Source organism: Paraburkholderia oxyphila NBRC 105797 (genome assembly GCF_000685075.1).
Taxonomy (GTDB): domain Bacteria; phylum Pseudomonadota; class Gammaproteobacteria; order Burkholderiales; family Burkholderiaceae; genus Paraburkholderia; species Paraburkholderia oxyphila.
Genome location: NZ_BAYD01000030.1, coordinates 57,672 through 101,955 on the forward strand (window position 1 = coordinate 57,672; position 44,284 = coordinate 101,955).

The window sequence follows — 44,284 nt, forward strand, 5'->3', positions numbered from 1 at the left end:
CTGCACCGGCCTCGGGCGCTTCCACAACTCAAGCGGCTGCACCGGCCCCTGGCGCTGCCGCGGTTCAGGCGGCCGCGCAGCCCGCTGCGGCATCGGCTGCCGCACCCGTCACCATCGCTGCGGCGCCCACGAGCGTTGCGAATTCGGGGACGGCCACTTCCTCGCCGGCACCCGCCGGCGGTACGCAAAACGTCGCGGCGGCCAGCGCGTCGGGAGCGGTCAGCGCGCCCGCCTCGAACGCCGCACCGGCCGCAGCCACGACGCACTAAGTAAGCGCCCACTCTGCGCCCACCCGCGCACACCGATCTGCAGCGCCAGCACACACGGTCCGGATGCCCGCCCGGGCATGCGGTGCATGCCTCACGAGCCAGACGTGCGGCGCGCCTAGCGCAAGCCCGCCATCATCGCACCCATCCCCACCAGCAAACCGCCCATCAGCCGGTTGACCGCGCGCAGGCGCCGAGGCCGCTGAAGCACATGGCGCAACCGGTGCGAGAACAGCGCCATCGACGCCACGCCGCCCGCGAACACCAGCGCGAACGTCGCCGCCAGCACGAGGTACTGCCGGTTCGCGCTCCAGGACGCATCCGCGCTGATGAACTGCGGAAAGAACGACGGAAAGAACAGCAAGGTCTTGGGATTGAGCCCCGAGGTGGCAAACCCGCGCCAGAACAGATCCCGCCGGGAAGTGAGCGCCTGCTCCGCGGGCTCGTTACCGGACTCGCCCCCGAGCGTGCGGCTGCGCCATTGCTTGCAGCCGAGCCAGACGAGATAGGCCGCGCCCACCCAGCGCAGCACCGTGAGTGAGTGCTCACTAATGAGGAGCAGCGAATTCAGGCAGAGGGCAGTGAAGACGAGCTGCAGCAAAACCGCGAGCGTGCCGCCCCAGACGCAAGGCAGCGCGCGGCGCCAGCCGGCGTGCAGCGCGTGGCTCATCGTGAGGACGTTGACGGGACCGGGGGTGTAGACGAGGACCAGCGCGGCGGCGAGAAACGACAAATACAGCTGGAGCGGCATTTCTGGGAGTTCGGGCGAAAACGTGGTGACGGACGGCGCTTGAGGATCAAAAACCGGCAACAAAAAACCGCGCTCGAGGCGCGGTTTCAAATGCCATCTGCCCGATCGGACGTCGCTGGCTGCGTGATGAACGCGCGCAACGCCCGATGGCCGCCGCAGGGTGCAACGGAAACCGGCTCAGACGGTCCACCGCGGCTCGTGGCTGCGGCGGCGCACCCCAGCGCGGGGAGGTGGCCGCGTGGGTCGTGCCGGACAAGAAGGCATGTGGAAAATATACCGGGGATGGGCCGGTAAAGGCTTCCTGTTTTGGGGTAAAAGGCCCCTCATTGCGGAATCTTATTCCGCTAGAATGGCGATTTCCTGTAGAGAATTCCATTCATCATGAGCACCCGCGAACGCCCGCCCAAAACGCTCGACAACCACGACCGCAAGATCCTGCGCGCGCTCCAGCAAAACGCCCGCCTTTCCAACGCCGAGCTGGCCGAGCAGGTGGGCATGTCGACCACGGCGTGCTGGAACCGCACGCGCCAGCTCGAAGCCGACGGCTACATCGACGGCTATGTCGCGCTCGTGAACCAGCGCAAGCTGGGTTTCGCCGATATCGTGATTCTCGAGGTCACGCTCGACCGCCACGAAGACGACGCGCTCGCGCGCTTCGGCGCGGAACTCGCGGCGCTGCCCGAGGTGCTGGAGGCGTATCTCGTCTCCGGCGAATACGACTACTGGATCAAGGTGGCCGTGGACGGCACCGCGGGCTACGAGCGCTTCCTGCGCGAAAAGCTCTATCGCATTTCGAGCATCCGGCACAGCCGCTCGATGTTCGCACTGCGCTGCATGAAGGACGTGGCGTCGATGCAGGTGTGAGCCATGTTGCCTTCCACAGCAATTGCGCCCATCCCGATGCATCGGGCGGCTTGTGTAGGCTACGAGCTGACGACGAGTAAGACAATCTCCCCTTGACGGCGAAAAGGCTCATCGCGGTAGGCTACGTGTTCGCGAAGGCAAATGAACAATCGACAAGGACGGCCCGATTGACTGTCGCTCCTGGAGGAACTGAGGTAGGCGGTCGCGGCACCTCGTAAACATACGCCGGGTTATGACGCAAACGCGTCCGCTTTATACCAAAGTCGCCGCCAGCGGGCGTCTTGGGAGATAGACACCGAATGAAACCAACAAACGATATTCCCTTGCCTGAGGGCGACTATCGCAACACCCTCGGCGACGTGGTCGCACTGCTCGAACAGGGTCGACAGGCCGCGGCGCGCAGCGTCAATACGCTGATGACCGCGACATATTGGCAGATCGGCCGTCGCATCGTCGAATCAGAGCAAGCTGGAAAGAATCGCGCGACGTATGGACATGCGCTCCTCCAGCGCTTGTCCGCCGACCTGACCACAAGGTTCGGACGCGGCTTCGGGGTTGATAACCTCGAACTGATGCGTCTGCTCTTCCAGAACTACCCCCCCGCAGTGATTTCCGAATCGGTGATTGGGAAATCTGTCGCGAATACGCCGGCGAAAAAATCCGAATCACCGATTCGGATTTTTTCGCTCCAGCATCTGGCCGAGGCCTTTCCGCTTTCATGGACACATTACGTCTACCTGCTGAGGCGCACGCGTTCGCCTGAAGAGCGTCGCTTTTACGAAGCCGAGGCCTTGCGCGGTGGTTGGAGCGTGCGCCAGCTGGGTCGGCAGATTGACAGCCAGTTCTACACTCGCACGCTGATGTCTCAAAACAAGCGCGCGATGCTCGAAAAGGGCAGCATCGCGCAGCGTGGCGACATCGTCACGCCCGAAGAAGCAATCAAGGATCCGTACGTTCTCGAATTCCTCGACTTGAAAGACGAATATTCCGAGACGCAGCTCGAGGAAGCACTGATCCACCGGCTCGAAGATTTTCTGCTCGAACTCGGCAGCGACTTCGCATTTGTGGGCCGCCAGCGACGCCTGCGAATCGGTGACAGCTGGTTTCGCGTCGACTTGTTGTTTTTTCATCGGCGCTTGCGATGCCTCGTCATCATCGATCTCAAGCTAACTGAACTCAATCACGCGGATGTGGGCCAGATGCACATGTACTGCAACTACGCAAAGGACCAATGGACGCTTCCGGGTGAAAATCCACCGGTAGGGCTAATACTTTGTGCTCGAACCAATACTGCGGTCGCACGATATGCCCTTGAAGGCCTGCCGAATAAGGTGCTCGCGGCCGAATATCATATGGTCCTTCCAGACGAAGAATTGCTAGCCCGAGAGTTGGCCCGAACGCGCCGCGAATGGGAGGCCCGGCACACCGCCCGCCCAAACTCCCACCGGGTTGGTGACGAAGAGTGAGCACATCGCCAGTTAGTTCGACATCCATATCAAATTTGCCACGCAGCTCACGCATCCGGTGAACGCGCCCCGCTCGCGCGCAGAATCATCTTCACGACCTCTTCAGTCGTAGCCTCGAAGCTCGCAGCGGAAAGCGCGCGCTTGCCCGCGAGCGCGCGAATCTGCGCTTCGAAATCCGCGTAATGCTGCGTGGTCGCCCAGATCATGAAGAGCAACGTCTTCGGCTCCACCGGCGCGAGCAGTCCTTCGCCGATCCAGCGCTCGATCAGTTGCACGCGCGACTCCATCCACGGCTTCACGCGCTTGAGCAAAATGTCCTGCATGTGCGTAGCGCCGCTGATGATCTCGTTCGCCCATACCTTCGAGCCCAGCGGCCGGCGCCGCGAAAGCTCCATCTTCGCGCGCACGTAGCCGCCTATCGCGACGACCGGGTCGTCGCTCGCGTCGAAGGTGTCAGCAGCGGCGTTCCATTCCTCGAACAGATCGTCCAGCACGCGCCAGTAGAGCGCGAGCTTCGTAGGGAAGTAGTAATGCAGGTTCGCCTTGGGCAAGCCGGCACGCTCGGCAATCAGCGCCGTGCTCGCGCCCTCGAAGCCGCGTTCCGCAAAAACCGCCTCCGCGCACGCCAGCAGATGCGTTTCGTTCGACGCGCGGATCGACGCCTTGCGGCGCGGCTTGTGCGTTGCATCAGGGTCGTCGCGCACGTTCGCGGTCGTGCGCATTGCAAGGTTCGCGGCTGGCGTGTTCGTGTCGTCGTCGCGCATGGTGTTCGGTCCGCTCAAGGATGGAAAGGCATCGCGCGCATTGTCCGCCACGCAACACCGGTTTCATTGTAGTCATGGCGTAAGCACAACGTGCGTATGCCCATGACCAGCCTCAGGGTAAACCTGCGTGCCGTGTGTGCGGTTTCACGCACTGCAACATCGATGGCACGCTTTTCGCTCGTAACACCGCATTGAATTCTCGAAGTTTATCGGCTACAACCTGTCCAATCGGACAGGATTCGACTAGCGCAGTTCAACGGCGTGGACCCACCGGCGAGACGCATGCACCTTTGTAGCGCAATGCGCCCCAGACGATGGCACGAATGCTCAACAGGAGAGCACGCATGAACACAGTAAGCGAAGCCGCGCTGACCACCGCGATTCACGTGAATGGTCAGCGTCTCTGGAACAGCCTCATGGAGATGGCGAAGATAGGCGCGACCGCGAAAGGCGGCGTCTGCCGTCTCGCGCTCACCGACCTCGACAAGCAGGGCCGCGACCTCATCGTGAAGTGGGCGAAGGAAGCGGGCTGCACAGTGAGCGTCGATCAGATGGGCAACGTCTTCATGCGCCGCGCGGGCCGCAACAACGACCTGCCGCCGGTGATGACCGGCTCGCACGCCGATTCGCAACCCACGGGCGGCCGCTTCGACGGCATCTACGGCGTGCTTGGCGGCCTGGAAGTGATCCGCTCGCTCAACGATCATGGCATCCAGACCGAGCACCCCATCGAGACGGTGATCTGGACCAACGAGGAAGGCTCGCGTTTCGCGCCCGCCATGGTGGCGTCGGGCGTATTCGCGGGCGTGTTCACGCTCGATTACGGTCTCTCGCGCAAGGACGTGGACGGCAAGACCATCGGCGAAGAGCTGCAGCGCATTGGCTATGCGGGCGAGCTGCCGTGCGGCGGGCGCAAGATTCATGCGGCGTTCGAACTGCACATCGAACAGGGGCCGATACTCGAGGCGGAGCACAAGACCATAGGCGTCGTGACCGATGCGCAAGGCCAGCGCTGGTACGAAGTCGTGCTCACGGGCCAGGAGGCGCACGCGGGCCCCACGCCCATGCCGCGCCGCCGCGACGCGTTGCTCGGCGCCTCGCGCGTGGTGCAGCTAGTCAACGAAATCGGCCTGCGCCATGCGCCGCTCGCATGCGCGACGGTCGGCATGATGCAGGTGCATCCGAACTCGCGCAACGTGATTCCGGGCCGCGTGTTCTTCACCATCGACTTCCGCCATCCGGAAGACGAAGTGCTCGCGAAGATGGACGCCGAGTTGCGCGAAGGCATCGCGAAGATCGCGGAGCAAGGCAAGCTCGAAGCCCAGGTCGAGCAGATTTTCTATTACGCGCCGGTCCCGTTCAACGAGGCTTGCGTGAAGTCCGTGCGCGCGGCGGCGGAGCGCTTCGGCTATTCGAACCGCGACATCGTCTCGGGCGCGGGCCACGACGCGTGCTATCTCGCGACGGTCGCGCCCACTTCGATGGTGTTCGTGCCGTGCATCGACGGCATCAGCCATAACGAAGTCGAAGACGCGACCCAGGAATGGATCGAAGCCGGCGCGAACGTGCTGCTGCACGCGATGCTCGAACGCGCGTGCGAGCCTGGATAACGCATCACGAGCATCACGAGCGGCCATAGAGCCGCGTAGCCAACCCGCAGTTTCCCCACGTACCGGCTGCCGCGCACCGCGCGCAGCCGGTGGACCCGTGTTTTGCCTCGCAAGGAGCATCCGGATGTCCCACTCGAACTCGCGTGCCACGCACGGCATCGCTGCAGGACGCCTTGGCGCAGAGGAACTCGGCTGCAATTTCGCCGATGTCTCGCCGCCCCTTTCCGCCGACGCCGCGGTGGTCGCCGCCGACCGCTGCCATTACTGCTACGACGCGCCTTGCGTCGCGGCTTGCCCCACTGGCATCGATATCCCGAGCTTCATCCGCAAGATCGGCAACGGCAATCTCAAGGGCGCGGCGCGCGATATCCTGAGCGCCAATCCGCTCGGCGGCATGTGCTCGCGCGTATGCCCCACCGAGATCCTCTGCGAAGGCGCCTGCGTGCGAAATCATCAGGATGGCGAACCGGTTCAGATTGGCGCGTTGCAGCGCCATGCGACCGACTTCCAGATGGCGCGCGAGGCTGAAGGCGCAGTGCCGCTCTTCAAGCGCACGAGCGAGACGGGGCGGCACGTGGCCGTGGTCGGCGCCGGTCCTGCGGGGCTCGCGTGCGCGCATACGCTCGCGCTGGCCGGGCACACCGTCACGGTGTTCGACGCGCGCGAGAAGCCCGGCGGGCTCAACGAATATGGCATTGCCGCGTACAAGACCATCGACGATTTCGCCCAGCGCGAAGTCGAGTGGCTGCTCTCCATCGGCGGCATCTCGATCGAAACAGGCAAGCAACTGGGCCGCGATTTCACGCTCGAGGCGCTGCACGAGAACTACGACGCGGTGTTCATCGGCATCGGCCTGAGCGGCACGCAGGCGCTGCGCATCGAAGGCGAAGCGCTCGAAGGCGTGCGCGACGCCGTCGATTTCATTGCAGAACTGCGCGAGGCGCGTGACCTGGCCGCGCTGCCCGTGGGCCGCCGCGTCGTGGTGATCGGCGGCGGCAACACCGCCATCGACGCCACTGTGCAAAGCCGCAAGCTCGGCGCCGAGCACGTCACGCTCGCCTACCGGCGCGGCAGCGCGCAGATGAGCGCCACGTGGGCCGAGCAGGAATTCGCGCGCACCCAGGGCGTCACGATCGTCGAGTGGATGAAGCCGCTTCGGATCATGGGCGCGGGCCGAGTCGAGGCCGTCGAATTCGAGCGCACGGCGCTCGACGCGAACGGCACGCTGCAAGGCACCGGCGAAATCGAGCGCATCGAAGCGGACATGGTGCTCAAGGCGATTGGCCAGAAACTGCTGCCAGCAGGGCTCGAAGCGCTGCAATTGACCGATGGCGGCGTGCGCATCGCCGTGGATGCCGATGGCGCGACCTCGCTCGAAGGCGTCTGGGCAGGCGGCGATTGCGCGGGCCACGGCGCCACCGACCTCACCGTGCAGGCGGTGCAGGACGGCAAGCTCGCCGCGCGCGCGATCGATCGCTATCTCGCCGCGCAGGCGGCGAAAGCGGCTTGAGCCGCGCGAGCACCACGCGTACACCCGATAAAACGAACGCCCCATGCGTTGCATGGGACCGGAGCAAGCACTCGAGCGCTGACTCCGGATCGACAAGGAGCCGCATCATGGCCGATCTACGCTGCACGATTGCCGGTATTGAATCGCCGAACCCGTTCTGGCTCGCTTCCGCGCCGCCCACCGACAAGGCCTACAACGTGAACCGCGCCTTCGAGGCGGGCTGGGGCGGCGTGGTCTGGAAAACACTCGGGCTCGACCCGCACGTGGTGAACGTGAGCTCGCGCTACGGCGCCACCACCTGGCGCGGCCAGCGCATCGCGGGGCTGAACAACATCGAGCTCATCACCGACCGGCCGCTCGACGTGAACCTCAAGGAGATCGCGCAAGTGAAGCGCGACTGGCCCGATCGCGCGCTGATCGTCTCGCTGATGGTGCCGTGCAACGAGCAAGACTGGAAATGGATCCTCCCGCTAGTGGAAGACACCGGCGCCGACGCCGTCGAGCTCAACTTCGGCTGCCCGCACGGCATGAGCGAGCGCGGCATGGGCGCGGCGGTGGGCCAGGTGCCCGAATACATCGAGATGGTCACGCGCTGGGTGAAGGAAGGCACGCGCCTGCCCTGCCTCGTGAAGCTCACGCCCAACGTGACCGACATTCGCCACGGCGCGCGCGCCGCGCACAAAGGCGGCGCGGACGGCGTCTCGCTCATCAACACCATCAACTCGATCGTGGGCGTGGACCTCGACGCCATGGCGCCGCTGCCCACCGTGGACGGCAAGGGCACGCACGGCGGCTATTGTGGCCCGGCCGCGAAGCCGATCGCGCTGCACATGGTGGCCGAGATCGCGCGCGACCCGCAAACCCATGGCCTGCCGATCTCGGGCATCGGCGGCATTTCAGACTGGCGCGACGCGGCCGAATTCATGGTGCTGGGCGCGGGCAGCGTGCAGGTGTGCACCGCGGCCATGCACTACGGATTCCGAATCGTCAACGACATGATCGACGGGCTCTCCAACTGGATGGACGAAAAGGGCTACGCGAACCTCGACGCGATTCGCGGCCGCGCCGTGCAAAACGTCACCGACTGGCAATATCTGAACCTGAACTACGACATCAAGGCCCGCATCGACCAGGACCGCTGCATCCAGTGCGGCCTGTGCCATATCGCCTGCGAGGACACCTCGCACCAGGCCATCACGGCCACGCGCGACGGCAAGCGCCACTTCGAGGTGGTCGATGCGAATTGCGTCGGGTGCAATTTATGCATGCATGTCTGCCCGGTCGACCAATGCATCACGATGGAGCGCGTCGACTCGGGCCGTTACGCGAACTGGACCACGCATCCGAACAATCCGGCGCGCGTAGCCGATCCGAAGGCGGCCTGAACCTCACCATCCCAACCGAAACGAGCAGTCACGGAGAAACCGCACCATGAGCCAGCCAGCAGCAAGCGGTGGTGTAGACAGCGACGCGAGCGCGCGCCGCAGCGCCAGCGAGCTATACAACGACGACCTCGCGCCCACGGGCGCCGCGCAGCGCACGTGGCGCTGGTACCACTTCGGCGCGCTATGGGTGGGCATGGTGATGAACATCGCCTCCTACATGCTCGCGGCCGGGCTCACCGAGCAGGGCATGTCGCCATGGCAGGCCGTGCTCACGGTGCTGCTCGGCAACATGATCGTGCTCGTGCCGATGCTGCTGATCGGCCATGCCGGCGCGAAATACGGCATTCCCTATGCGGTGCTCGTACGCTCGTCGTTCGGCACCCAGGGCGCGAAGCTGCCCGCCATGCTGCGCGCCATCGTGGCGTGCGGCTGGTACGGCATTCAGTCGTGGCTCGGCGGCAGCGCGATCTACACGCTCGCCAACATCCTCACGCACAACGCTTTGGTAGGCGACGCGCTGCCGTTTCTCGGCATCTCGATCGCCCAGGGTGCGTGCTTCCTGATCTTCTGGGCGCTGCAACTCTATTTCATCCTGCACGGCACCGACTCGATCCGCTGGCTCGAAAGCTGGTCCGCGCCCATCAAGGTCGTGATGTGCGTGGCGCTGGTCTGGTGGGCCTGCTCGAAGGCGGGCGGCGTGGGCTCCATGCTCTCGCAGCCCTCACAGTTCGCGGCGGGCGGCAAGAAGGCCGGGCTGTTCTGGGCCACCTTCTGGCCGAGCCTCACCGCGATGGTGGGCTTCTGGGCTACGCTCGCACTCAACATTCCCGACTTCACGCGCTTCGCGAAGACGCAAAAGGACCAGTTCGTGGGCCAGGCGCTGGGCTTGCCGGTGCCGATGGCGCTGCTCTCCGTGGTCTCGGTCGTGGTGACATCGGCCACCGTCGTGATCTACGGCAAGGCGATCTGGGACCCCATCGATCTCACGAGCCGCATGGAAGGCATCGGCGTGGGCATCGCGCTCGTCATCCTCACGCTCGATACCATGTGCTGCAATCTCGCGGCGAACCTGGTCGGCCCCGCCTACGATTTTTCGAGCCTCTGGCCGAAGGGCATCTCGTACAAGGCCGGTGGCCTGATCACGGCCACCATCGCCGTCGTGATGATGCCGTGGAAGATTCTCGCCACCACGCAGGGCTATATCTTCACGTGGCTCGTGGGCTATTCGGCGCTGCTCGGGCCGGTGGCCGGCATTCTCATGGTCGATTACTTCCTCATTCGCGGCACGCGGCTCGACACTGCGCAGCTCTTTGAGGAAAACGGCGAATACGCCTACTCGAACGGCTGGAACCTGGCCGCCGTCATCGCGCTGGTGGCGGGCGTGCTGCCGAATCTGCCGGGCTTTTTGAACGTCGCGTTCCCGAACGCCTTCCCCTCGGTGCCCGACGCGTTCAAGGGACTCTATACGTATGCGTGGTTCGTGGGACTCGCGATCGCGGCCGTCGTCTATGGCGTGCTGATGAAGCTCAGCAAGAGCCGCAGGCCGAGCATCGCGAGTGCATGAGCCAGGGCCTGTTCACGCTAATAACAGGCTCGCGCTGGCCGCCAGAAGGGCCGAGCGCGAGGATTGCGACGAAGCGAATACTCGACGTATTCGTGAGGAACATGACGCGGCGATCGGCCCTTCTGGCGGCCAGCCCGTGGAATGGAAATAGTTAATTGGGGAACGTGTCTTTCCGGCCGCATTGCGGCGTCGCGCGTCGCTTGTTTGGCTCGGCCAAACGGCGCGCCGTGCTCCTTGCACTGCGACCGGAAAGGCACGTTCGTGAGCCTGTTATTAGCGTGAACAGGCCCTGGCCCGGACAGACAACCGAAGGAGACATAGCATCATGGCGATCCTGATTCGAGGCGGCACCGTCGTCGACGCGGACAAGAGCTATCGCGCGGACGTGCTCTGCGAGAACGGCACGATAGCGGCGATTGGCGAGAACCTTGACGCGCCCGCCGGCGCGACCGTGGTGGACGCGGGCGGCCAATACGTGATGCCGGGCGGCATCGATCCGCATACGCACATGGAACTGCCCTTCATGGGCACGACGGCGAGCGACGACTTCTTCAGCGGCACGGCGGCGGGTCTGGCGGGCGGCACGACGTCGATCATCGACTTCGTGATTCCGAGCCCGAAGCAACCGCTCATGGACGCGTTCCGCGAATGGCGCGGCTGGGCCGAGAAAGCCGCCGCCGATTACGGCTTTCACGTGGCGGTCACGTGGTGGGACGAAAGCGTGCACCGCGACATGGGCCTGCTCGTGCAGGACCACGGCGTGTCGAGCTTCAAGCACTTCATGGCGTACAAGAACGCCATCATGGCCGACGACGAGGTCCTCGTGAACAGCTTCGCGCGCTCGCTCGAGCTGGGTGCGCTGCCCACCGTGCACGCCGAAAACGGCGAGCTCGTGTTTCAGCTGCAGCGGCAGTTGCTCGCGCGCGGCTTCACCGGACCGGAGGCGCATCCGCTCTCGCGTCCGCCCGAGGTGGAAGGCGAGGCCGCGAACCGTGCGATCCGCATCGCGCAGGTGCTGGGCGTGCCCGTGTATATCGTGCACGTCTCCGCCAAAGAGGCGCTCGAAGCCATCACGCGGGCGCGCGCCGAAGGCCAGCGCGTGTTCGGCGAGGTGCTCGCGGGCCATCTCGTGATCGACGAGGCCGTGTACCGCGACCCCGACTGGACGCGCGCGGCCGCGCACGTGATGAGCCCGCCGTTCCGTACCAAGGAGCATCGCGACGCGCTCTGGCGCGGTCTGCAAGGCGGCCTGCTGCACACCACGGCAACCGATCACTGCGTGTTCTGCGCCTCGCAGAAAGCGATGGGGCGCAATGATTTCACACGGATTCCTAACGGGTGTGGCGGCGTGGAAGACCGCATGGCCGTGCTATGGGATCAGGGCGTGAACACGGGGCGGCTCACGCCGAACGAGTTCGTGCGCGTGACGTCCACGAACGCGGCGCAGATCTTCAACCTCTATCCGCGCAAGGGCGCGGTGGCCGTGGGCTCGGACGCGGATCTCGTGGTCTGGGATCCGGAGGCCACGCGCACGATCTCGGTGAAGACGCATCATCAGAACGTGGACTTCAATGTGTTCGAAGGCATGACGGTGCGTGGCGTGCCCACGCATACGGTCTCGCAAGGGGAACTCGTGTGGGCGGACGGCGACCTGCGCGCGCGGCGCGGCGCGGGGCGCTATCTGAAGCGGCCCGCGAATCCGGGCTATCTGCAGGCCTCGCGGCTCGCGAAGCAGTTGAAGGAGACGCAGCCGGTGCATCGCGAGGGGGATCAGCCCGCCTGAGCGCCCCGTCGCGACAGCAACGTCAATACTGCACCACGATCGTCACGCGCCGGTTGAGCGCGCGGCTTGCGGGGTCGGTGCCGGCAACCAGCGGAAAGTTGTCGGCCCGGCCTATCGCGGCAAGCCGATGCGGCTCGACGCCCCGCTCGACCAGATAGCGCACGACGGCCCCCGCGCGCGCCGAAGAAAGCTCCCAGTTCGACGCATAGCGCGCGTTCGCGATCGGCGTGCTATCGGTGTGCCCTTCGACGAGGATGTTGCCGTTGGGCACCTGCGCCAGCACGCGCGCGATGCGGCTCAGCACGCCGAACGAATCGGGCAGCAGCGCCGCGTCGCCGGCGTTGAAGAGGATCTTCGCGTTGATGCCGATTTCCACGCCGTGCGCCACCGGCACGATCGTGATCTCGCCGCGCTCGCGCAGCGGGTCGAGCGACGCGAGCAACGCGCTTGCGGCGGCCTGCGGCCTCGCGGCCGGCGCGGAGGCGGCCTGCGCTTGCGCCGCCAGCGACTGCGTACGGATCGCCTGTTCGCTGTGCTTCGCGAGTTGCATCGCGTAGAGCGCGAGGAACAGCACCATCATCGTGGTGATGAGATCCGCGTAGGAGAGCAGCCAGCGGCCGGACTGCTCGCCGCCTTCGTCCTCTTCGCGGTCAAAGGCGCTCAAGAGCATGTCATGCGCCGGCCGGCTTTCGGATGAGATCTTCATGGGGGAAAGCGCGCTACGTTCTCAGTTTACGGGCGCGTTTGCGGGCGCGCCTTGCCGCGACCACGCGTTCGCCTCGCCGGGCACGCCGGCCCCGCGCCCCCCCACTTCGCCTGCGAGCCGCGTCGCGATCGTATGCGGCGTTTCCTTGCGCGAAATGGCGAGCAAGCCGTCCAGATAGAGCTTGCGCAGCCGCAGTTCGCTTTCGATGTGCGTGCGCATCTTGCCGTAGAGCGGCAGGAACACGAGATTGGCCAGCGCGAGTCCGTAGAGCGTGGCGACGAACGCCACCGCGATGCCCTGCCCCAGCTGCGAAGGCTCGACCAGATGCGAAGTCACCTGGATGAGGCCCAGCACCGAGCCCAGAATGCCGAAGGTCGGCGCATAACCGCCCGCCTGCTGCCAGACGCGCGCGGCCGCCAGATGCGTGCGTCCATACGCTTCCAGCTCGCGATTGAGCGCATCTTCGAGCACGGCGGTCGAGACGCCGCTTGCCAGCAGTTCGAGCCCGCGCCGCGCAAACGGATGAATGCCGCGCCAGTCCATCGACTCGAACGCGAGCAGGCCGTTGAGCTTGGCCTGGTCGCCCCATTCCAGCACGGCGGCGAGACTCGTTTCGTCCACCTGCTGCGCGCGCACGAACACCGTGCGCAGGCGCAGGACCGCGTCGAAGAAGCGCGCCCACGGGTTCTGGATCATCACGGCGGCCAGCGTGCCGCCCAGCACGACCAGCAGCGCCTCGGGCTGCAGCAGCGAGGTGAACTGCCCACCTTCGAGCGCAAAGCCGATCGCGACGGCCGCGCCACCCAGCAGGACTCCGAATAAAGTCGACAGATCCATACGCCCCCCTTACTGCGCGCCCTTCGTCTTGATCTCGCGCACCGCGCCGACAAGACGCTGCTCGATCGCCTCGATCTCCACCGGATCGGCTTTGATTTCGCGCCGCATGAGCCACGAGACCTCGTTCTTGCGCGTCTCCGACATCACCGAGAGCAGGCGCTCGGAAACCGCCTTGTCTTCGAGCGTGGCAAGCAGCTTGGCGAGGTCGTAGCTATCGAGCGAATTGACGGCCTCGAACAGCGTGCGCTGATCGACGAACAACAGGTCGTCGAGCGCGTTGAGCTCGCCCGATCCGCGCTTCGCGCGTTGCGTGAAATACGACACGCCCTTCTGCTCGACGAAATTGAGCACCTTCGACTTTCTGAATGCGAACAGCTCCTCGGCGATCTCGTCGTGCGAAAGCTTGTTGAGCAGCAGCTTGCGCTCGACGCCGATCAGCGCTTCGAGGTCGGCGAGTTCGATCAGTTCGAGTTCGCTGTTGATCGAGACGTCGAGGTCGTGATCGGCGACCAGCGAGGCGCGCTCCACGATACGAACGGGATCGAACGTGACGACCTGGCGGCCCAGCGCGCCTTCGCCAGCATTCCCGCCGGCCAGATTCGAAGACGCCTGGCCCGCCTCGATCACGACGAGATTGAGCTTTTCCATGCGGCGCAGCATCGCCATCACGTGCGGGCGCGAATGCCCCGCCACGGCGCGGCACTTCTGCACGACCTCGGCCAATGCCACGCTGACCTCGCCCGTTGCCACACCCTGGCGCGGCCAGCCGCCCTTCCCCTCGCCGCGCTCGGCACGCTCGGTGCCTGCAAGCAGCGAGAGCACATGGGCATACGAGAGAATGCCCGGCAGGAAGTCGGCGTGCGTGTAGGTGGCGAGCAGATCGTCCTTGGCCTTCGTGCGGCGGATCATCGTGCGCAAGACGTGGCGCAGGAGCGGCGTAACGCGTTCGAGCTCGTCTTCGATGATGCTCGCGGGCACGACGGTCAACTGGCAAAACGTCAGCGCCTTGGCGGTGCTCGGGCGCGGCTCGGTTCCCAGCAATGCGCTTTCCCCGAAGAATTCGCCTCGGCCGAGCGTTGCGGTCACGACCCGCTTTTCGTCGCAACGCGTGGAGATTTCGACTTTTCCTTCGGCGATGACGAAGAGCACGCGCTCACCCGCGAAGCCCTCCGAATAGATCACTTCGCCCGGCGCGGCGGTGCGCGACCATGTTTGACTGCGATTCAAGGTAATACCCCGTAGCGGATGTCTTTCTTTTCGATCCCGTAAGCTGGCCGGTCTACGCCGGCGCGGTCAAACGGGGTCTCTCGTCATTGCCGTTTACGGCTTGCGAGTGGGGGTTCTTGAATCGGTTTGCAAGGCGACACGCAGGGGTTGTGGCCCGGTCGATGGCAAACTCACGCGGCAAACGTTGCGCGCGATGGGTTTGCTGGTGAAATCGGCGTGCGCAAACGATTGCGCCCGCAAAAGCGCGATCACGCGAAATGGTGGCTGGGCAAGCGATGCGCCCGGCCATGTTTGAGTTGCTTAAGGCTTTCGTCGATGAAGCGCGTGCTCAGGCCGCAAGCTTTCCGACAGCTCCATTCGCGGGCGGCGCGACCACGCCGGCACGCGCGAAACGGATCGCCTCCATCAGTGCTTCATGGTCGCCCACGTGATTCGCGAGCAGCAGAATCAATTGCGCGTTGGCCGACTGACTCTGCGCCTCGTCGAGATCGCGATGCATGTCGATAAGCGCCTCGTAGAAGTCGTCAGGGCGCGTGAGGTTGGGTTGAGTGTTGAGCATCGTTGTCTCCATGCAAGGCTGAATTCTTGTCATCTGCGCGATGAAATCGAAAGGCGGCCACACCTCGCGTGCGCCCGCCTTTCGCATCACCGCATCACCGCATCAAGCCGTACCAGCCACGCACAGCGCCCGCTTCAGCGCGCGCTCGACACGCGGCGCGTCGGCACGGCGCCAGCGTGCGCACACGTGCTGATCCGGCCGGATCAGATAGAACGCGCCGTCCTGCGCGCCGTAGCGTTGCGCGGCAAGCCCCTCGGCATCGCGCACGACCGCCGTGCCCGGCGGCAAGCCCTCTGGCGCAGCACCCTCGCCATCGAGCACCGCTACGAAATGCATCGGCACCGGGCCTCGCGCAAGCGCATCGAGCGCCGCACGCGTGTCGCTTTCGAGCGAGGAACCCGCGCGGCAGAACAGCAGCCCCGCGAAGCGCCCGCCGAGCTGTGCGAGCAACCATTGCGGCACGCCCTGCCCATCGGCCACCGGCGCATCGGCGCACGGCGCGCCCGGCACCATCTGGCCCGCGAACGTCTCTTCATCGGCCGTATTGAGCGTCGATTCGTGCAGCACCGCGGGCACCGAAAGCCGCCCGCTGTTCACCAGCTGCCGTGCGAACGCATGCTCGCGCGCGAGGGTCAGCACGGCGTCGCGGAACACGCGGCTCACCGCGCTCTTGGGCGTGATGAAGTCGGTCGAGCGCGTGGAGTTGCGGATGTTTTCGTCGGCGGCGTATTCACGCTCGCTCGCGTAGGTGTCGAGCAATGCGTCGGAGGCGCGCTGCTCCAGCACCATCGCGAGCTTCCAGGCGAGGTTCTCGCCGTCCTGGAAGCCGCTATTCGCGCCGCGCGCGCCGAACGGCGAAACGAGGTGCGCCGAGTCGCCCGCGAACAGCACATTGCCGTGACGAAAGCTATCCATGCGCAGACACGAAAACGTGTAGATGCTCACCCACTCCAGCTCGAACTTCACGTCGGGGCCGAGCAGCGCGCGCACGCGCGGAATCACGCGTTCGGGCGTCTTTTCGAGCACCGGATCGGCGTCCCAGCCGAGCTGGAAGTCGATGCGCCAGACGTTGTCGGGCTGTCGATGCAGCAGCACCGACTGGTTCGGATGGAACGGCGGATCGAACCAGAACCAGCGCTCGGTGGGGAAGTCGGCTTCCATCTTCACATCGGCGATCAGGAAGCGGTCCTTGAACGTGCGGCCGTGGCTGTCGAGGCCCATGAGCTTGCGCACCGGGCTGCGCGAGCCGTCCGCCGCCACCACGTAACGCGCGAGCAGTTCGTACGGACCATCGGGCGTCTCGATCTCGAGCGCCACGTGCGCCTCATCCGCTTTGTCCGCGCCCGGCGTACCGCGCTGGGCGATCCCCGTCACCTTGTTCTTCCAGCGGATCTCGAGGTTGGGCAGTGCCTGCGCGCGTTCGAGCAGAAAACCTTCCACGTAGTACTGCTGAAGATTGATGAACGCGGGCCGGTGATGTCCGCTTTCCGGCAGCAGGTTGAAGGTGTAGACCAGTTCGTCCTTGCGGTACACCTTGCCCACGTTCCAGCTCACGCCTTTATCGACCATGCGCTCGCCGCAGCCGAGCCGGTCGAAGATATCGAGCGAGCGCTTCGAAAAGCAGATCGCGCGCGAGCCCGTGGAGAGCGTGCAGTCGTCGTCCACGAGCACCACGGGCAAGCCGTGCTGCGCGAGGTCGATCGCCGTGGCGAGACCCACCGGCCCCGCGCCCACCACCACTACCGGACGCACGCACGCGGCGGCATCCGGGCTTTGCTCACTACAACGCGTGTATTCGAAGGTCAGCGTCTGATAGTCGATCATCCTTGTGTCTCCCGTCCATGTCCTTCCCCCGCACCCGCCTCAATCCTGCAGCGCGTCCCACATTTCCTTGTCGCGCTGCGCGGTCCAGATGCGCGGATGCGTGATGCCGCTCGCCTCGTCATAGGCGCGCGACACATCGAACGGCAGGCAATGCTCGTAGATGAAGACATGGCCGAACTTCGGGTCCATCGCTTCGCGCGTGAGCGCCATCGCGTCCTTGAGGTCCAGCTTCTGCTCGACCGCCTTGCGGCCCTGCGCGAGCAGCGTCGTCACGAAGTCCTTCGTATAGTCGAGGCCTTTGTTCACTTCATCGGGCGTGACGAGCGCGGGGCCGCGGCCCGGCACGAGCTTTTCCGCACCCAGCGAGCGCAGCGCTTCAAGCGTGGCGGGCCATTGCTCGAGCTGGGCATCGCCGCAGTAGCAAGCCGCGTCGTATTCCACGAGGTCGCCCGAGAACAGCACCTTCTGCTGCGGCAGCCACACCACGGTGTCGCCCTTCGTGTGGCCCGAGCCCAGGTGCGCGATCTTCACTTCGAGCTTGCCGAGGAACAGCGTGATTTCCTTCTCGAACACGAGCGTGGGCCAGGTGAGGCCCGGCACCGTCTCCACGCCCGCGAAGAGGCGCGGGAAGCGCTCGATCTCCGACTTCATGTCGGCTTCGCCGCGCTCGACGATCATTTCGTAGGTGCCGCGGCTCGCGATGATCTGCTGCGCGCCTTCCTTGAAATACGCCGAGGCGCCCAGCACGCGCACCGCGTGATAGTGCGAGAGCACGACGTATTTGATGGGCTTGTCGGTGACGCTGCGGATCTTCGCGATGAGGTCCTGCGCCATGGCGGGCGTGGCGGTGGTGTCGACGATCAGCACGCCGTCGTCGCCAATGATGACGCCCGAGTTCGGATCGCCTTCCGTGGTGTACGCGTAGGCGTTTTCCGAGAGCTGCGTGAAGGTGACCTGTTTCTCTTCGAGATCGGCCTGCGATGCGAACGCCTTTGCCATCTGAGTCTCCGTATCGGTTGGGGAGCGAATACCGGAGCGAGGCCTGGCGCATGCGCCAGCGGGTGCCGGGAAGCGCGTACGGCGCCCGCCGGACTGTCTCGCCCCGTCTGGATGTGAATGAACCGCTGTTTTGTCGGGGTGAGGCCATGATCGCCCGCCCGTTTTTATTTGTCAATAGCGAATACACTAGCCATATGCAAATCAGCCGATGACCGGTGTTCACGCGCCGTTCGGTTAACATGGACCCTTTTTCAGCCCGGGACAACGAGTGAAGACCCCTCGCAACGCCGCCAGGCCGCCGCAGCCCTGTTCGCCCGACGCGGACGCCGGTGGCGGGAAGACGCAGCGCGGCATTCAGAGCGTGGAAGTGGGCGCGCGCCTGTTGCGCGTGCTCGCCGACGCCCGCGTGCCGCTCGCGCCCAGCGATCTCGCGGCGGGCGCCGAAATCGCGTCGAGCCAGGCGCACGCCTATCTGGTAAGCCTCACGCGGCTCGGCCTGATCAAGCGCGACGCGCTTTCGGGGCGCTACGAGGCGGGGCCGCTCGCGCTGCGCCTCGGCCTGCTGCGCCTGGCGCAGGAGCCCGCGCTACGCGAGGCCGTGCCGCGCTCGGCGGCGCTCGCGCAGGCGCACAACTGCAGCGTCGCGCTGTGCATTGCGGGGCCGCAGGGGCCGACCATCGTGCGCTACGAGCACGCGAGCCTGCCGCTGCATGTGAACCTGCACGTGGGCACGGTGATGTCGTTGCCGGACACATCCACGGGCCGCGTGTTCTGCGCGTTCCTCGACGAGGCCGCGCTGCGCGCGATGTGGACCAACCAGACGGCACAGCCGGTCTGGCGCGGCACGGCAGATCCCGGCGCGGCCAACGCAGCGGCGGCCGGCAAAGCGGCGTCAAAACAGCACCCTGCCGCGCCTGAAGGCGACGCCGCTTTCCCAGACAACCTCCCAGGCGACTTCGCGGCCACGCTCGACGCCATCCGCGCGCGCGGCTTCGAGCTCGGCGTCGACGCGCCCAGCCCCGGCGTCAGCAGCGTCTGCGTCCCGGTGCTCGACCCGCAGCGCGCGTTGCGCCTCACGCTCACGGCCGTCGGCGCGAGCGGCTCGCTCGACGTGCGCCCGGCAGGCGCGCTCGTGCGCGCGCTGCGTGAAGCCGCGCACGAGATCGCCGTAGCCGCCTTTGCGGCTTCCCCTGCATCTGATTCGAACTGAACCCGCCACCATGCCCCGAGCCCGCACCCCGTCCAGCGCCACGGACGACGCCCGCGCCGAAACCTCCGCTGCGGCGGAATCCGCCGACAAGCCGCAACGCGGCATCCAGGCGCTCGATGTCACGGGCGAGCTGCTCGCCGCGCTCGTCGCGGCCGGCACGCCGCTCTCGTTGCGCGATCTCGCGGCGGCCGCCGGCATGCCGAGCGCGAAGGCCTTTCCCCATCTGGTGAGCCTGCTCAAGACGGGCCTGCTCGGGCGCGACGAGGCGGGCCGCTACGAAGCCGGTCCCTTGAGCCTCGAACTGGGCCTGCTGGGCCTCGCGCGCCTCTCGCCGGTGCGCGAAGCCGACGCCGAACTCGTCGACCTCGCCGCCAGCACCGGCATGAGCGTGGCGCTCGCGGTGCCGGGGCCGCTCGGGCCCACGGTCGTGCGGCTCGAAGAATCACCGCGGCCCTTGCACGTGAGCCTGCGGCCGGGCACGGTCATGTCGATCGTGAACACGGCCATCGGCCGCGTGTTCGCCGCCTGGCTCGACGACGACGTGCGCGCCGAGCTGCTCGCGCAGGACGGCCTGCGCCTTGCCGGCGCGCCGGCGCAATCGCCGTCTCCATCGCAACAGGCAGCACAAGACCCACGCTACATCGAACGCCTTGCCTCGATCCGCGCGCAACGGCTCGACACGGCGCTCGGCAATCCGATCCCCGGCATTAGCACCGTGGCCGCGCCCGTGTTCGATCACACCGGCAGCGTGTGCCTCGTGCTCGCGCTGATGGGGCCGTCCGGCAACTTCGACACGGCCAGCGAAGGCGACAGCGCCCAGCGGCTGGCCGCGGCGGCCGAGCGCCTGTCACGCCGCTTCGGCTACGTGGCGGGGGCCGCGCCGCTATAATCGGCATCCTGCGCCACGGTACCGGGCAGCGCGCCACTGGGCCTTTTCAGCCAGGCGGCAGGAAAGCAAACAAGCAGCAAACCCAAAGCGAATACCAGGCAGCCCACCTGCAGCCCCCAAGGAAGCGCTCATGAGCACGGCCTCCACCGGTTCCCACGCGACGCAGCGCCAGGTTGCCGACCTGCCCTGCCCGCGCGGCCTGCCGCTCGTCGGCAATCTGCTGCAGCTCTCGCCTTCGCGGCTGCATCTGATCCTCGAACGCTGGGCGGCAGAGCTTGGCACTCCGTATCGTTTCCAGGTGGGCAGCATCCCCATCACGATCTGGACCGACACCGAGCTGATCCAGCAGATCATGCGCGAACGCCCGCACCGCTACCGGCGTTATCAGCCCATCGAAGCGGTGCTCGATGAGATGGGCTGCAACGGGCTCTTCTCCGCGGAGGGCGCGGCGTGGGAGCCGCAGCGGCGCCTCGTGATGCAGGCGCTCTCGATTCCAACCATCAAGGCGTTCTATCCCACGCTCGCCGAGATCACCGGGCGGCTGCGCTCGCGCTGGCTGCGCGCAGCCGAGCGCGGCGAGACCGTCGAGATGACCGACGACCTCAAGCGCTACACCGTGGACGTGACGAGCGCGCTCGCGTTCGGCGAAGACCCGCGCACGCTCGAGCGCGATCACGGCGTGATTCAAGAGCATCTGGAGCGCATCTTGCCGAGCGTGATGGGCCGTATCAACGCGCTCTTTCCATATTGGCGCTACTTCAAGCTGCCTGCGGACCGCAAGCTCGATCAATCGCTGGCCGAAGTGCATCGCCATGTGAATGCGATGATGGCGCGCGCCCGCGAGCGCATGCGCGACGAGCCCGCGGAGACACCGCGCAACCTGCTCGAAGCGATGCTCGTGCAACAGCAGCAAGCCCACGCGCAACCCGGCGCCGCGCCGATTACCGATGCACAGATCCGCGCGAACGTATTGACGATTCTGCTCGCGGGCGAGGACACCACGGCCGATTCGATCGCGTGGACGTTGCCGTATCTCGCGGCGGACAAGCATCTGCAGACGCATCTGGGCGCAGAGGCGCACCGCGTGCTGGGCGATGCGAGCGTGTGCCCGGACTACGCCACGCTCAAGGAGCTCGATCTCTTCGAGGCGATCTGCATCGAGGCGACGCGCCTGCGCCCCGTGGCGGCCGTGCACTCGTTCGAGCCGCTCGAAGACGTGGTGCTCGACGGCGTGGCCCTGCCCAAGGGCACGCGCATGTTCTTCGTGGCGCGGCCCGCGATGGTCGATGCGAAGAACTTCGTCGATCCGCAGCGCTACGATCCGTGGCGCTGGATGCGCAAGGGTGAGCACGAGCCCCAGAGCGGCCCGCATGACGTGCGCGCGTATCTGCAGTTCGGCGCGGGGCCGCGTGTGTGCCCGGGGCGCCATCTCGCGACGGTGGAGATGCGCCTCGCGCTTTCCATGCTGATGAACGAGTTCGAGATCGAGATGGCCATCGATCCGGCGAAGATCAATGAGATCTCGCAGTTCACGATGGTGCCGGACACCATGCCGGTGAGGCTCGCGAAGCGTCAACGATAGGCAGCCGCACGCTAGCCCCGGTGCCGCGAGCCGCTTACTCCTTCACTTCCACACCATCCGACCCACCGCGCGCCTGCGCGTCGCGCATCTTTTCGAGCGTCTTCGGCCCGAGCCCGAGCGCCACGCCCATCGCCAGCGCGTCGACCACCGCGAGATGCGCGATGCGCGACACGCCCGGCGCTTGAGGCGCTTCCGAAACCGGCACACGCAAGAGCAGCGGGATATCGACCACCCATGCGAGCCGCGAGCCCGCATTCGTGAGCGCGATGGTGGTCGCGCCGCGCTCCTTGGCAATCTGGATGCTCTCGTTGACCTCCACGCTGCGACCCGACTGCGAGATCGCGAACGCCACGTCGCCAGGTTCAAGCAAGCCGGCATAAAGACGCTGCAAATGCGCGTCCGTAAACGCACTCGCCGCAATGTCCAGACGCAACAGGCGCAGCGCCGCATCTTGCGCCACGAGCCCCGAGCCCGCACCCACGCCGAAGAAGTAGACGCGCCGCGCGCTGCCGAGCGCCGCCACCGCCGCCTCGAACACGGCCGGATCGAGCGAGGCGCGCGCGTGCTTCACGCCCTGCACCACCTGCTCCGCCACGCTGTCGAGCAGCGTGCCCACCTGCGTGAGGTCGCCGCACGCCACTTCCCGCGCCGCGGCAAACGGCATGCCGCCGGCCGCGCTCTGCGCGAGCCGCATCTTGAAGTCGCGCAGCCCGTGTGCGCCCACCGCGCGGCAAAAGCGCGTGACCGAAGGCTCGGACACCTCGGCACGCAGCGCGAGCTCGGTGATGCTCGCGCGCATCGCGAAGTCGATGTCGGCGAGCACCATCTCCGCGACCTTGCGTTCGGCGGGCCGCAGCGACTCCGCTACGTTGCGGATGTGATGGATCAGGTTGGAGACCGGCAAGCTGTTTTCCGTGGATGAGCCGTGGAAGGTGCAAGGGTCACGATCGTCACGCCAGGCCCGACGCTTGGCACCCATGTTCAGACCGTCAATCGAGCCGCTTGCCGCTTTCGGTGTCGAACAGATGCAGGTGCGCGAGTGGCAGACCCAGCGTCATGCGCTGCCCCGGTTCGATGCCGGGTCGCGCGCGCGTCGTGACGCACCATGTCGTGCCGCCTATTTTCCCGTACAAGTGGGTCTCCGCGCCAGTCGGCTCGATGACCTCGACGTTGAACGGCACGTCGCCGCCCTGCGTTTCGATGTGCTCGGGGCGGATGCCGAGCGTCACGCGCGCCCCCGCTGGCGCGCGGCCCTCTGGAACGGCGATGCGCACGCCGTCCTCGAGCACGAGCGCCGTGCCGCGCGCGTCGCTCATCACGCTGCCCGAGGCGAAATTCATCGAAGGCGAGCCCAGAAAGCTCGCCACGAACAGATTGCCCGGCTTGTCGTAGAGATCGAGCGGCTTGCCAATCTGCTCGATGCGCCCCGAATTCATGACCACGATGCGGTCGGCCATGGTCATCGCCTCGATCTGGTCGTGCGTGACGTACACCACCGTGTTGCGCAGGCGCTGATGCAGCGCCTTGATTTCCGTGCGCATCTGCACGCGCAGCTTGGCGTCGAGATTCGAGAGCGGTTCGTCGAAGAGAAACAGCGAAGGCTCGCGCACCACGGCGCGCCCCATCGCGACGCGCTGGCGCTGGCCGCCCGAGAGCGCGCGCGGCAAGCGGTCGAGATAGCTCGACAGGTTCAGCATCTTCGCCGCGGCCTCGATGCGCGGTTTGAAGCCGTCTTCGCGCTCCTTGCGGATGCGCGGCCCGAACGCGATGTTGTCGTAGACCGAGAGATGCGGATAAAGCGCGTAGCTCTGGAACACCATCGAGACATTGCGCTGCTGCGGCGGCAGCGTGTTCGCGCGCGTGCCGCCGATGGTGAGGTCGCCGCCGCTGATGTCTTCGAGGCCCGCGATCATGCGCATGAGCGTGGTCTTGCCGCAACCCGAAGGCCCGACCAGCACGACGAATTCGCCGTCCGCGATGTCGAGGTCCACGCCGTGCACGACCTGGGTGTCGCCGTAGCGCTTGTAGATGCCGTTCAGTTGTACCGCTGCCATGCTGTCCTCGTGGGCTGTCGTTGCTTGCCGTGCGTGTGTTTTGCTGCGTGCGCTTCCCATCTTCGCTGCGCGCGCTTGGGTTCGCGCTTCAGAACGGATCGAGCGTGAGCTCGTTCGCCATCAGCCGGTTGCCCGCCATGAGGCCCGCGTCCACCGGCAGCGCCACGCCGGTGATCACGCGCGCCTGCGGCGAGGCGAGAAACTGCACGGCGTCGGCGATGTCCTCGGGCGTGGCCACGTCGCCGAGCGGGTACCATTTCTTTAGTTCTTCGAAGATCTGCGGATGCTGCGTCACACGCGTGTGCCAGGCGGGCGTCTTCACGGTGCCGGGGCACACGATGTTCGCGCGGATGCCATGCGGCCCGAGCTCCATGGCCAGCGCCTTCGTGTAGCTCACGAGCCCCGCCTTCGCCGCGCTATACGCGGGGTGGCCCAGCGCGGCGAGCCCGTTGACCGAGCCGATCAGCACGAGCACGCCGCGCCCGCGCTCGATCATCGAGGCGCGCACGGACTCGACCGTGTAGTAGGTGCCGTTCAGGTTCAGGTCGACGTCGCGCCGCCAGCTCGCGGCGTCGGTGTGCGCGAGCGTCGTGCCGAGCGCGCCGCCCGCGTTGGCCACGGCCACGTCCACCGGACCGCGCGCGGCCACGGCGCGCGCCACCGCGTCTGCCACTGCAGCCTGATCGCTCACGTCGGCGGCCAGGGCTTCGAGGCGCGCGGCGCCCAGCTCGTCCGCCAGCGCCTGCACACCCGACGCGTCGCGGTCGAGCGCGAGCACCGTATCGCCAGCCTCGTGAAATCGCTTGCACAGCGCACGGCCAATGCCGCCGCACGCGCCCGTCACCAGCACCACCCGGCTCATCGTCGACTCTCCGCGAATGATTCGAAAGACCCGGCCGGCACCAGCGGCCGATCTGTAAATTTCCTACATAGTGGTATTTCGTGCGACCTTGGCTGCGGGTTTACACGCACGGCCCGCTGCTGCGATGCCGCATGAATTCCCCCTGCGTTACAGCATGTTAGGCAATTTCAGGTGCCCAAAACAATCTCGCGTTTCCCAGGTGACAACATTTTTTTCATCCTGTAGGATTTTTTCAAACAACGCAATACGAACAATCCGATGGCCGGGCGACGGCGGCGGCAAGAACCGAAAAACCAACCAGCAACCACCCCGCATGGGATGGGACGCGGTGCGCTGCACCCGTTCCCGTCAACACAGGAGACAGAGAATGGCGTTTAAGGCACGTGCATCCATCACGCTCGGCAAGCTCGCCGTCGCGCTCACGTTCGCAGGCGTCACCATTGCGGCGCACGCCGACACGGTCCGCGTGACCGTCGCCCACTACAGCGACGCCACGGCCCCGTACTTCGAGAAGATGGCCAAGGAATTCGAAGCCGCCAATCCCGGCACCACGATCAAGATCGAAGACGTGAACTGGGACTCGCTGCAACAGAAGCTGCAAACGGACATCTCCGGCGGCGCAAACGCCGACCTCGCGATCATCGGCACGCGCTGGCTGCTCGACTTCGTGAAGGACGACATCGCCGAGCCGCTCGATCCCTACATGGATGCGAACTTCAAGAGCCGCTTCATCGGCCCGTTCCTCGCGCCCGGCGAGATCAACGGCAAGATCTACGGCCTGCCGATCGCCGCTTCCGCGCGCGCGCTCTACTACAACAAGGACATGCTCGCTTCGGTTGGCTATCCGAACGGTCCGAAGACCTGGAACGACGTGATCGAGGCGTCGAAGAAGCTCAAGGCCAAGGGCATCGCGGGCTTCGGCCTGCAGGGCAAGGAAATCGAAACCGACGTGTACTTCTACTACGCGCTGTGGACCAACGGCGGCGAAGTGGTGGGCAAGGACGGCAAGGCCGCGTTCAATTCGCCGGCCGGCGTGAAGGCCGCCACGCTCTACAAGACCATGATCGACGAAGGGCTCACGGAGCCGGGCGTGACGGGCTACAGCCGCGAAGACGTGCAGAACCTCTTCAAGCAGGGCCGCGTGGCGATGATGATCTCGGCGCCGTTCCTTGCCAAGCAGCTCAAGAAGGAAGCACCGAACATCAAGTACGGCATCGACCCGATCCCGGTGGGCACGACGCCCGCGACCTATGCGGTCACGGACTCGATCATGATGTTCAAGAACTCGAAGGTGAAGAAGAGCGCCTGGAAGTTCCTCGACTTCCTGTTCACCAAGCAACCGCGCGTGGAGTTCACGAGCACCGAAGGCTTCCTGCCGACGACGAAGGCTGAAGCCACCGACCCGGCGTTCCAGGATCCGGATACGAAGGCGTTCGTCGCGCTGCTGCCGCACGCGCGTTTCGCGCCGACCGTGACGGGCTGGGAAGACACCGCCAAGGCCGTGACCAACGCGATGCAGTCGATCTACCTCGGCAAGGCCAAGCCCGCCGACGCGCTGAACCAGGCCGCCGCCGAAGCCAACAAGTCGCTCGGCAAGTAAGCGCGGCTGCCTTTTCGGCGGTTTTTGCGTCAGCCTTTTCGTCATCAGGCAGGCGCTTTATCGCCGCAAGAACCGGCGCGTGGCGTAGCATAGTGATCGCTACGCGGCGCGCCGGTTCGCCCATGTAACGACCGCAACACCGGACGCTCCACGCCATGACTATGGGTCCCCTGAAGCAAACGCCGCCAGCCGGTCCGGCGACCGGCGAAGCGCCCGCCCCCACCCGCGCCAGGAACCGCATGAGCCGCTCACAACGTGCTGTCGCCGTGCCCCGCGCCCCCTGGCTCCTGATCGTGCCAAGCCTCGCGCTGGCGCTGTTCATCATCAGCTACCCGATCTTCAACATCGTGTACCAGTCGCTGCACGATGTCTCGCGCTTCGGTCAGATTCGCGGCTTCAGCGGCTTGCAGAACTTCTATAACGTGTTCGCCGACCCGGTGTTCCTGAGCGCGCTCCAGAACACCTTGATCTGGACATTCTGCGTTGTGGTGGGCACCGTGGCGATCTCGGTTCCGGTCGCGCTGATACTCAATCAGGACTTCTACGGACGTGGCATTGCCCGCACGATCGTCATGCTGCCGTGGTCGGTCTCGCTCACCATGACCGCCGTGGTCTGGCGCTGGGCCTTCAACGACGACTACGGCATGGTCAACGTCACGCTGCAGCGGCTGGGCATGATCTCAGGGCCGATCCACTGGCTCGCCACACCCCAATACGCATTCCCGGTCGAAATTGCCGTGGGCATACTCGTGTCGATCCCGTTCACCACGACGATCCTGCTGGGCGGCCTCTCCTCGGTGCCCGGCGACATCTACGAAGCCGCGCGCATCGACGGCGCGAGCGCCTGGCAGCAGTTCCGCCAGCTCACGCTGCCGCTGCTCAAGCCCTTCATCAACATGGCGATCCTGCTCAACGTGATCTACGTGTTCAACTCGTTCCCGATCATCTGGGTGATGACGCAAGGCGGCCCCGACGACAGCACGCACATCCTCGTGACCTACCTCTACGAGCTGGGCTTCCGGCTCGGCCGGCCCGGCGAAGCCGCTGCAGTCTCGCTGATCATGCTCGTGATCCTGTTTGCATTCTCGGTGGCCTACCTGCGCGTGCAGGCAAAGCGCGGCGGCGGCGCGGAAGGAGACCTCGCATGAACCGCAAGCTCAAACGCTCGCTCTGGTGCTGGCTCGCGCTTTCGCCGCTCGTGGTGGCCGTGCTGTTCCCGTTCGCGGTGATGTTCTTCACCTCGCTCAAGCCCGCCTCCGAGGTGTTCGTCTATCCGGCACGCTGGCTGCCCATGCACTGGCGCTGGGAAAACTATGTCGACATGTGGCAGGCCGCGAACTTCGGCGTCGCGCTGCGCAACAGCATCGTGATCTCGTGCCTTTCCACGGCGCTCGCGCTGGCCGTGAGCCTGCCCGCCGCCTACGCGCTCGCGCGCTTTCCGTTTCGCGGGCGCGGGCTCTACCGGCAATTCCTGCTCGTCACGCAGATGCTCTCGCCCATCCTGCTGGTGGTGGGCCTGTTCCGGCTCGCGGCGATGATTCCGTATGGCGACGGCAATCTCGTCGATTCGAAGATCGGCGTGATCATCTCGTATGCGGCGTTCAACATTGCATTCGCGGTGTGGATGCTCTCGTCGTATTTCCAGACCGTGCCGCGCGACCTCGAAGAGTCGGCATGGCTCGAAGGCTGCAGCCGCAGCGGCGCCGTGCTGCGCGTGTTTCTGCCGCTCGCGGTGCCCGCCGTGGTGGTGACGGCGATCTTCACGTTCATCAGCGCGTGGAACGAGTTTGCGGTGGTCTATACGCTGATCCGCTCGCCCGAGAACAAGACGCTCACCGTGCAGGTCACCGACATGGTGGCCGGCAAATACACCGTGGAATGGGAACTCGTGATGGCGGCCACGCTCGCGGCCACGCTGCCGGTCTCGGTGGTGTTCGCGTGGCTGCAGCGCTATATGGTGAAGGGGCTCGCGCTCGGGGCCGTGAAGTAAGCGCTCACCCGCGCATGTGAAGCGACGCCGGCGCGAACGCCGGCGCCGTTCCGGCTAGTCGCTGACGCGATGGATATCGTGCGTGACAAAGCCCGTTTGATTGCTGGGCAAATCGAGCCAGGTGTCGTGGCTGAGGGTGCGGCGGATATCCGTCAGCCCGGCGTCCCAGTGACTCTGCATGGTGGTTCTGCCGAACTGGTAGTCCTTGTCGCCGCGCTCGAACTTCTGCTGCTGGTAAATCAGTTGCAGCACGTTGTAGCGCTTGCCGCAAGCGAGGTCCTCGACCACCTTGCAGAGGTGGTCGCCTTCGCGCACGGCCTCGGGCACGCGCTCGAGCAACTCGCGCAACAGGTGCCGGTAGCGCTGCTCGCGTTGCAGCATGTCGGTGACGAGGCGCGTGCGACTCGAGTACTGAATGTCCTTCACGCGCGTGCCCACGTTTTCGAGCGTCTGCGGCACGGGCCCGCGCGCGGACCAGAGATCCACCTGGAACACCAGCGTGTCTCGGCGTGGCGACGCGCTGAGGACCTCGTGCAACGGCGTATTCGACACCACGCCACCGTCCCAGAAGAACTCGCCGTCGATTTCGACCGGCGCGAAGCCCGGCGGCAGCGCGCCCGAAGCGATGAAATGCTCGGCGCGCAGTGTCGTGCGCGTGTTGTCGAAATAGACGAAGTTCCCGGTCGCGACGTTCACCGCGCCCACCGACACCCGCGTCTCGCCGGAATTGATCCGCTCGAAATCGCAAAACCGCTCGAGCGTGGCCTTGAGCGGTGTGGTGTCGTACCAGCTGACCCGGTCCGGCGCGTTCGTGAGCCAGGGCAGCGGTGCCGGCACGCGCGGCGCAAAGAAGCCGTTCTGCCCCTGCGCGGCGGCGCTCGCGGCCTGAAACGCCGTCAGCATCGACCGTGTTGCGTCGGACGCCATGAATAGCGCGTGTTCGAACGGGGCAGGCATCGCCGGGGTGAAGCCCGGCTTGCAGATCGTCTCCCAGAACTCGCGTAGCCGCGAGACGCGCATGGCGGGCTCGTTGCCGGCAATGATGGCCGTGTTGAGCGCGCCAATCGAAATCCCCGCGACCCAGTTCAGCGGAATGCGCGCCTCTTCCAGCCCCTCCAGCACGCCGGCCTGATACGCGCCCAGCGCGCCGCCGCCCTGCAGGACCAGCGCCACCGTCTCATAGTCGAGGCTGCGCGCGTGATGAGCGCGCACGGCCCCGGACCTGGCCTTGCCGCGCCCGGCAGGCGCGGACCGCTCGGCGTTGTCGAGCTCGCTCATTGCATGAACCAGCCGTGGCTCACCACGAACGACTGGCCAGTGAGGGCCGCGCTCGGGAAGGCGGAGAGGAACAGCACCGTCTGCGCCACGTCTTCGACCGTCGTGAAAATGCCGTCCACGGTGCCGCCCAGCATCACCTTCTTGACCACTTCCTCTTCCGGGATGCCCAGCTCCTTCGCCTGCTCGGGAATCTGCTTTTCCACCAGCGGCGTGCGCACGAAGCCCGGACAAACCACGTGCGAACGCACGTTGTGCTTGCCGCCTTCCTTCGCGAGCACGCGCGCGAGACCGAGCAGCGCATGCTTGGCCGCGACATACGCCGACTTCAGCGGCGAAGCCTCGTGCGAGTGCACCGAGCCCATGTAGATCACGACGCCGCCGCGATCGTCCTTGTACATGTGCTTGAGCGCCGCCTTGGTGGTGAGGAAAGCGCCGTCCACGTGAATGGCCTGCATCTTCTTCCAGTCGGAGAACGCGTAGTTTTCAATCGGATTGACGATCTGGATGCCGGCGTTCGAAACGAGGATGTCGAGCGCGCCGAACGAGGCCACCACCTGATCGATGCCCTCGTTGACGGCTTCTTCGCTGGTCACGTCCATGGCAATGCCCATGGCCTTGCCGCCCGCGCGCTTGATCTCGTCCGCGACGGCCTGCGCGCCAGCGGCGTTGAGGTCGGCAATGGCGACCGCTGCGCCCTGCGCGGCGAGCGTCAGGGCGATCTCCTTGCCGATCCCGCTGGCCGCGCCGGTAATCACTGCAGTCTTGCCTTCTAGCTTCTTCATCATGTTGTTTCCGCTTTGCTTGAGTAGGAATGGAGGGAATTGGCTGGAACTGTGCGGCGCTTATTGCGCGAGGTAGTCGTGCACGACTTCGCCGAGGCCGAGCGTGAGGTCCGCGAGCAGATGCCGCGCCTCGACGATCTCGAGCACCGGGAGGTCGGCGACGGGTGCGAGCGCATGCGGGATCAGATGCAACGCGGCCGGCCCCGTCCACGCGCCCTTCAGCACGATGTCCTTCATGTAGTAGCGCACCAGCTCGCACACGCGCGGCGAGCCGTCCACGTGCGGCACGATCTTGAGCAGATAGTTGGGCCCCGCGAGCCGCCGCGCCTGCTCCGCCAGGTCGAGCTCGCGATGCTTGTAGCCCATCGTGCCGGTGGCGATGCGCACCGGGCCGTAGTCGAGCGTGCCGACCAGCGTGTCGGAATGCGGCGCAAGCTGGGGCGTAGCGAGCTTCTTGGGGAAGCCCCACAGCTCGCGGCCGCCGGCAATCGGCGGATGGTCGTCGAGGTACATCGAGTGCGTGTAGCTGCCGGGCTGGCCCTCGTACATCACCGGGATGACCTGGCCGCTTTCGGTGTAGTCGCCGAAGCCGGTCGAGTCCGGCATGCGGATGAACTCATAGCTCACGAGCGGCTCCGTGACCTCGAGCGGCTCGGGCACGACCTTGCGCAAGCGTTCGAGATCGGTGCGATACGTGATGATCAGGAACTCGCGATTGACGAACTTGTAGGGCCCCGGCGGAAAAGCGGGGTTGGTGAACGGCATCGCGAAAGCGCGGGATTGTATGTCTTTCATATGAAGCCTCGGTGAACGTTGCAAGAAATGCTTGCACAACATTTCGGATTGCGAATTGCTTGACGCAGAGGGTCAAGCACGTGGACAACGGCAGCCCGGCGAGCGGGACGCCATTCGAGGAGAGACAACCGGGAAGAAAGAAACTACGTTATCCGAGGAAACGGCATCTCGGCAAAAAGTATATGCGCCGAACGTCGGACGATGCGCCGATACTCAAGCGATCTTTGAGAATGATTAAACCATATTTTGGAAAAGCAATGCGCGCAGCGCGGCAACGGAACCGCCCGCTTGCAGGAAAGCACAAGCCAACGCCATGCATTACATGTAGCTTGCAATTGTGCACGGCTTGCCTCAAGCATCGTGCCGTCGCCTTGCGCTCGGCACTCGAGGCAATCGCCCCGCGCCCGCAGCGTCAGCCGTGATGCAGATGCAGCAGGATCAGCGTGAGCGTGACGAGCGAGCCCAGTGTCGAGTGCAGGATCGTGCGCGAGGTCACGTGCGCCTCGCGCCGGTAGTACTCCGCGAGCATGAACGGCCCGGTGCCGGTGGGGAGCGCCGCTAGCAGCACCGCGATCTCCACGAGCTGATCGGGCAGCGCGAACACGCGCGCGGCAAGCCACCCTGTCAGCGCCGGCTGCGCCACGAGCTTCGTGAGCGTGATCCACCACGACGACTCGGGCGGCGCGTCGCCTTTGGCGCGGCGCTCGGCGAGAAAGAGGCCGAGACTCACGAGCGCGCAAGGGCTCGCGGCGCCGCCCAGCAGCTTGAGGAACGTCTCCGCGCTCGCGGGCAGCGTGAGATGGGTGCCCGATACGATCGCGCCCAGCGCGGGCGCGACGAGCAGCGGATTGCGCATGAGCGAGCGCACCACCTTGATGAGCAGCCGGTGCGGGCGGCGCTCGCTTTGCAGGCCCGTCTCGATCAGCACGATGGCGAGCGCGAACAGCACGCACACCACGAGTATCGTCGCAATGGTCGTGGGCGTGAGGCTCGACGGCCCGAACGCGATCATGCACAGCGGAAAGCCCACGTAGCCCGTGTTTGGATACGCGGCGGCGAGCCCGTCGATGCTGGCATCGGCCAGAGGACGCCCGAGAAAGCACCGCACGCCCACCACGGCCGCGAACACAGTCATCCCCGCGACGCCGAACGCTGCAACGAAAGCCGGTTGAAAGAGTTCGCGCCACGTTGCGTGCGCAAGGATATCGAAGAGCAGTGCGGGCAGCGCGAGCCACACCACGAAGCGGTTCAGCTCCGAGGCGGCCGTGGGGCCGAGCACGCCGAAACGGCGGCAAGCGAAGCCAGCGAAGATGAGGCCGAAGACGGGCAGCAGGATCGAGACAGCGGAAAGCATCGGGTGAGCGTGAGTGAAACGCGCGGGCATGCCGTGCAGCGTCGCGCGGACGGGCGCAGACTATGCCCCGCGCGAACGATGAACGAAGAAAGCGCTGGAGGTCAGTCCATCGCCGCGTGGCTCGCGTCGACCGCCCCGCTCCCCGACGAAGGCCGGATCAGCACGAGTAGCGGAATCACGAGCAGCGTCGCAACGAACATCATCTTGAAGTCGTTCAGATACGCAATCATCTGCGCTTGCTGCGTGATCGACTGGTTGAGCACGGCAAGATCGTACCGCGATCCGGCTGCGAGCATCGGCTGGACCGCGGGGTTGAACGGCGTGATGTGCGCGGCGAGATCCGAATGCGCGATCTGCGTGCCGCGCGTGACGAAGGTCTGCACGATGGAAATGCCGATACTGCTGCCGATGTTGCGCATCAGGCTGTAGGTGGCCGTGCCGTCCGCGCGCAACTGCGGCGTGAGCGTCGAGAACGTCAGCGTGGAAAGCGGCACGAACACGAAGCCGAGCCCGAAGCCCTGCACCACGCCGGGCCAGACGATATCCGAGGCCGAGAGCACGAGCGTGTACTGCATCATCTGCCACAGCGCATAGGCGGACACCACGAAGCCGAACAGCAGCATGGCGCGCGCGTCCACGTGCTTGAGCAGGCGCCCCGCGATCAGCATGGCCAGCATGGTGCCCGCGCCACTGGGCGCGGTGACGAGGCCGGTGGTCGCCACCGGGTAGCCCATGAGGTTCTGCAGCATGGGCGGCAAGAGCGCGCGCGTGGCGTAGAGCACCGCGCCGATCACGAAAATGAAGAGCGTGCCCGTGGCGAAATTGCGGTCCTTGAGCAGCTGATAGCGAAAGAAGGTATTAGGGCCCGAAGTGGCCGTGTGCACGATGAAGAACGCGAACGCCAGCGCGGCCATGAGCGCTTCGATGCGGATTTCGAGCGAGCCGAACCAGTCGAGTTGCTCGCCGCGGTCGAGCAAGGCCTGCAGCGCGCCGATGGCCAGCGCCAACGTGGCGAAGCCGAACACGTCGAAGCGCGTCTCGCGGCGCGGCGCGCGCGAGGGCATGAAGGTGGACACACCGAAGAACGCGAACGCGCCGATCGGCACGTTGATGAAGAACACCCAGCGCCAGTTGTAGCTGTCCGTGAGCCAGCCGCCGAGCGTGGGGCCCAGCACGGGGCCCACCATCACGCCCATGCCCCAGACCGCCATGGCCTGGCCCTGGCGCTCGCGCGGATTGATGTCGAGCAGGATGGACTGCGAGAGCGGCACGAGCGACGCGCCGAATACGCCCTGCAACAGCCGCGAGCCGACGATTTCGCCCAGCGTCTCCGATAGCCCGCACAGCGCCGAGGCCACCGTGAAGCCCGCAATGGCCACGCCGAGCAGCGGCTTCACGCCGAAGCGGTCGGCAAACCACCCCGTGAGCGGCGTGGCGATAGCCGCCGCGACGATGTACGAGGTGAGCACCCACGTGATCTCGTCCTGCGACGCCGAAAGCGTGCCCTGCATATGCGGCAGGGCCACATTGGCGATCGTGCTGTCGAGCGTCTGCATCAGCGTGGCGAGCATGATCGACAACGTGATCATGCCGCGATTGAGCGGCACGGCCCCACGCTGCGAGGCTGTGCCGTGCGAGACTGCGGTCATCGTGAGTTCGGGCGATGCGTGGGGAAATAATAGTAAGCCTGCTTATTATACGACTCGCTCGAGCTGGCGCAATCCGGAAAAACGGGCATGCCGCTGCGGGCCATTGCGTGCCGCTCACGGGCCAGGCGGCGCGGGGCCCCCGTATAATCGCGCGATGACTACCGACCTCGAAAAGCGCTTCGGCTTCCTGGTCGTCGACGTGGGCCGCCTGTATGGCAAACGTTACGACGAGCTTGCGAAGTCGTCGCTCGAACTCACGCGCGCGCAGTGCCGCATGATCGCGTACCTTGCGCATTACGGCGACATGAACCAGGCGAGCCTTGCAGAACGGCTCGAAGTCGCGCCGATCTCCGCCGGCAGATTGCTGGAGCGAATGGAAGAAGGCGGCTGGGTCGTGCGCACGCCCAATCCCGGCGACCGCCGGGAATTGCTGGTGAGCCTCACGCCGAAGGCCGAGGGCGTGCTGGGCGGCGCGCGCCGCGTGGGCGACGAAGTGCAGGCGGAAGCGCTGGCCGGCTTCACGCCCGAAGAAGCCGAGCAGTTCGGCCAGATGCTTCAGCGCGTGCGCGCCAACCTGGGCGCGCTCGTCGAGCGCTGATCTTGCGCTCGTGCGCCGTTTGTACAGGTGCCGCCTTTACAGGTGCCGCTTTTGCTGATGCTCTTGCGTGCGAGCTTGCCGCGTCACTTGCCGGCCACCTTGCGCTGGCGCCACAGGCATAGCAGATCGCAGGCGAGATGCGCGGCGGCGAGCGCCGTGATCTCGCTCTGATCGTAGGCGGGCGCCACTTCCACCACGTCCGCGCCCACCAGGTTCACCGCTTCCAGGCCGCGCACGATCGCGAGCGCCTGCGCCGAGGACAGCCCGCCGGGCACCGGCGTGCCGGTGCCCGGCGCGAACGCCGGATCCAGGCAATCGATATCGAACGTGAGATAGGCGGGCCGCTCGCCCACGATCTCCAGAATGCGCTCGCACGCCGCGCGCGGGCCGTTCTCGTACACCCACGGCGCGTCGAGCACGTTGATGCCGAGAAAATCGTCGTTCCATGTGCGTATGCCCACCTGCACCGAGGTCTTCGGATCGATGAGCCCCTCCTTCACAGCCTTGTAGAACATCGTGCCGTGATTGAGGCTCTCCGGATGATCGTCGGGCCAGGTATCGCAGTGCGCGTCGAAGTGAATCAGCGAGAGCGGCTTGCCGTACTTCTCGGCGTGAGCGATCAAAAGCGGATACGTGATGAAATGGTCGCCGCCGAACGTGAGCATCTTCGCGCCGGAGCGCAAAATCGTGCGCGCATGCTCGACGATCGCGGGCTTGATGGTCAACGGATTGTGCGCATCGAACCAGCAGTCGCCGTAGTCGGCCACCGCCAGCGCCTCGAATGGATCGAACCCCCACGGATACGGATGCAGTTCCGCAATCTGCACGCTCGCGGCACGCACCGCGGACGGGCCGAGACGCGCGCCCGAGCGGAAGGTCGTGGCGAGGTCGAGCGGCACGCCCGAGATCGCCACGTCTACGCCATTGAGATCGCGCGTGTAGTTGCGGCGCATGAACGACAGCACGCCTGCGTAGGTGTTCTCGATGGAGGAGCCGTATAGCGTTGGGCGGCGGATAGCGCCGTCGCCGTGAAGAATGTCCGACATGCATTGACCCGATAGGAAAAACCGCGGCGAGACACGCACGCCGCAGTGGACGGATTCATAGTCCACGCGGCGGCACGCGCGCACCCACAGCCGGTGCACGGGCGCGCCGCCGCGCGGGAAGCGCGAATCCTTTAGCGCAACCGCACGAGCGTGGACTTCAGCTCGGTGTACTTCTCCAGCGCATGCAGCGACTTGTCCCGGCCGTTGCCCGACTCCTTGAAGCCGCCGAACGGGAAGTTCATGTCGCCGCCTTCGTCGTAGCAGTTGACCCACACCGTGCCCGCACGCAGACGGCGCGCGATCTCGTGGGCGTTCGTGAGATTCGCCGTCCAGACCGCTGCCGCAAGGCCGTAGTCGCTGTCGTTGGCGATGCGCACGGCTTCGTCGATCGTGCCGAACGTGATCACCGAAAGCACCGGGCCAAAGATCTCTTCGCGCGCGATGCGTGCGTCATGGCGCGTATCGAACACCGTCGGCTCCACGTAGAAGCCGCCGCTCGACGCATTCACGCGCTCGCCGCCCAGCAGCAGCGTGGATTCCTTGCGTCCGGCCTCGATATAGCCGAGCACACGCTCCATCTGAATCTTGTCGACGATCGCGCCCATCGAGACTGCGGGATCGAGAGGATTGCCAGGCTTGTACGCCTTCGCCGCTTCCAGCAGTTTCGCGAGGAACACGTCCTTGATATCGCGGTGCACGAGCAGGCGCGAGCCCGCCGTGCACATCTCGCCCATGTTGTAGAAGATCGCGCCCGCCGCGGCCTTTGCCGCGCGATCGAGGTCCGGGCAATCCGGCAGCACGATGTTCGGCGACTTGCCGCCCAGCTCGAGCCACACGCGCTTGAGATTGGACTGGCCCGCGTACTGCATGATCTGCTTGCCCACGTTGGTCGAGCCCGTGAAGGCGATGCAGTCCACGTCGCGGTGCAGGGCGAGCAGCTTGCCCGGCTCGCCGCCGCCGGGCAGCACGTTGAACACGCCTGCCGGAATGCCCGCCTCGCGCGCGAGCTGCGCCACGCGGATCGCCGTGAGCGGCGACTTCTCGGAAGGCTTGAGCACGACACTGTTGCCTGCGGCAAGCGCCGGGCCGAACTTCCACGACGCCATCAGGATCGGGAAATTCCACGGCACCACGGCCGCCACCACGCCGATGGGCTCGCGCGTGACGAGGCCCACGAGATGATGGTCGGCGGGCACGACTTCGCCACCCACCTTGTCGATGGCCTCGGCGAACCATTCGACGCAATAGGCCGCGCCCGGCAGGTCCACCGTGGTGGTGTCGCCAATGGGCTTGCCCGCGTCGAGCGTTTCGAGCAGCGCGAGTTCGTCCAGGTGCTCGCGCATCAGCGCGGCCCAGCGCAGCAGGACCGCCTTGCGCTCGCGCGGGTTCAGGCCCGCCCATACACCCTGCTCGAATGCGCGGCGCGCGGCGGCCACGGCGGCGTCGACATCGGCCGCGCCGCAGTCGGCCACGCTCGCGAGCACGCGGCCGTCAATCGGGCTCACACAGTCGAAGGTGCGGCCCGAATACGCATCGCGCGGGGCGCCGTCGATGAATGCGCGGCCGTCGATCTTGAGCGATGCGGCCTTGTCCTGCCAGTAAGCGAGATTTCTCTTTTCCATGAGGATGCCTCAATGATTTGCGATTCGTTCTGCGTGCCGCGAACGCGGCCGAACTTCGATCGAACATCAATCGAACTTCGGCCGTACGGCGGCTGCACGCAGCGAACCGGATTGGCGCGAGTCAGAAAGTGGGCGGCGAATTGGCCGACACCACCTCGCAAACATCGCTCGCGCTGGGATTGCGAAACCGGTGCGGAAGGCGGCTTTCGAAGTAGTAGCTGTCGCCGGGGTCGAGCAGCCAGGTCGTGCCGTCCACGGTCAGCTCGAGCTGGCCCGCCACCACGACGCCGCCCTCGTGCCCGGCGTGCGTGAGCATTTCGGCCCCCGTGTCGGCGAGCGGCTGGTACACCTCGCGCATGATGCCCATGTTGCGGTCCTTCACGTTCGCGCCCGCGAGATAGAACTCGATGGAGGCGTTGCCGAGGTTCGGCATCTCGCCGCGGCGCGACACGACGCTCGCGCCCTCGTTCAGATCAAATGTGAAGAATTCCGCGAGACTCATGGGAATGCATTCGAGCAGCTTCTTGAGCGAGCCGACGGAGGGACTGACACGACTTTGCTCGATCAGCGAGATCGCGCCGTTCGTGACGCCCGCGCGCTTGGCGAGCTCGCGTTGCGACAACCCATAGCGCTTGCGCACGTAGCGCAGGCGTGTTGCGACTTCAGTGGAAACGGATACGGACTCGGTCACGTTCGAAAGCCGGTTGATCAGGGAGCGCGCCAAAAAACCGCTGCGGGTAGCAGCGAACGACGGACGAACGACAGCAAAAACGGCGCGGTGGACGTGTTGAATATTCTAATCAGTTTGTATTTTTTTGCGTTAGTAGAAACCCCTGTAAGTTATTCGAAATATAAAGGAAGGTAGCCATATTTCGCATTCCATCGGTGTTTGCAGCCTGCCACCCGGGAAAGTGCTGACTCGAAAACGTAAAAAAATAATTGACGGCCTTTTTGGCTCGTATATGCTGGACAACAGGTCGATCGAACGATGACCACCAGCATGAAACATCTACGCAACACGCTGTTCATGCGGGATACATCGAACGACACCTATGTTTGGCGTGATGCAGTGCGAACTATTCAGGTCGCGCTGAATAAGTCGGGCAATTTATCAACAACTCCAGTCGAGTGTAATTGTGAGAGTCCGTGGCCCTCTGGTGAGATGGGATCGAAGTCATGCGAGGTGTCTTCGCAGTGACTGCGCCGCCATCGCCGACGGCAGTAGCGGCAGGCTTGCCTCTCGCCTGTTTCTATCCGTCATCACAATCCTTTCGCGCCGGTCTGTTCGGCGCCACAACGCCGTCTCTGCACGCGCCTTCATCGCCGTCCATACGGACGAGGTCGCGTCGCTGCTGCCCTAGCGCCTCTTCTTCCTGCGCCGTTCGTTTTCATCGCCGTCGACCGCATGCGAGCTGTCCTGCCGCACGCAAACGGCGTGGCTGTGCACGCCTGTCCACGGTTGCGCCGCATAACGGCAGAAAACGAACCGCCTACATGATCTCCACGCGCAGCGCGATCCGTTAGCGCCACTTTCGCGCTGCACCCAAGGCTTGCGGCCTTGCCTCGTGCAAGGTTGCAAGGTCATGTCACGCCCGTAGCGTCACTGCAAAAGTATTTGCACTTGAGCTGAACGGGCAGAAGAAGTGAAACATTAGTCATGCGAACCAAGCCATTGATTGGAGTGACCGCCGATCGCACGATGATGGGACCGCACGCGTCGCACGTGACCGGCGAGAAGTACATCGCCGCGGCCGTGGACGGCTCGGGCGGGCTCGCGCTGGTGCTGCCGGCGCTCGGCGCGCGGCAGGCAGCAGCCGACATCCTCGATGCCGTTGACGGCCTGCTCTTCACCGGCAGCTACTCGAACGTGGAGCCGCATCGCTACGGCGGCGCGGCCAGCGCCGCGGGCACGCTGCACGACCCCGAGCGCGACGCCACCACGCTGCCGCTGATGCGCGCAGCCATCGACGCGGGCGTGCCCGTGCTCGCCATCTGCCGCGGTTTTCAGGAGATGAACGTCGTGTTCGGCGGCACGCTGCACCAGCAAGTGCATGCGGTCGATGGACTCGACGACCATCGCGAGAACAAGGCCGATACGCTCGAAACGCAATACGGGCCGGCGCACACCATCGCGCTGGTCGAGGGCGGACTGCTGCAACGGCTCGCCGGCGGCGCACGCGAAGCCAGCGTGAATTCGCTGCACGGGCAAGGCATCGAAACGCCCGGTCACGGACTGGTTGTGGAAGCAACGGCACCGGACGGCCTCATCGAAGCGATCAGCGTGGCCCATGCGGCGAGCTTCGCACTCGGCGTGCAATGGCACCCCGAATGGCAGCACGCGCAGAACGCGCTATCCACCGCGATCTTCCGCGCCTTTGGCGAAGCCTGCCGGGCCCGCATGCTGGCCCGAATACCGGGCGGAGCCGGCCGGCAGAACGCCGAAGCACCTCGTGCCGCCCACGCCTGAGCCGGCCCGCACCCTACTGAGAGAACGACAATGCAAGAAATCGACGAATTCCTGAAGAAGCACCACATCACCGAAGTCGAAGCGATCATCCCCGACATGGCGGGCACCGCGCGCGGCAAGATCACGCCCCGCAGCAAGTTCGAATCGGGCGAGTCCATGCGGTTGCCGCAGGCCGTGATGATCCAGACCGTGACGGGCGACTACCCCGAAGACGGCAGCTTCACCGGCGTCACCGATCCGGACATGGTGTGCGTGCCCGATGCTTCGACCATCCGCATCATTCCGTGGGCCGTCGATCCCACGGCCCAGGTGATCCACGACTGCGTCCACTTCGACGGCTCGCCCGTCGAAATCTCGCCGCGTCGTGTGCTGCGCCGCGTCCTGGAACTTTACGAGGCCAAGGGCTGGAAGCCCGTGATCGCGCCCGAACTCGAGTTCTACCTCGTCGACATGAACAAGGATCCGGACCTGCCGCTCGTGCCGCCCGTGGGCCGCACGGGCCGTCCGGAGACAGGCCGCCAGTCGTATTCGATCGAAGCGGTAAACGAATTCGATCCGCTCTTCGAGGACATCTACGAGTACTGCGATATCCAGGGCCTCGAAGTCGATACGCTGATTCACGAAGTCGGCGCCGCGCAAATGGAAATCAACTTCCTGCACGGCGACGCCCTGAAGCTCGCGGACCAGGTGTTCCTCTTCAAGCGCACGGTGCGCGAAGCGGCGCTGCGCCACCATATGTACGCCACGTTCATGGCGAAACCGATGGAGAACGAGCCGGGCTCGGCCATGCACATGCACCAGAGCATCGTGTCCTCCGAAAGCGGCCAGAACCTCTTCACGGGCGAGGACGGCAAGGCGACCGACATGTTCTATGCGTACATCGCCGGCCTGCAGAAGTACACGCCCGCGCTGATGCCGATCTTCGCGCCGTACATCAACTCGTACCGCCGCCTCTCGCGCTTCATGGCCGCGCCGATCAACGTCGCCTGGGGCTACGACAACCGCACGGTGGGCTTTCGCGTGCCGTACTCGTCGCCGGGCGCGCGGCGCATCGAGAACCGCATTCCGGGTGTCGACACGAACCCGTACCTTGCGATGGCCGCGACGCTGGCCGCAGGCTACCTCGGCATGACGCAGCACCTCAAGCCAACCGAGCCCCTGCTCTCCGACGGCTATTCGCTGCCGTACCAGCTGCCGCGCAACCTCGAAGAGGGCCTTACGCTGATGAGCGCGTCGGAGCCGCTGAAGGAGATCCTCGGCGAAAAGTTCGTGCGCGCCTACCTCGCGCTCAAGGAAACCGAATACGAAGCGTATTTCCGCGTGATCAGTTCGTGGGAACGCAAGCACTTGCTGCTGCACGTGTAATAGACAGGAGACACGAAAGATGAGCTATCGAATCGACGCCCCCGCCAGCGCGCTGCAAGAACTGCCGACGACGCTGCGCGCGCAAACCTCGCGCTCGACTGCCGACTACCGCGCACTCGACGCCGCGCATCATATCCATCCGTTCTCCGACATGGGTTCGCTCAACAAGGCCGGCAGCCGCGTGATCGTGAAAGCGAAAGGCGTGTACCTGTGGGACTCGGAAGGCAACCAGATCATCGACGGCATGGCCGGACTCTGGTGCGTGAACGTGGGCTATGGCCGCAAGGAGCTCGCCGACGCCGCCTACAAGCAGCTTCAGGAACTGCCCTACTACAACACGTTCTTCAAGACCACGCACCCGCCGGTGATCGAGCTTTCGGCGCTGCTCGCCGAGCTCTCGCCCGAGCCGTTCAATCACTTCTTCTATTGCAACAGCGGCTCGGAAGGCAACGACACGGTGCTGCGCATCGTGCACCAGTACTGGCTCACGCAAGGCAAGCCTTCGAAGAAGGTCGTCATCTCGCGCAAGAACGGCTATCACGGCTCGACCATCGCGGGCGGCACGCTCGGCGGCATGGGCTACATGCATGAGCAGATGCCCTCGAAGGTCGAGAACATCGTCCATATCGATCAGCCGTACTTCTTCGGCGAAGCGCAAGGCGACATGACGCCCGAGGAGTTCGGCCTCGCGCGCGCCCAGCAGCTCGAAGCGAAGATTCTCGAAGTGGGCGCTGAGAACGTGGCCGCCTTTATCGGCGAGCCGTTCCAGGGCGCGGGCGGCGTGATCTTCCCGCCTTCCACGTACTGGCCGGAAATCCAGCGTATCTGCCGCAAGTACGACATCCTGCTGTGCGCCGACGAAGTGATCGGCGGCTTCGGGCGCACCGGCGAATGGTTCGCGCATCAGCACTTCGGCTTCGAGCCCGACCTCATCACGATGGCCAAGGGCCTCACGAGCGGTTATGTGCCGATGGGCGCGGTGGGCATTCACGACCGCATCGCCAAGGCGCTGATCGAGAACGGCGACTTCAACCATGGCCTCACGTATTCGGGCCATCCGGTGGCCGCCGCGGTCGCGGTCGCCAACCTCAAGCTGCTGCGCGACGAGCGCATTGTCGAGCGCGTGAAGACGGACACCGGCCCGTACTTCCAGCAGCGCCTGCGCGAAACCTTCGACAATCACCCGATCATCGGCGATATCTCCGGCACGGGGCTCGTGGCGGGCCTGCAGCTCGCCGAAGATCCGAAGGCGCGCAAGCGCTTCGCGAACGGTGGCGACGTGGGCACGATCTGCCGCGACTTCTGCTTCAACGGCAACCTGATCATGCGCGCCACGGGCGACCGCATGCTGCTCTCGCCGCCGCTCGTCATCACGCGCGCCGAGATCGATGAAATCGTGTCGAAGGCGAAGAAGGCCGTCGACGCAACCGCGCAACAACTGGGACTTTCGTAACGCTGCAAACTAAGGGCCGGCGGCGCACAACGGGGTGCGGGCGCCGCCCGCCAACTTTTATCTTCTGGGGAATTCAACATGAGTGTCAGACATCTTCGTCATGCCGTCGCAGTGGCCGCGCTTGCCGTCTGTGCGGGTCTCACGGCTACCTCGAGCCAGACGGCTCGCGCCGCCGACGACGCACTGAACGTGTACAACTGGTCCGACTACATTGCGAAAGACACGATCCCGAACTTCGAGAAGCAGACGGGCATCCATGTGAAGTACGACAACTACGACAGCGACGACACGCTGCAGGCCAAGCTGCTCGCAGGCAGCTCGGGCTACGACATCGTGGTGCCGACTTCGAACTACATGGCCAAGCAGATTCAGGCCGGCGTCTACCAGAAGCTCGACAAGTCGAAGCTCCCCAATCTCGCGAACCTCGATCCGCTGCTCATGCACATGATTGCCGATGCCGATCCGGGCAATCAGTACGGCGTGCCCTGGGCATTCGGCACCGACGGTGTCGGCTACAACCAGGAAGCCATCGAGAAGGCACTGGGCACGAACGCACCGGTCGATAGCTGGGCGCTGATCTTCGATCCGCAATACCTTTCGAAGCTCAAGGGCTGCGGTGTCTCGTTCCTCGACCAGGCCGTCGACGCCTTCGCGGCCACGCTGCAGTACATGGGCAAGAACCCCAACAGCACGAACCCGGCCGACTACCAGGCAGCCTTCGAAGTGCTGAAGAAAGTCCGCCCGTACATCACCCAGTTCAACTCCTCGGGCTACATCAACGACCTCGTGAACAATGACATCTGCGTCGCGTTCGCCTGGTCCGGCGACGTGGGCATCGCTCACCGCCGCGCCGAGGAAGCCAAGCGTGCGTATCACATCAAGTTCTCGAATCCGAAGGAAGGCGGCTTGCTGTGGTTCGACGTGATGGTCGTGCCCAAGGACGCTCCGCACCCCGAAGCGGCCATGAAGTGGATCAACTACATCGAAGATCCGAAGGTCAACGCCGCGATCACCAACGAAGTGTTCTATCCCACCGCAAACAAGGCCGCGCACCAGTTCGTGACGGCGTCGGTCGCGCAAGACCCGACGGTCTATCCGTCCGAAGACGTGCTCAAGAAAATGACGCTGATGAAGCCGATGCCGGCCGACATCCTGCGCCTCGAAAACCGTCTGTGGTCGCAGCTGAAGACCGGCCACTGATCGACTGAACGGGGCGGCCGTCCGCCCCCGGAAGAAAACCGAAGGAGAAGGAAGGAGACAACGTGCGGAAGAGGGATCGCTCGACCCCTCTCCGCCAGAAGTTTGCTGTTCGAAGTCCGGCTGAGCGCGCCGCCCCTTATTTGAAACCGACGCGCCAGTTTCCAACGAGCTCCGTTCGCAGTACTAAAGTCCGCGAGTCGCTTTTGCGCCCCGTGCGGGGCCACTCGCGCCCGCATTTGCCCACGCCATGCAAGGACATGCCGTACCGCGATCAGAAAGGAACCCAGGTTACATCATGAATTCGACGTCCCAAGTCAACGCCTCCGAAGCCGCTCGCGCCACCGCCGCGGCCAGCTCCCGCGACGCTTTCGTA

39 protein-coding genes (1 of these 39 running past the window's edge) are annotated in these 44,284 nt (G+C 65.3%); 20 read left to right on the forward strand and 19 right to left on the reverse strand.

The genetic code is table 11. The features are described from left to right. Positions 1 to 269 carry the final stretch of a DUF2242 domain-containing protein gene (locus BO1_RS51875; RefSeq protein ID WP_245643847.1) on the forward strand. The gene continues 847 nt to the left of window position 1, outside the view, so the window shows 269 of its 1,116 coding nt (coding positions 848-1,116); its start codon lies off the left edge, out of view; its stop codon occupies positions 267 to 269. Between the two features lie 115 nt (positions 270 to 384). Here the strand turns inward: BO1_RS51875 and BO1_RS19855 are convergent, their stop codons facing one another. Beyond that, positions 385 to 1,017 (reverse strand): LysE family translocator, encoded by a 633-nt coding sequence (locus BO1_RS19855; RefSeq protein WP_028219048.1) that lies wholly within the window; start codon positions 1,015 to 1,017, stop codon positions 385 to 387. 381 nt (positions 1,018 to 1,398) lie between these two features. Between BO1_RS19855 and BO1_RS19860 the strand changes: the two genes are divergently transcribed. Continuing rightward, positions 1,399 to 1,881, forward strand: coding sequence for an Lrp/AsnC family transcriptional regulator (locus BO1_RS19860; RefSeq protein WP_028219049.1), 483 nt, complete (start codon positions 1,399 to 1,401; stop codon positions 1,879 to 1,881). Positions 1,882 to 2,180: 299 nt separating this feature from the next. Beyond that, positions 2,181 to 3,347: a PDDEXK nuclease domain-containing protein gene (locus BO1_RS19865; protein WP_043285524.1), complete on the forward strand. Its 1,167-nt coding sequence runs from the start codon at positions 2,181 to 2,183 to the stop codon at positions 3,345 to 3,347. A gap of 47 nt (positions 3,348 to 3,394) precedes the next feature. On the opposite strand, the gene BO1_RS19870 is transcribed toward BO1_RS19865, so the two are convergent. After that, positions 3,395 to 4,069, reverse strand: coding sequence for a TetR/AcrR family transcriptional regulator (locus BO1_RS19870; protein WP_245643849.1), 675 nt, complete (start codon positions 4,067 to 4,069; stop codon positions 3,395 to 3,397). Positions 4,070 to 4,455: 386 nt separating this feature from the next. Between BO1_RS19870 and BO1_RS19875 the strand changes: the two genes are divergently transcribed. The 5 genes from BO1_RS19875 (at position 4,456) to hydA (ending at position 11,963) form a co-directional block, all read left to right on the forward strand. Beyond that, positions 4,456 to 5,721 (forward strand): Zn-dependent hydrolase, encoded by a 1,266-nt coding sequence (locus BO1_RS19875; RefSeq protein WP_028219052.1) that lies wholly within the window; start codon positions 4,456 to 4,458, stop codon positions 5,719 to 5,721. Between the two features lie 124 nt (positions 5,722 to 5,845). After that, positions 5,846 to 7,231, forward strand: a complete 1,386-nt coding sequence (locus BO1_RS19880) for an NAD(P)-dependent oxidoreductase (RefSeq protein WP_028219053.1) — start codon at positions 5,846 to 5,848, stop codon at positions 7,229 to 7,231. Positions 7,232 to 7,338: 107 nt separating this feature from the next. Next, complete coding sequence (gene preA / locus BO1_RS19885; RefSeq protein WP_028219054.1) at positions 7,339 to 8,616, forward strand: NAD-dependent dihydropyrimidine dehydrogenase subunit PreA; 1,278 nt, start codon at positions 7,339 to 7,341, stop codon at positions 8,614 to 8,616. Between the two features lie 46 nt (positions 8,617 to 8,662). Further along, positions 8,663 to 10,180 (forward strand): NCS1 family nucleobase:cation symporter-1, encoded by a 1,518-nt coding sequence (locus BO1_RS19890; protein WP_028219055.1) that lies wholly within the window; start codon positions 8,663 to 8,665, stop codon positions 10,178 to 10,180. Positions 10,181 to 10,505: 325 nt separating this feature from the next. Then, complete coding sequence (gene hydA / locus BO1_RS19895; protein ID WP_028219056.1) at positions 10,506 to 11,963, forward strand: dihydropyrimidinase; 1,458 nt, start codon at positions 10,506 to 10,508, stop codon at positions 11,961 to 11,963. Positions 11,964 to 11,985: 22 nt separating this feature from the next. Here the strand turns inward: hydA and BO1_RS19900 are convergent, their stop codons facing one another. From BO1_RS19900 to BO1_RS19925, 6 genes are all read right to left on the reverse strand, one after another. Beyond that, a complete protein-coding gene (locus tag BO1_RS19900) occupies positions 11,986 to 12,633 on the reverse strand; it encodes an OmpA/MotB family protein (RefSeq protein WP_028219057.1) in 648 nt (215 codons plus the stop codon). A gap of 57 nt (positions 12,634 to 12,690) precedes the next feature. Next, positions 12,691 to 13,506 carry a flagellar motor protein gene (locus BO1_RS51880; protein ID WP_043285526.1) on the reverse strand — a complete coding sequence of 272 codons (816 nt, stop codon included), beginning with the start codon at positions 13,504 to 13,506 and terminating at the stop codon, positions 12,691 to 12,693. Between the two features lie 9 nt (positions 13,507 to 13,515). Continuing rightward, positions 13,516 to 14,733 (reverse strand): cyclic nucleotide-binding domain-containing protein, encoded by a 1,218-nt coding sequence (locus tag BO1_RS19910; RefSeq protein ID WP_028219058.1) that lies wholly within the window; start codon positions 14,731 to 14,733, stop codon positions 13,516 to 13,518. Between the two features lie 328 nt (positions 14,734 to 15,061). Continuing rightward, the gene (locus tag BO1_RS19915) at positions 15,062 to 15,292 is read right to left on the reverse strand and encodes a DUF2783 domain-containing protein (protein ID WP_156992326.1); all 231 of its coding nucleotides are present in this window, start codon (positions 15,290 to 15,292) and stop codon (positions 15,062 to 15,064) included. A gap of 102 nt (positions 15,293 to 15,394) precedes the next feature. Next, positions 15,395 to 17,116: an FAD-dependent oxidoreductase gene (locus tag BO1_RS19920; RefSeq protein WP_028219060.1), complete on the reverse strand. Its 1,722-nt coding sequence runs from the start codon at positions 17,114 to 17,116 to the stop codon at positions 15,395 to 15,397. Between the two features lie 39 nt (positions 17,117 to 17,155). After that, positions 17,156 to 18,115 (reverse strand): MBL fold metallo-hydrolase, encoded by a 960-nt coding sequence (locus tag BO1_RS19925; protein ID WP_028219061.1) that lies wholly within the window; start codon positions 18,113 to 18,115, stop codon positions 17,156 to 17,158. Between the two features lie 268 nt (positions 18,116 to 18,383). Here BO1_RS19925 and BO1_RS19930 point away from each other — a divergent pair, with 268 nt between their 5' ends. From BO1_RS19930 to BO1_RS19940, 3 genes are all read left to right on the forward strand, one after another. Beyond that, the gene (locus BO1_RS19930; protein WP_028219062.1) at positions 18,384 to 19,325 is read left to right on the forward strand and encodes an IclR family transcriptional regulator; all 942 of its coding nucleotides are present in this window, start codon (positions 18,384 to 18,386) and stop codon (positions 19,323 to 19,325) included. 10 nt (positions 19,326 to 19,335) lie between these two features. Next, positions 19,336 to 20,214 carry an IclR family transcriptional regulator gene (locus tag BO1_RS19935; RefSeq protein ID WP_028219063.1) on the forward strand — a complete coding sequence of 293 codons (879 nt, stop codon included), beginning with the start codon at positions 19,336 to 19,338 and terminating at the stop codon, positions 20,212 to 20,214. Between the two features lie 130 nt (positions 20,215 to 20,344). After that, positions 20,345 to 21,796 carry a cytochrome P450 gene (locus BO1_RS19940; RefSeq protein WP_028219064.1) on the forward strand — a complete coding sequence of 484 codons (1,452 nt, stop codon included), beginning with the start codon at positions 20,345 to 20,347 and terminating at the stop codon, positions 21,794 to 21,796. Positions 21,797 to 21,830: 34 nt separating this feature from the next. Here the strand turns inward: BO1_RS19940 and BO1_RS19945 are convergent, their stop codons facing one another. The 3 genes from BO1_RS19945 to BO1_RS19955 form a co-directional block, all read right to left on the reverse strand. Continuing rightward, the gene (locus BO1_RS19945) at positions 21,831 to 22,700 is read right to left on the reverse strand and encodes a MurR/RpiR family transcriptional regulator (protein WP_028219065.1); all 870 of its coding nucleotides are present in this window, start codon (positions 22,698 to 22,700) and stop codon (positions 21,831 to 21,833) included. Positions 22,701 to 22,785: 85 nt separating this feature from the next. After that, complete coding sequence (locus tag BO1_RS19950; protein WP_028219066.1) at positions 22,786 to 23,850, reverse strand: ABC transporter ATP-binding protein; 1,065 nt, start codon at positions 23,848 to 23,850, stop codon at positions 22,786 to 22,788. Positions 23,851 to 23,938: 88 nt separating this feature from the next. Next, complete coding sequence (locus BO1_RS19955; RefSeq protein WP_028219067.1) at positions 23,939 to 24,712, reverse strand: SDR family oxidoreductase; 774 nt, start codon at positions 24,710 to 24,712, stop codon at positions 23,939 to 23,941. A gap of 367 nt (positions 24,713 to 25,079) precedes the next feature. Here BO1_RS19955 and BO1_RS19960 point away from each other — a divergent pair, with 367 nt between their 5' ends. The 3 genes from BO1_RS19960 (at position 25,080) to BO1_RS19970 (ending at position 28,302) form a co-directional block, all read left to right on the forward strand. Further along, positions 25,080 to 26,312: an ABC transporter substrate-binding protein gene (locus tag BO1_RS19960; RefSeq protein ID WP_028219068.1), complete on the forward strand. Its 1,233-nt coding sequence runs from the start codon at positions 25,080 to 25,082 to the stop codon at positions 26,310 to 26,312. Positions 26,313 to 26,551: 239 nt separating this feature from the next. Further along, a complete protein-coding gene (locus tag BO1_RS19965; protein WP_028219069.1) occupies positions 26,552 to 27,460 on the forward strand; it encodes a carbohydrate ABC transporter permease in 909 nt (302 codons plus the stop codon). Next, positions 27,457 to 28,302, forward strand: a complete 846-nt coding sequence (locus BO1_RS19970) for a carbohydrate ABC transporter permease (protein WP_028219070.1) — start codon at positions 27,457 to 27,459, stop codon at positions 28,300 to 28,302. The genes BO1_RS19965 and BO1_RS19970 overlap by 4 nt, the downstream gene beginning before the upstream one ends. A 54-nt stretch (positions 28,303 to 28,356) precedes the next feature. Here BO1_RS19970 and BO1_RS19975 read toward each other — a convergent pair whose 3' ends face one another. The 5 genes from BO1_RS19975 to BO1_RS19995 form a co-directional block, all read right to left on the reverse strand. Further along, positions 28,357 to 29,580: a DUF3734 domain-containing protein gene (locus BO1_RS19975; RefSeq protein ID WP_043285528.1), complete on the reverse strand. Its 1,224-nt coding sequence runs from the start codon at positions 29,578 to 29,580 to the stop codon at positions 28,357 to 28,359. Then, the gene (locus BO1_RS19980) at positions 29,577 to 30,365 is read right to left on the reverse strand and encodes a 3-hydroxybutyrate dehydrogenase (protein ID WP_028219072.1); all 789 of its coding nucleotides are present in this window, start codon (positions 30,363 to 30,365) and stop codon (positions 29,577 to 29,579) included. The genes BO1_RS19975 and BO1_RS19980 overlap by 4 nt, the downstream gene beginning before the upstream one ends. A gap of 57 nt (positions 30,366 to 30,422) precedes the next feature. Beyond that, complete coding sequence (locus tag BO1_RS19985) at positions 30,423 to 31,157, reverse strand: acetoacetate decarboxylase (RefSeq protein ID WP_028219073.1); 735 nt, start codon at positions 31,155 to 31,157, stop codon at positions 30,423 to 30,425. Positions 31,158 to 31,569: 412 nt separating this feature from the next. After that, positions 31,570 to 32,511 (reverse strand): AEC family transporter, encoded by a 942-nt coding sequence (locus tag BO1_RS19990; RefSeq protein WP_028219074.1) that lies wholly within the window; start codon positions 32,509 to 32,511, stop codon positions 31,570 to 31,572. Between the two features lie 101 nt (positions 32,512 to 32,612). Further along, positions 32,613 to 34,160 carry a DHA2 family efflux MFS transporter permease subunit gene (locus BO1_RS19995; protein WP_028219075.1) on the reverse strand — a complete coding sequence of 516 codons (1,548 nt, stop codon included), beginning with the start codon at positions 34,158 to 34,160 and terminating at the stop codon, positions 32,613 to 32,615. A 154-nt stretch (positions 34,161 to 34,314) separates the two neighbouring features. On the opposite strand from BO1_RS19995, the gene BO1_RS20000 reads away from it, so the two are divergent. Then, the gene (locus BO1_RS20000) at positions 34,315 to 34,758 is read left to right on the forward strand and encodes a MarR family winged helix-turn-helix transcriptional regulator (RefSeq protein ID WP_028219076.1); all 444 of its coding nucleotides are present in this window, start codon (positions 34,315 to 34,317) and stop codon (positions 34,756 to 34,758) included. 83 nt (positions 34,759 to 34,841) lie between these two features. Here the strand turns inward: BO1_RS20000 and speB are convergent, their stop codons facing one another. The 3 genes from speB to BO1_RS20015 form a co-directional block, all read right to left on the reverse strand. After that, entirely contained in the window at positions 34,842 to 35,804 is a 963-nt protein-coding gene (speB, locus tag BO1_RS20005; protein WP_028219077.1) for an agmatinase, read from the reverse strand. 131 nt (positions 35,805 to 35,935) lie between these two features. Continuing rightward, positions 35,936 to 37,426 carry an aldehyde dehydrogenase gene (locus BO1_RS20010; protein ID WP_028219078.1) on the reverse strand — a complete coding sequence of 497 codons (1,491 nt, stop codon included), beginning with the start codon at positions 37,424 to 37,426 and terminating at the stop codon, positions 35,936 to 35,938. A gap of 121 nt (positions 37,427 to 37,547) precedes the next feature. After that, entirely contained in the window at positions 37,548 to 38,117 is a 570-nt protein-coding gene (locus BO1_RS20015; RefSeq protein WP_028219079.1) for a cupin domain-containing protein, read from the reverse strand. Between the two features lie 445 nt (positions 38,118 to 38,562). Between BO1_RS20015 and BO1_RS61275 the strand changes: the two genes are divergently transcribed. The 5 genes from BO1_RS61275 to BO1_RS20035 all read left to right on the forward strand — a co-directional run bounded on the left by BO1_RS61275 (position 38,563) and on the right by BO1_RS20035 (position 43,911). After that, complete coding sequence (locus tag BO1_RS61275; protein ID WP_232071609.1) at positions 38,563 to 38,787, forward strand: hypothetical protein; 225 nt, start codon at positions 38,563 to 38,565, stop codon at positions 38,785 to 38,787. Positions 38,788 to 39,083: 296 nt separating this feature from the next. Next, positions 39,084 to 39,893, forward strand: a complete 810-nt coding sequence (locus tag BO1_RS20020) for a gamma-glutamyl-gamma-aminobutyrate hydrolase family protein (RefSeq protein ID WP_028219080.1) — start codon at positions 39,084 to 39,086, stop codon at positions 39,891 to 39,893. Positions 39,894 to 39,923: 30 nt separating this feature from the next. After that, positions 39,924 to 41,258, forward strand: a complete 1,335-nt coding sequence (locus BO1_RS20025; RefSeq protein ID WP_028219081.1) for a glutamine synthetase family protein — start codon at positions 39,924 to 39,926, stop codon at positions 41,256 to 41,258. A 19-nt stretch (positions 41,259 to 41,277) separates the two neighbouring features. Continuing rightward, on the forward strand, positions 41,278 to 42,711 hold the full coding sequence (locus tag BO1_RS20030; protein WP_028219082.1) for an aspartate aminotransferase family protein: 1,434 nt from the start codon (positions 41,278 to 41,280) through the stop codon (positions 42,709 to 42,711). Positions 42,712 to 42,789: 78 nt separating this feature from the next. Further along, positions 42,790 to 43,911 carry a polyamine ABC transporter substrate-binding protein gene (locus BO1_RS20035; protein WP_028219083.1) on the forward strand — a complete coding sequence of 374 codons (1,122 nt, stop codon included), beginning with the start codon at positions 42,790 to 42,792 and terminating at the stop codon, positions 43,909 to 43,911. Positions 43,912 to 44,284: the final 373 nt, after the last annotated feature.

Excerpts from the sequence above, each read along its gene's own strand:
- BO1_RS19870 (WP_245643849.1), bottom strand. The coding sequence starts at position 4,069 with ATGCGCACGACCGCGAACGTGCGCGACGACCCTGATGCAACGCACAAG.
- BO1_RS19995 (WP_028219075.1), bottom strand. The coding sequence starts at position 34,160 with ATGACCGCAGTCTCGCACGGCACAGCCTCGCAGCGTGGGGCCGTGCCG.
- BO1_RS19915 (WP_156992326.1), bottom strand. The coding sequence starts at position 15,292 with ATGCTCAACACTCAACCCAACCTCACGCGCCCTGACGACTTCTACGAG.
- BO1_RS19860 (WP_028219049.1), top strand. The coding sequence starts at position 1,399 with ATGAGCACCCGCGAACGCCCGCCCAAAACGCTCGACAACCACGACCGC.
- BO1_RS19980 (WP_028219072.1), bottom strand. The coding sequence starts at position 30,365 with ATGATGAAGAAGCTAGAAGGCAAGACTGCAGTGATTACCGGCGCGGCC.
- hydA (WP_028219056.1), top strand. The coding sequence starts at position 10,506 with ATGGCGATCCTGATTCGAGGCGGCACCGTCGTCGACGCGGACAAGAGC.
- BO1_RS19985 (WP_028219073.1), bottom strand. The coding sequence starts at position 31,157 with ATGAAAGACATACAATCCCGCGCTTTCGCGATGCCGTTCACCAACCCC.
- BO1_RS19975 (WP_043285528.1), bottom strand. The coding sequence starts at position 29,580 with ATGAGCGAGCTCGACAACGCCGAGCGGTCCGCGCCTGCCGGGCGCGGC.
- BO1_RS51880 (WP_043285526.1), bottom strand. The coding sequence starts at position 13,506 with ATGGATCTGTCGACTTTATTCGGAGTCCTGCTGGGTGGCGCGGCCGTC.
- BO1_RS19880 (WP_028219053.1), top strand. The coding sequence starts at position 5,846 with ATGTCCCACTCGAACTCGCGTGCCACGCACGGCATCGCTGCAGGACGC.
- BO1_RS19865 (WP_043285524.1), top strand. The coding sequence starts at position 2,181 with ATGAAACCAACAAACGATATTCCCTTGCCTGAGGGCGACTATCGCAAC.
- BO1_RS20035 (WP_028219083.1), top strand. The coding sequence starts at position 42,790 with ATGAGTGTCAGACATCTTCGTCATGCCGTCGCAGTGGCCGCGCTTGCC.
- BO1_RS19920 (WP_028219060.1), bottom strand. The coding sequence starts at position 17,116 with ATGATCGACTATCAGACGCTGACCTTCGAATACACGCGTTGTAGTGAG.
- BO1_RS19935 (WP_028219063.1), top strand. The coding sequence starts at position 19,336 with ATGCCCCGAGCCCGCACCCCGTCCAGCGCCACGGACGACGCCCGCGCC.
- speB (WP_028219077.1), bottom strand. The coding sequence starts at position 35,804 with ATGTCGGACATTCTTCACGGCGACGGCGCTATCCGCCGCCCAACGCTA.
- BO1_RS19955 (WP_028219067.1), bottom strand. The coding sequence starts at position 24,712 with ATGAGCCGGGTGGTGCTGGTGACGGGCGCGTGCGGCGGCATTGGCCGT.
- BO1_RS19990 (WP_028219074.1), bottom strand. The coding sequence starts at position 32,511 with ATGCTTTCCGCTGTCTCGATCCTGCTGCCCGTCTTCGGCCTCATCTTC.
- BO1_RS19940 (WP_028219064.1), top strand. The coding sequence starts at position 20,345 with ATGAGCACGGCCTCCACCGGTTCCCACGCGACGCAGCGCCAGGTTGCC.
- BO1_RS19900 (WP_028219057.1), bottom strand. The coding sequence starts at position 12,633 with ATGCTCTTGAGCGCCTTTGACCGCGAAGAGGACGAAGGCGGCGAGCAG.
- BO1_RS19950 (WP_028219066.1), bottom strand. The coding sequence starts at position 23,850 with ATGGCAGCGGTACAACTGAACGGCATCTACAAGCGCTACGGCGACACC.
- preA (WP_028219054.1), top strand. The coding sequence starts at position 7,339 with ATGGCCGATCTACGCTGCACGATTGCCGGTATTGAATCGCCGAACCCG.
- BO1_RS19855 (WP_028219048.1), bottom strand. The coding sequence starts at position 1,017 with ATGCCGCTCCAGCTGTATTTGTCGTTTCTCGCCGCCGCGCTGGTCCTC.
- BO1_RS20025 (WP_028219081.1), top strand. The coding sequence starts at position 39,924 with ATGCAAGAAATCGACGAATTCCTGAAGAAGCACCACATCACCGAAGTC.
- BO1_RS20020 (WP_028219080.1), top strand. The coding sequence starts at position 39,084 with ATGCGAACCAAGCCATTGATTGGAGTGACCGCCGATCGCACGATGATG.
- BO1_RS19960 (WP_028219068.1), top strand. The coding sequence starts at position 25,080 with ATGGCGTTTAAGGCACGTGCATCCATCACGCTCGGCAAGCTCGCCGTC.
- BO1_RS19925 (WP_028219061.1), bottom strand. The coding sequence starts at position 18,115 with ATGGCAAAGGCGTTCGCATCGCAGGCCGATCTCGAAGAGAAACAGGTC.
- BO1_RS19965 (WP_028219069.1), top strand. The coding sequence starts at position 26,552 with ATGAGCCGCTCACAACGTGCTGTCGCCGTGCCCCGCGCCCCCTGGCTC.
- BO1_RS19875 (WP_028219052.1), top strand. The coding sequence starts at position 4,456 with ATGAACACAGTAAGCGAAGCCGCGCTGACCACCGCGATTCACGTGAAT.
- BO1_RS20000 (WP_028219076.1), top strand. The coding sequence starts at position 34,315 with ATGACTACCGACCTCGAAAAGCGCTTCGGCTTCCTGGTCGTCGACGTG.
- BO1_RS19890 (WP_028219055.1), top strand. The coding sequence starts at position 8,663 with ATGAGCCAGCCAGCAGCAAGCGGTGGTGTAGACAGCGACGCGAGCGCG.
- BO1_RS20010 (WP_028219078.1), bottom strand. The coding sequence starts at position 37,426 with ATGGAAAAGAGAAATCTCGCTTACTGGCAGGACAAGGCCGCATCGCTC.
- BO1_RS20030 (WP_028219082.1), top strand. The coding sequence starts at position 41,278 with ATGAGCTATCGAATCGACGCCCCCGCCAGCGCGCTGCAAGAACTGCCG.
- BO1_RS19970 (WP_028219070.1), top strand. The coding sequence starts at position 27,457 with ATGAACCGCAAGCTCAAACGCTCGCTCTGGTGCTGGCTCGCGCTTTCG.